Here is a 42,002-nt window from a genome sequence, read left to right as displayed (position 1 = left end):
TGGGCCGGAGCACGAACCCGCTGCGCGGGAGGGGTGCTGGCGGAGGGGGTGAAGTAGAACGACAGGCGTAGCGCGGGGACTGATCAAGGCCGAACATTCCGGCTCCTTCAACTGAGGAGTCGAGCGATGAACGATCTTGTACCGGTTATTCCAGCCACTCCGGTCAGCCCGCTGCGTCAGCGGCTGATCGACGATATGACCATGCGGCACTTCAGCCGCGAGACGCAGCGTAATTATGTCCGCGACGTGGGGCGGTTCGCCGCCTTCCTTGGGCGTCCTCCCGATACGGCGACATCGGAAGATCTGCGCCGCTTCCAGGTCGAGCAGCGTGAAGCAGGCATGCCCATACCAACCATGAACAGCGTGGTTTCGGCACTGCGCTTCTTCTTCACCCATACACTCGACCGGCCTGACCTTGCCCGGCGGCTCGTTCGCATGAAGCAGATGCGCAAGCTGCCGGTGGTGCTGAGCAGGGATGAAGTTGTCCGGCTGCTGGGCGCGACCACCTGCCTCAAGCACCAAGCCGCATTGTCGGTCGCCTATGGCGCCGGTCTGCGCGTGGGCGAAGTGGCGATGCTCAAGGTGCGCGACGTGGACAGCGAGCGGATGCTGCTCCGGGTCGAACGCGGCAAAGGCGGCCAGTATCGCAATGCCATGCTGCCTGCCGATCTGCTCACCCTGCTGCGGCAATGGTGGAAGCTGGGCCGTGAGCAAGGCGTGATGCACCATGATGGCTGGCTGTTCCCTGGCCTGCATGCCATGAAGCCGATCAGCACAAGGCAACTGCACCGCATTGTCGTCGAGGCGGCACAGGCTGCAGGGATCGCCAAGCGCGTCAGCCCGCACACGCTGCGCCACAGCTTTGCTACCCACCTGCTCGAAGACGGCATCGATATCCGCATCATCCAGGCATTGCTCGGCCATGCCAAGCTGGAGAACACCGCCTTCTACACCAGGGTCGCAACCAGAACAATGCATGCGGTGACCAGTCCGCTCGACAAGCTAGGCATGTTCCTGCCCAGTGAGGGGACACCACCGGGCTGAACTGGTGCGCACCTCGTTCGAGGTCGCTGACATCTTCTGCGCTACTGGTCCAGCATACCGGGCCACCCATGCAGGACATCTGAGCCTGCAGCAGCTCAAGGTCATGTCAGCGATCGAGCATTGCCGGACCGCTGCGCTGGGCGGCCATGTCGAGGCCTGCGCCTGTTGCGGGCACTGGCGGATCGCCTACAACTCGTGTCGTAACCGGCACTGCCCCAGGTGCCAGGGCGGTGCGGCGCGCACATGGCTGGCAGCGCGCGAAGCCGATCTGCTGCCGGTCGGATACTTCCACGTCGTGTTTACCCTGCCGGCCGAGGTTGCCGCCATTGCCTTTACCAACAAGGCGCTGGTCTATGATCTGCTGTTCAAGGCTGCGGCAGAGACCATGATGACGATTGCGTCCGACCCGAAGCACCTCGGCGCAAAGATCGGCATCACCGCCGTGCTTCACACATGGGGATCGGCCATGACGCATCATCCGCATGTCCACATGATCGTCCCGGGTGGCGGTATTACGCCCGATGGCAAGCGATGGATATCGTCACGCCCGGCCTTCCTGCTGCCGGTGCGGGTGCTGGGTGCCTTGTTCCGCCGCCTGTTCCTCACCCGACTGATGGCGCTGCATAATGCGGGCAGGCTCGCTTTCTTCGGCAAGTTGACCGGGCTGACTGATCGGCGGACGTTTCTCAAGCACCTCTCACCAGTGCGCAAGAAGCGCTGGGTGGTCTACACCAAGCCGCCCTTCGCCGGACCCGAAGCGGTGCTCGCCTATCTCTCGCGCTACACTCACCGCGTCGCCATATCGAACAGTCGCCTGATCCGGTTCGATGGCCAAGATGTCATCTTCCGCTACAAAGACTATCGTCGAGACGGCACCGACCGCCAGCAGGTCATGACGCTGCCCGCCGACGAGTTCATCCGCCGGTTCCTGCTCCATGTCCTGCCAACCGGCTTCCACCGTATCCGCCATTACGGCCTGCTCGCTGGTGCCACGCACAAGGCCAATATCGCGCTCGCCCGCAAACTGCTGGAGGTCGCGCCACCTCCAGAAGATGAGATCACCGATGAGCCAGAAGATTACCGCCCGCCGTGCCCACATTGCGGCGGGCACATGATCGTCATCGAGACCTTTGCGCGCTGGCAGCAACCACGCGCGCCGCCATCCTCCATACCGCCCATCCGGAAATTTGCGCCATGACCCGGCATGGCTCGATCTCACCGAACCGGGCACGTGATAGGCTTCCGGCAATGCCGCCGCTCGTCCTGCAGATCATCAGTCGCATGAAAACCGCCATGACACCATCGCTATTGAGCGATCTGCTGACCAAATCCGGGCCACAGACCTGCCCACCTGACCCATCCGGCACGCTTCCCAGCCAGTGTCATCAAGCCACCTGGATCGACAGAAAACCGAAATCCCCATAGCCCAACGCATGCGGCCCGCGGGTTCGTGCTTCGGGGACTTCCGTACGCCTACGGCGCCCGGAACCCTTCACGGAAGACGACAGTCTGCTTTCAGGCATCCGGCGGCGCAAAGCAGACACTCATACCGGCCAGACCGGCGCCGCTTTTCCAGATAACACGCTCCAGCCAAGCAATAGGTGTGCTATGACGCGTCATGGCATCCAATGAATGCAACGAACTAAATGACGCCGGCGAAGGCGTCCTTGATCTCTTCTTGGACGAATCCGGGTTTACCGGTTCACGACTCCTCGATGCCAACCAACCCGTTTTTGCTTACGCATCCGTTGCGATTGAGGAGCAGCGCGCGTGGGAGATACTTGATCGTGCGCGGAAGGATCATCCGGTCCAGATGCCAGAATTGAAGGCGCAGAAACTGCTGTCGTCCGAGAGGGGGCGGAACCTAGTCGCTCAGGTTCTTGCCGAGATAGACGGTCTCTACTCCTTCGTCGTCCAGAACAAGCGGGTGGTGCTCTGTGGCAAGCTTTTCGAATACGTTTTCGAGCCGGTTTTCCAGTTCTCGCCCGAATTGCTGTATGAGAAGAACCTTCATCGTTTTGTGGCAATGTACTGCTTTATCAGTTCGGTCGACGGGGTCGGCGAGGAGACCCTTGTGCAGTTCGAAAGGTACATGCGCTCGCTCGACCCCGGCGACGCCCCCCTGCTTTTCGATCCGGATGCATCGGCGCACCTACCGGAAGACCACCCCCTCAAGCTCGTATTTCGATTCGCGAACGGATATCGCGACATCATCGTCGCCGACAATGCGCGGCTGCGAACAACGACGCCCGACGAAGGAAAGTACGTACTCGACGTATCTGCGGCAGGGCTTTGGAGCCTTCTAAATCATTGGGGGCAAAAGAACCGCCCATTGCGAGTGGTTTGTGACGACAGCAAGCCGATCGCCGCATTGCTTCCTTCCCTAATCGACGAGGGCAAAGAGTTTGCAATCCAGAGGGCCGTTGCACTGGGCAACTCTCCCGAGCAATTTGGTTGGGATCTGGCCGAACCCGTCGCCCTAGCCGATTCTCGCGGAAGCCCAGGTCTGCAGATCGCGGATTTGATCGCCAGTTCCGCGACCCGGGTTGCGAAAGAAGGAGATGAAAGTTCTGAGATAGCGAAGGCGCTGGATCGTCACATTCATCCTCACTCCATCGGAACGGACTTGGCACCCGTGCAGCTGGGCACGCGTCAAGCGGACGTGAATTGGCTCGTCCTCATGGAATTAGCCGAGCGTGCAGACTGTCAGGACGACCCACGTTTCGGTCTCGAAGCGGTGTATGAATACGCAGAAAAGAGCTGGACGCCAGATCGTCTCGGCGGATGACGGGCCGATTGCTACCGGCAGCTTCCAGGCCGCAAATCGAGGATAGCTGTCGTTCGCGCACGGTCTTCAAGAGCGGCCGCTTCCGACTAAATCCGGTGGGTTAAGCTAGGTGCCGCGAACGTCTGCTCCTGACAGAAGCTGCCAATGGATCGCTGCAATGCAGGCGCCCCGCATGTCGATCATAGCAGATCGCCCCTTGATCGACTGAAAGCGGACAAGATCGCCAATCTATCGAGTGACCTCAAAGGCGACATTCTGTTACTTGGTGGAATGCCGCTAATGCATCCGACCGCGACGAAGCTCCGATGACGCCGATCATTCGGGGCGAAGGGCTGACCCCCTCGGAGAAGCGACTGGCGCAATTCGCCGACCGCGCGTTCCTGCGACTTTGGTCCTATCCAAACACATTCAATGACCGTACCAAGACCGCTTGCGGCGGGGGGCAGGAGATCGCCGATCTGCTCGCGGTGTTCGAGAACCATGTTGTGCTGTTCAGCGACAAGGCAATCAGCTGGCAGGAGGACAAGCCGATCGAACTCGCCTGGTCGCGCTGGTATCGGCGGGCGATCGACGGCGCGGTCGCGCAACTAAATGGTGCCGAACGCTGGCTCGATCTCCATCCCGATCGGGTTTTCACTGACAAGCACTGCACCCAGACCCTGCCGGTGCCGCTGCCAGCCAAAGCCGACCGCATTACTCATCTCGTCGCGGTGGTCAGCGGTGCCGAAGAAGCGGCACGCCGCTACTTCCCGGATCCGCGCGGGTCGCTGATGATCATTCCTTCGCTCACCGGCGCGGCACACGTCGACACTGGGCGCGATGGGTTTCGCCCGTTCATGATCGGCGACGTTAATCCTGACGGCACCTTTGTCCATGTGTTCGATCCGATCGGGCTTGAAGTCGTGATGAGCGAGCTCGACACGGTCGCAGACCTCACCAATTACCTTGTCGCTCGCGCGAAGGTCCTGCGCTCGGGGATGATAAGCTTCGCCGCCGGTGAAGAACATCTCCTCGCGGCCTACATGATGAACGGCTTCAAGGATGGCCGACCCGGGTTCGTGCCCAATAAGATGCGCAAGCGCACACGGCGCGCGCAGCTCGGTATCCCCGAGGGGGAGTATGAGATTTATGTTTCCTCGCAGCTCTACGCCGAGCTCGCCGCACTCAAGAAGACGTCGATGCTGTGGGATGAAGTAATAGAGTTGATTGCTGAGGATGTGCTCAAGGGCACGTCGATCTCGATCCTTAATTATGAGCCGAGCATCGCGCTGTCCGAAGCCGCCCTCCGCGTCATTGCCGCCGAACCCAGAATGAACCGCGTCTCGCTCGCCCACGCACTATGGGGCGCGATGGAGCGGTGTGTCGGCGAGGATATGGCGCGGTTCGTGAGGCGAACCTTCGTGACCCGCCGCTTCCCGATGCAGCGCATTGGCTATCTGTTCTTGATCCTGCCGCAGAAAAGGGGCGCCGGCACCTATGAGGAGTATCGCGCCTATCGCGCTAGTATGCTCCAGACCTATTGCTACTCCCTGTTCCGCGAGCAGCCCAAGCTCGACACGGTGGTCGGCATGGCATTCGACATTTATCTGAAGGACGGCGAAATCCGCACGCGCTCAGAGGACGTCATGGCGATGAAAAAGCCGGACTGGACGCCCATGGAAATCGAAACCCTTGAGGCCAATCGCACGCTGTTCGAAATGAAGGACCCTCGCGAGTTCGAGGGTAGTGCAGTGCGGCACCGTATCCGCAATCCCTTTCGCGCTAGCCTGCGCTCGCCCTGAAAGCGAGGGACCGGAACCGCCGCGCGCATGACCGATCAGCCGGCCTCCGGTGCTAGCAGCCCTTTCGCCAGCGTGGGCTTGCTCTCTTGGCACGCGCGGGGAATCTTGTATCCGTCTTGCGTCGGCCGTTCCTCCCGGGGTCATACATGAAGCACAAGTCAATCGATTTAGCCTCCGAGGTCAGGCGCGCCACGCTGCCTGAAGGTCTGCACGGCTTCCTCTTTCCGCTGTTCGAGGCTGTCTCGAACTCCCTTCATTCCATCGAGGAGCGCTATGGGGGTGATGTAGAGCGGCAAGGCCGCATCGAGATCGAGATCTCAAGTGGTGATCGCCAGATAGTCATCGCTGACAACGGCGTCGGGCTCGACGACAATAACCTCGCTGCCTTCCTTACACCGTTGACCGGCAACAAGTTCGAGCGGGGCGGCAAGGGGTTCGGCCGCTTCATAGCCTTTAGGATCTTCAGAGAGGTATTCTACTCCTGCCGTGAGGCCGACGCGTCGGGCGCGGTGACGGGCGAGACGTATAGCTACAAGCCGTTCGCGACCGATGACAACCTGGTCGAGATCGACGCGGGTGACGGTGCGGGGGAGCATCGCTTCGATACTGGGCTGACCGTGCTCATGCGGTCGCCCCTTGATGAGGCTGCGGACTTTTTCGACCTCACTGGCCAGCGCTATTTGGGCGAGGTCGCCGAGGATGCCATAATTGCCGCTCTGCTCAATCATTTCCTGATCGAATTCATACAGCGGAAGATCCCGAAGCAGACGGTACTGGCCATTGATGATGCACGCTTCAATTTATACGATCACTTCAACGATTCCCTTTTGGTTGGTGGATCCCGGACAGAGTATCTGGAAATCGGCCAAACGAGCCGGCGGTTCGACTTCAGCTACTTCAAGGTCGACGAGACTCAGGCCAAGAAGCACCGACTCTACTTTTACGCCAACAACCGCGCCGCGAGCGACTTGGAGAACATTTCGTCGGGCGTGAACAACAAACCTTTCGTCGAAGCGAGCGAGACCGGTCTACGCCGCTACTTCTATCTGGTGGCCGTATCGAGCGACTTCTTTGTCTCGTCGCAGTCGCGTGACCGGATCACGAACCTCCACGGCAAGGTGGTCCGTGACGGCGTGAAGAAGTCGATAAAGGACCATCTCGTCGCATTGGCAAAGCAGCATATTCTGGAGATCGAGAGCGCCTATACCAGCGAGCGTCGTGCGAAGATGGTCGCCGATGTAGAGCATCTGATTGCGGTCGATCCGCTGCTCCGGCGAGGTCTTGGCGACCGCTCGCCCGAGGACTTCGTTAGGAAACGGTCCATAACAGAGACGCGGGAGCAGCTGGCTCAGGACCTATTCGTGGAGCGCTTCCGCAAGAAGTTCGACTTTTCAAAGCTGGACCAAAACGCCAGCGTCGAGCAGCTCGAGCATCTGGTCAAGACGCAGATCCCGGCAGACGCCAAAGAGGCGCTGGCGGTCTATGTAGCCTATCGCAATCACGTCATCACGATCTTCCGCGAACTCCTGAAGAAGCAGGAGAGCGGGCTGGCTACTGAGGATAAGGTGCATGCGTTGATCTATCCGCGTTACAAGGACAGTGACGAGATCGACTACAGTTCGCACAACCTGTGGCTGTTAGACGACGACTTGGCCTACGCGCAGTACATCTCAAGTGATCGCACACCGGACGGCAACCACAGGGCCAAGGGGGAGTACGCGCACGACCTGCTCGTCAACAATCAGAACGAGCTCATGGTGGTCGAGATGAAGCGCCCTCAAAAAACGGGATACGCCGCTGGCATCGAAAGTTCGACCAATAACCCGGTCGACCAGCTGAAGCGACAGATCTCAGACATCCGCACTAAGGGCAAGATAAAGACCTCCGCGGGTCGCGAGGTCGCGGTTCCGCCGGACACAATGGTGCGCGGATACGTGATTGCCGATTGGAACGACAATCTCCAGAAATACCTTCAGATGGAGGATTTTGTCATCACCAACTACGGTGGGCAGATGGCGTATCGGTATTTCCAGTCTCTCAACCTCATGCTTGAGGTCGTCGCCTTCGATCGTCTGGTCGATCGCGCCACCAATCGCAATGAGGCCTTTGTGCAGATGCTAGAGGGGCGCTCCTCCTACGATCGCAAGCCGAAGGGGACGCTCGGAAGCTTTGGCACGATAGGGGAACGGAAATAGCGATCGTCGGTGCGTACTATGGTGGCTGAATGACACCTTCGAAATTTACATGTCACTTTGGACCTGTTGTTCAGTAAACCCCACCGACGTCGAGTGGCGTACCCGATGCGGACAATCGGCGAACGGCAGCTTTTAGGAAGGGCATACAGCTGCTGGGATGACCGAGATGAGGCGCAAAGCTGACTGGCTCGAAGGGGCCGACAGCGGTCAGTCTGGTTTTAGCTAGAAAGCGGGCTTAGCGGCCACAGCAAATAATCGAGGTTCACGGCCTCATGCGCTTGGCCACCAGATCCTCGACCACCGCAGGCTCCGCCAGCGTCGAGATGTCACCAATTTCGTCAGGCTGCCCCTCGGCGATTTTGCGCAGAACCCGGCGCATGATCTTGCCCGACCGGGTCTTGGGCAGGTCGGGCGCGAATTGGATGACGTCGGGCGTGGCGAATGGTCCGATCTCGCTGCGCACCAGGTCACGCAGTTCCTGCCGCAAGGCATCGCTGCCTTCTTCGCCGGCTTTCAGCGTCACGAACGCATGGATGCCTTGGCCCTTGATATCATGTGGCATGCCTACGACGGCGGCCTCGGCCACCAGCACATGCTCGTCCAGCGCATTTTCGACTTCGGCAGTGCCCATGCGGTGCCCAGACACGTTGATAACGTCGTCGACCCGGCCGGTGATCCAGTAATAGCCATCCTCGTCGCGCCGCGCGCCGTCGCCGGTGAAATAGGTGCCGGGGAAGGTGCTGAAATAGGTTTGGAAGAACCGGTCGTGGTCGCCGAAGATGGTGCGCATCATGCCCGGCCAGCTGCGGGTGAGAACCAGATTGCCCTCCGTTGCGCCGGTGAGAAGATGCCCTTCGCCATCGACCAGTTCGGGGTCGACGCCGGGGAGTGGCAGGGTCGCGCTGCCGGGCTTAGTCTCGGTAGCGCCGGGGACGGGAGCAATCAGTGCGCCGCCCGTTTCGGTCTGCCACCAGGTGTCGACGATCGGGCATTCGCCGCGCCCGACCATGTCATGATACCATTCCCAGGCCTCATGGTTGATCGGCTCGCCCACCGTGCCCAGCAGGCGGATCGCGGACAGGTCGTGGCGCGTCACCCACCGGTCGCCCTGCCGCATCAGCGCGCGGATCGCGGTCGGCGCGGTGTAGAAGATCGTGACGCCGAGGCGCTGGCTGGTCTCCCAGAGGCGCCCCGGATCGGGATAGTTGGGCACCCCGTCGAACATGACCGTGCGCGCGCCGTTGGAGAGCGGGCCGTAGACGACATAGGTGTGCCCGGTGATCCAGCCGACATCGGCGGTGCACCAGAACAGATCGTCGGCGACATCCTTCCCCTCCTCGGGGCCGAACAGCAGATCGAAGGTCAGCGTCGACCAAAGCAGATACCCGCCGGTGGTGTGCAGCACGCCCTTGGGCTTGCCGGTCGATCCGGAGGTATAGAGGATGAACAGCGGATCTTCCGCGTTCATCGCTTCGGGCGGGCAATCGGCGGGGGCATCCGCGCAGGCCTCCTCCCACAAGATGTCGCGCCCCTTGCGCATCGATACTTGGCCACCCGTCCGCTGCATGACGATGACCGTGTCGACCCCGCTCGCGCGCTCCAGCGCGCTGTCGACATTGGCCTTGAGGGGAATGCGCTTGCCGCCGCGCGTGCCTTCATCGGCGGTGACGACCAGCGTAGCGTCGCAATCGGCGATCCGGTCGGCCAGGCTGTCGGGCGAGAAGCCGCCGAAGACGACCGAATGGACCGCCCCGATCCGGGCGCAGGCGAGCATTGCAATCGCCGCTTCGGGCACCATCGGCATGTAAAGGATCACCCGGTCGCCCTTACCGATCCCGTTGGCTTTCAGGACGTTGGCGAAGCGGCAGACTTGCCAGTGCAGCTCACGATAGGTGAGCGTTCGCCCTTCGTCCGGCTCGTCGCCTTCGAACACGATCGCGGGCTGGTCGCCGCGCGTCTCGAGGTGGCGGTCGAGGCAATTGACCGAGACGTTCAGCTCGCCATCGGCGAACCAGCGAATGCCGAAATCGCCCTTGTCGAAGCTGCTCTCGTCCGCCTTCGTCGGGAAGACGCTCCAGTCGAGCCGGTGCGCTTCGTCCAGCCAGAAGGCGTCCGCATCGCTGTCGATCGATGCCTGCATGGCGCGAAACCTGTCGGCCTTGTGCAACATGGCGATTTCTCTCTCCCCATAGGTCCGGCTTCGCACGAGGAAGCGCCGGCCCGTTCCATTATCGAGGCTGAACATGCCGCCTCGCCCTTCCACCACGTCGAGGATCAGCTGCGTGTGTTTCCACACCGCGAACTGCGCCGCGCCGATATAGACCGGTGTGGTGCCGATCGTGCCCAGCAGCACGTCCGACCCGCCGAGGCGGAACTCGCCGCGCGGATAGACCATCGGGCTGGAGCCGTCACAGCACCCGCCCGACTGGTGGATAAGCACGGGGCCATGACGTTCGATGATCTGGCCCAGCAGGGCTGTGGCCGCGTCGGTGGCGATCACGCGACGGACCACTCGGCCATCCGGCGCGGCACTTTGCGTCATTGGGTCATGTCCAGGACGACGCGCCCTTCGATCTGGCCCTGCCGCATGCGGTCGAACACCGCATTGATGTCGTCCAGACCGGCGGTGGAGATCGTCGCCTTCACCTTGCCGTCGCCTGCGAAATCGAGCGATTCCTGCAGGTCCAGCCGCGTGCCCACGATCGAGCCGCGCACGGTGATGCCGTTCAGCACCATGCCGAAGATGTTGAGCGGGAAATCGCCCGGCGGCAGGCCGTTGAGCGCAAGCGTACCACCGCGCCCGACCATGCCGACCGCCTGTTCGAAGGCCTTCTCGCTCACCGCGGTCACCAGCGCGCCGCGCACGCCGCCGGTCAGGCGCTTGACCGTCGCGGCAGGGTCATTGTCGGTCCGCGCGTTCACGGTCTCCACCGCGCCGAGCTTGCGCGCCAGTTCGAGCTTGGCGTCGTCGACGTCGACCGCAACCACGTTCAGCCCCATCGCGACCGCATATTGCACTGCCATGTGGCCAAGCCCGCCGATGCCGGAGATCGCCACCGCATCGCCCGGCTTGGTCTCGGTCATTTTCAGGCCCTTGTAGACCGTCACGCCCGCGCACAGCACCGGCGCGATCTCGTTGAAGCCCACATTGTCGGGCAGGTGGCCGACATAGTTGGGGTCGGCCAGAACATAGTCGGCGAACCCGCCATTGACCGAATAGCCGGTGTTGAGCTGGCTTTCGCACAGCGTTTCCCACCCGCCGAGACAGTGCACGCAATGGCCGCAGGCGGTGTAGAGCCACGGCACGCCGACCCGGTCGCCTTCCTTCACATGGGTTACACCTTTGCCCACGGCGGAAACGAAGCCGACGCCTTCATGGCCGGGAATGAAGGGCGGTTCGGGCTTGACCGGCCAGTCGCCTTCGGCGGCATGCAGATCGGTGTGGCACACGCCCGAGGCCTGGATGGCCACCTGGATCATACCCGGCTGCACTTCCGGAACCGGCACTTCCTCGATCCGCAGCGGTTCGCCGAAGGCGCGGACGACGGCGGCTTTCATGCTCTTGCTCATAGCAATTCTCCTGTATTTCTGTTGTGTTCGGGGGCGGTGCGGCGGACTTTCACCGCACCGGCCTGTCGCCTCAGAAGAAGCCGAGCTTCTTCGCGCTGTAGCTGACCAGCATGTTCTTGGTCTGCTGATAGTGATCCAGCATCATGCGGTGGTTTTCGCGTCCGATGCCCGACTGCTTGTAGCCGCCGAACGCCGCATGGGCGGGATAGGCGTGGTAGCAGTTGGTCCACACGCGCCCGGCCTGGATCGCCCGGCCGAAGCGGTAGCAGGTGTTGGCATCGCGGCTCCATACGCCTGCGCCGAGGCCATAGAGCGTATCATTGGCGATGCTCAGCGCCTCGTCCTGATCCTTGAAGGTCGTGACCGAGAGGACCGGACCGAAGATCTCCTCCTGGAAGATGCGCATCCGGTTGTTGCCCCTGAACACGGTCGGCTTGACGTAGTAGCCGTCCGCGATCTCGCCCTCGAACCGCGTCGCCTCGCCGCCGGTCAGCAGCTCAGCACCTTCCTGCTTGCCGATGTCGATGTAGGAGAGGATCTTGTCGCGCTGTTCGCTGCTCGCCTGCGCGCCGATCATCGTCTCCATGTCGAGCGGATTGCCCGCCTTGATCGCTTCGACGCGCTGCATCGCACGTTCCATAAAGCGGTCGTAGATGCTCTCATGCACGAGCGCGCGGCTGGGACAGGTGCAGATCTCCCCCTGATTGAGCGCGAACATCACGAAGCCCTCGATTGCTTTGTCGAGATAGTCGTCGTCCTCGCGGCACACATCCTCGAAGAAGATGTTCGGGCTCTTGCCGCCCAGTTCCAGCGTGACCGGGATCAGGTTTTCGGTCGCATATTGCATGATCAGGCGGCCGGTGCTCGTCTCGCCGGTAAAGGCGATCTTGGCGATCCGGCTGCTGCTGGCGAGCGGCTTGCCCGCTTCCACGCCGAAGCCGTTGACCACGTTGACCACGCCGGCGGGCAGCAGGTCGCCGATCAGCTCCATCAGCACCATGATCGAGGCCGGGGTCTGCTCGGCAGGTTTGAGCACCACGCAGTTGCCAGCCGCCAGCGCGGGGGCGAGCTTCCACACCGCCATCAGGATCGGGAAGTTCCACGGAATGATCTGGCCGACCACGCCCAGCGGCTCGTGAAAATGGTAGGCGACCGTATCGTGGTCGATTTCCGAAATGCCGCCTTCCTGCGCGCGAATACAGCCCGCGAAATAGCGGAAATGGTCGATCGCAAGCGGAATGTCGGCGGCCATCGTTTCGCGGAGCGGTTTGCCGTTGTCCCAGGTTTCCGCGATCGCGATCTTTTCGAGATTTTCCTCCATCCGGTCGGCGATGCGGTTGAGGATCAGCGCGCGCTCGCCAACGCTGGTGCGGCCCCACGCATCCCTCGCGGCATGCGCCGCGTCGAGCGCGGCCTCGATGTCCGCCCCCTGGCTGCGCGCGACCTGACCGACCACCTTGCCGGTGATCGGGGAGATATTGTCGAAACAGCGCCCGTCCTTGGGCGCCACCCATTTGCCGCCGATGAAGTTGTCGTAGCGCTCCGCAAACGGAGCCGTCATCGAAGCGGCGGGGTTTGTTTGTATGTCCATCAGTTGATCCTCTCGAATTTGCCGGGTGCTCCCGGTCGTGAGGATGATGGTTCCGCGAAAAAGCGGTGCTGAAAAGAGCCCGCCGGCAATTGCATGGGCAGACTGTCTCACTATCGAGACACTTAGGTCGGTGTATGTGTCAGCTGCGCTGCAAGCCAACCTTTTCCATCCGCCGATAAAGCGTCGCACGCCCTATTCCGAGATCTTTTGCTGCCTGCGTGGCGTTGCCACCGGCCTGCGCCAATGCTCTTCGTAACACGGCCCGTTCCGAGTCGTGGAGGGACGGGGCTGCTTCACTACCGAGAATATCGGAAGCCGTGCGGCGCGCTTCCAGGCAAGCGTCGGTCAGCCCGAAGCGGTGCCTGGCGGCAAAGGTTGCACCAATGACCAGGTCGTCCTGATCCACGGCCAGCAGGGCTGCATCTCCGCCCGCCAGATTGGCATCGACGATCCGATGCGCGGCGAAGTGTTTGCGAAAGATGCCACTTTCGATCCGGCGCGCTGCGTCCTGAACAATCTTCTGCACCAATATCCCCATCGCGGCGCTGTGATCGTCGCGACAATTCGAAATATCGAGCGCGCCGACAAGCTGGCCGGTCGCATCGCGCACTGGCGCATCCATGCAGCTGATACCAATGTTGCGACTGGCGAAATGTTCGTTGCGGTGGATCGTGACGGGCCGACCCTCGATCAGGCATGTGCCGATACCATTGGTGCCTTCCCGGCTCTCGCTCCATACCCCGCCGGGGGTCAGACCAACTCGCTCAAAGAGTTCGCGATCGCCAGCCAGGCTGCGCGCTTCCAGCACGACGCCGTTATTATCGGACAGCATCACGGCACAGCCGGTAGCGGAAACGGCCTGGAACAACTGGTCGAGAAGTGGCCGCGCGACGTCCAGCATCAACTCATGGCGCTGCCGTCGTTGGGTGAGGTCGCTACCGGACACGAGTTCCGATGCGCGATTGGCCCCGGCATCGAGACCATGCCTTAGGCCGGAACGACACCAGCTCGCCGCGACAAGAGAATGCGCGGCACTGGATGAGGATTGCAAAACCTCTTCGACAATTGCTTCATGCCGTTCCGTCATCGTGCCCCGATACCGCAATTCATCGAAAATCGCTAATTTCTCGAGGGTGTCGCTCAGGCAAGGCTGCAACCTGCAAACAAGATCAAGGTCGAGCGCCACGTCGCATTCTTCTCAAGCGCGGTCGCCGCCTTGCTACGCCATGATGAATACCGGCACCCAAGCCAACAGCGGTTAAAACACGGCGCGATCTTTCAAACCGCCTCGATCAGATCGTAAGGCACCAATGGAGTCTACGGTAAACTAATAGTAGTTCTCAGGCGAAAATCTCAGTCACTCGAATGACCGGTTTTAGGGCGTTTTCCAGACCGGCAAACGTTGGGCCGATTTGCACTATAACGCTTTCGGCAGCTTTCAAACGTAAGCCAGTCAAAAGCGGACCGACGGCTAGCGGCCCCAAATTTGACATTGAAAAGGCGGCCCGTCCCGAAAGGGACGGACCGCCCGCCGAGTGACCTGGACCTGTCAGGAGGGGTCAGGCAGCCTGCTCGGCAATCTCGTCAGATTCTTCTGCGTTGACCGCCTCGTCTCCTTCGTGGTCGGTCAATTGGACTTCCTCGGCACTGGCGAAACGCATGATCGGCGGAACCCAAGCCTGCGCCCGCTCCTTGACGTCGGCCTCGCCGATGAAATTGCCGGAGAAGATGCGCTCGGCTGCACTCGCCAGTTCGGCCTTCTTCGATGCAGCATAGCGACTGACCAGTTCAGGACCGCCGGCGGTGTCGAGTGCTTCGAGCGTGCGGGCCTTGACGTATTCACGCGGGGACAGATCGATATCGAGAGCTTCGCGTTCTTCCACGGTAAGGTCGGCAAGGCGCCGGTCGAGCATGGCCTCGGCGGTCGAGACCAGCTGCACGACAACCGAATGCTCTTCGCCAAGAGCTGCTTCCATCGCCGGGATCAGGCTCGGCAGCTTCATCGAGAGCAGGAGCTGGGCAAAGAACCGCTGCTTGGTGCCTTCGAAGATCGAATGCGCTGCCGCCTTGGCATTGCGATTGAGCGTATCGCCGCTGTCCTCGTCGACCACGCGGGTTGCTTCGAGCGCCGCTTCGAGATTGCGGTGAATGATCGCCCAGGCATCGGCATAGGCGTCGTAGATCCGCACCTGTGCTTCGGTCAGGCTGTGTTCGAGGATCTCGTACTCGACCCCTGCAAAGGACAGCGCACGGGCAAGATAGAGGCCCTGGGCCTTGAGATCACGGGCGACGAGCTCCATCGCCGCGACGCCGCCAGCGCGGATCTCGGTCATGAACGCCTCGTGGGTCGGGAAAGCGGTCTCGGGTCCCCACAGGCCAAGCCGGGAGGTGTAACCGAGGTTGGCAATGTCCGAGGCGCCGGTGGCAGACGCGTAGAGCACGCGGGCGCGCGGGAGATTGTTCTGCAGCCTGAGGCCCGCCATCCCTTGTTCGGAGCCCTTGACCTTGCCGCGGATTGAAGAGCCCCCGAGCGCATTGGCCATGGCGTGGGCTTCGTCAAAAGCGATCACGCCATCGAAATTCTCGCCCGCCCAGGCAAGGATCTGGTCGAGCCGCGTATCCTCGGCGCGGCCCGAGCGCAGCGTCGGATAGGTGACGAAGAGAATGCCTTCGGACATCGTTACGGGCTGGCCGAGTTTCCAGCGCAAGAGCGGCTGGAGATCGAGCGGCAGCCCGCCAAGCGCTTCCCAGTCGCGACGTGCATCTTCGAGCACCGCCTTGTCGAATTACTGAATGGCGGGCCCTTTGAACTGAGGACCATCGGTAGCAGAGACGAGGATCAGTACGGTCGCAAATTGCGGGTTGTAACGCGCGGCGGCCGCTCGCTTGGCGATCAGCTGGTCAGCGAAGGCCTGGCGCGAACCTGGACCGGGAGACGTGAACCATGGTGCTGAACCGCGATCACGAATTGTGGGCCGTCGCGCTCTGGGTCGAAAAGAACCATGGCGAAGAGGGAATCGCGTATATCGCGCAGCAAATCCAGCGGCTATCCAACGAAGGGGACGAGGCTGGCATAGCAACGTGGAAGACTGTTGCTGAACGGTTCGATCAGCTTAGCTGCCAAAGCTCTACGAACTGAGGCTCGGCACGATGCGGAAGTGGCTTAGGGTCTGGGGCATCAGAATTGAGTTCGCCTTGCTCGCGTCAGTGTTCCTGATAGGGCTGGTCCTGAGCCTTCAATCCTGCAATGGCTGAGAAGAAATTCGATCTCCCGATCAACCCTTCGCAAACTTTCCCATGATGACCTTTCCTCCAGTCCGGAGCTCATCGAGGTAGTCGCTCCACCATTGAGCCATCCGCACGCGCTCGTCCCAATGCTTGCCGCGATGGTAGATGCCACGCACAACATTGGTGTCGCCATGTGCCAGGGCACGCTCGATTGCATCCGGATTCCAAAGTCCCGACTCGTTCAGGAATGTCGATGCTGTCGCCCGGAGTCCGTGCGCGGTGACTTCTTCCTTCGAATATCCCATGCGACGGAATGCGGCATTGAGCGTGTTTTCACTCATGGGACGCTTGGAGCTGCGCGCAGACGGGAAGACATAACCTTCGCGGCCGAGCATCTCGGCCAGATCAGTAAGATAGCCTCTAACCTGCTTGGAAAGCGGGACAGCATGCGCTCGACGCGCTTTCATTTTACCGGCAGGGATTTTCCAGACCCCATCGACAAGGTCGATCTCATGCCATTCGGCGTGCCGGAGTTCGCCGGGGCGCACGAACACATGCGGCGCGATCTGCAAAGCTAACTTCGTCACCATGTAGCCAGTGAAGTCGTCGATTGCGCGCAGCAGCCCGCCTAACTCGGTGGGCTCGAGGATGGCTGCATAATGCGTGGCTCTCGGCGTTACGAGAGCACCCTTCAGCATACTGGTCGGATCGGATTTGCAGCGGGTAGTAGCGACACCGTAGCGAAACACGCGGCCTGCGAACGAGCGGCATTTCTTCGCAGTCTCGTGCTTACCAGTGGCTTCCAGTCGTTTGAGAGGAGCCAGGACTTCGAACGGCTCGATCTCGTTGATGGGTCTGTTCCCGATGGCAGGCGCAAGCTTGTCGAGGAAATAATTGGCCTTGACGATCGTGCCATCGGCACGGCCATTCTGGACCATCATCTGTTCAATATACTCACGTGCGACTGCCTCGAACGTCTGTGCAGAAAGGAACTCGGCGCGAATTTTCCGCTTCCGCTTCTCAAAGGCCGGGTCGCCGCCAGAAGCAACAGCTCGTCGTGCCTCGTAGGCCACGTCTCGCGCTTGCTTGAGGCTGATTTCGGGATAGCTGCCGATGCAGAGCTTCTTTTGCGCACCGCCGATCCGGTATCGGAATCGCCAAAGCTTGCTGCCGGTCGGCGTGACCTCAACATATAGGCCTCGCTCATCGGTTACCTTGTACGGCTTATCTTTGGGCTTGAGTGCGCGGAGGCGAGTATCTGTCAGCGGCATGTGGGGGCCTTTTCATCTGGGCCTTTGCGAAACGGCCTCAAAAGGCCCACAAAAGTGTCTGGAACCCCCGAGAACAGGCGGGACGATCCGGAACGATCCAAGGGCCAAATCCCTAGGATTTCTGCGGGTTTTATAGATTATTTGGGAGAACGTGAGAAGAACAAATGGTGCCCAGAAGAGGACTCGAACCTCCACGCCCTTGCGAGCGCCGCCACCTGAAGACGGTGCGTCTACCAATTCCGCCATCTGGGCACGGTTAGGAGCCGCCGGTCATCGTGGTCCGGGGTCCTGGTAGGCGCGCGCCACTACCCGGCGGGTGAGGGGCTTGTCAACGGTAATCGCTCGGCCAGCCGAACGAAGGCCGGAAATTCCCATCCGCCCCCTCTTATCAGGCAAGTCAGCCAAGATGGGAATTGCGAAACCGTGGCGGCTTCGGCACGTTGCGCTCGATATGGCTATCCCGATCCCGCACCCCGCCCGCTCTTCCCTTCTGCTCGCAGCACCCCTTCTGGCGATGGCGGCGTGTGCCGAACCGATCCCGGACCGCTCGCGCGCCGACGAGATACCGCTTGCCGAGGTCACAGGCGATGCGGACGAGTTGGGCTCGGATGGGAGTGTCATCGATGAAGGGCGCACCGATCCCCTGCTCTCCGTGGTGACCCGCGCGGACGGGGCCTTGCTCGGCACCGCGAATGTCGGGACCTGCGATTTCACCTCCGATAGCGACCGGATGCTGTTCCAGACCGTCGCTTTCGACGACCCTTCGGCCAATGCCCGTGGCGTTGCCCGCGTGAGCGGCGAGCCGGTGCTGTTCACGGCCGAATCGGCCGGAGCGGCAGCACAAATGGAAGAGGGTGGCCGATACACTTCGGAAGGCGATCTGGTCGCGCAGATCGTCCGTGGCGAGGCGCAGAACGACCAGGCGGGCGATCAAAGCGCGTCTGACCAAGATAGCGAGAGTCCGGCGTCCGAGAGCGAAACCCGCTCCTGGCCTGCCACTCTTACGATCGCGTACGAGGGCACGCCCCTCTCCACCCGCAGTTCGGGGACATGGACGTGCGGCAATTGACGCCTTGCTCGCCCGGCCTCTGCGGCGCTAGGGCCTGAAGGCGTTTTAAGACCAATAGAGGAATACGACCCCGCCATGGCGAAGAGCAGCGCGTTGAACGGCAAACTGGTTACGCTGATGGGCGGCAGCGGCTTTCTCGGCAATTACGTTGCCCAGGCCCTGCTGGATCGCGGGGCGCGGCTGCGCGTCGCCAGCCGCCACCCGGAACGCGCCTATAAGCTCAAGCCGCTCGCCAATCTCGGCCAGCTGCAGTTCGCGCGCTGCGATGCGACCGACCGGCGCAGCGTCGAACAGGCGATTGAGGGCGCCGACGCGGTGGTCAATCTCATCGGGAGCTTCGATGGCAATCTGAAGCAGTTGATGGGCGTCAGCGCCGGATGGATGGCCGAGGCCGCCGCCGCGAATGGCGCCGAGGCCTTCGTCCAGGTCAGCGCGATCGCGCGCCTGCCCGAGGAAGAGGAGACCGAGATCGCCTACGCAGAGGCGAAGCATCTCGGCGAGGATCTGGTGCGTGAGGCATTCCCGAATGCCACGATCCTGCGCCCTTCCCTCATGTTCGGGAAGGACGACGATTTCACCACCATGTTCGCGCAGATGATCCGGTGGATGCCGGTCCTGCCGGTGTTCGGACCCGACAAGGAATTGCAGCTCGTCTATGTCGATGACGTCGCCGAAGCGGTCGCTGTCGCGCTCGAAATGCCCGGCACGCATGGCGGCAAGGTGTTCGAACTGGGCGGGCCCGAAAAGGTCACGATGCTCGACTTGAATCGGCGGATCGCGGACGCGCAACGCCGTTCGCGCAGCTTCATCCCGATGCCCGATGCGGTGGCAGGCGCCTTCGCCTCGCTTCCCGGCACGCCGATGGGCAGCGATCAGTGGGAATTGCTGAAACAGGGCAATGTCGCATCGAGCGACGCCCCCGGCTTTGCGGAACTGGGCATCGAGCCCAAACCGATCGGGCTGTTTCTCGACAAGTGGATGGTCCGGTATCGCAAGCATGGCCGCTTCGGCGATCGGGCGTTGGCTTCGGGCGGAGTCTAGGCCAGCAGACTGCCGAGCGGGCCAGTTCGGCGCCATTTCCGCTGGTCGCAATCAGTCTCGGCTGGCGCTTATTGGGCTAAACTGATTTTCTCCGAATCTGCGAGCAGCCGAACGCAGGCGCTTGGCTGACATAAACGCGATCCCGTCTGTGCTCGCGATCTGTGGGCTTGGTCTCAGGATCGATTTCTGCCGATGAGGCGCATCCTGTGAGATCGCGGAAGGGCGAATTGCCAACGTATCTAGCGGGTAAAAGAAAAGGGCCGCGCTTTCGCACGGCCCTTTCCCAAAACCTGGATCGGTAACCGATCTTACGGGCTGACGGGATCGTCATCGCCCGAGATTTCGATGCCGGCGAAGATCGCAGCAGCAACGACGGCGAGGATGAGGATTTGGCTCGCACCGCCAGCCAGCTCGCTCTCGTCGGAGATCGGGGCAGCCGAACGGTCCGCAGCCTGAGCCGCGATAGGAGCCGCGACAAGCGCGGTGGCCGCGAGGCCGAGGGTCACGATATTCGTACGCATTTGAAACTCCCAGATTACTCTTCACATCAAGGCATGAACGACTGGACGCGGAACTCAAGTAAAATATCCCGTTGCCATCCGAAACACCAAGGAAGCGGCATACAAGCAACACTAATTGACAGGTCGTCGGTCTATCCGCCGCCCAGTTACAACTCCCGGGCATAGAGCGCGCGCAAACGCTCCCACGCACGCTCGGCAGCTTGAGGCGCATAGGCGGGCGAATCGGGCACGGTCCATCCGTGGTCCCCGGCATAGACCTCGATCTCGGCCGGATTGTCGATGGCGGCGAATGTCTCGCGCAGGGTCGCGGTCGCCGCGGGGTCCTTCGCATCGTCGTCCTGTGCGATCGCGACGAGATAGCCTGCCTGGCTTTCGTCGACCATGCGATGCGGGCTGCTCGCCCCGTCTCGCACCAGGCCGCCGCCATGGAAGCTTGCCGCCGCGCGCACGCGGGCAGGCACAGCCGCCGCGGTCCAGAAGGTGAAGGGTCCGCCCATGCAGTAGCCCTGCGTTCCGATCCCGCGCTCGGTATCGACCTCGCTCTGCGTATCGAGCCAGGCGATCGCGGCCTTGGCATCGCGCATGATTGCATCTGCGGTCAGCTTCTCGCGCCACGGGCGGACCTTCTGGAACCCATCACTCGCCGCGAACTCGGCGAAATCCTCGAATTGCTGACCGGATACGTCGCGATAATAGGGATTGATGACGAGCACCGCGTGCCCTTCGCTCGCGAGACGCGAGGCCATCGCCTTATTTGCCGGCCGCAAACCTGCAATATCGGGCCAGAATACGACTCCCGGACGCTTCGCGCCGGACGGAGCGACGAACCAGCCGTCGAGCGTACCGTCCGGCGTCGCGAAAGAGACGTCGCGGCCCGATTGGGAAGGCATCGCCATCGTCGCGCACCCGGCCGCCCCGAAGGCGAGCCCCGAGGCGGCAGCGACCTGGCCGAACCGGCGGCGGGTCATCGCCCCCTCGGCCCATTTCTTCATCATCTCTGAATCGCACATGATCGGGACTCCCTTCCTCTCCACGCCGCTGTTCGCGAAACCCGGCGTTTTCCTCAGTGAGGGTATCTCGCAGCGAGGCGATTGTTCCCGGCCCCTCGTCCCCTCTCTGCATGGGCACCGGACCTTGCGGGTCGGAGATGTCCTCTCCGGCCCGTTTTTCGTTACTCGTCCCGGAATTCGATCTCGCGGAAGCCGGTATCGCGCAGCACCTTGCGGACCAGATCGCGGTCTTCGGGGCTCAATGGCGGGTCGGTCGGGCCGACCAGGGCGCTCGGCTTGTAGAGCATATAGCCGCCATTCCTGAGGATCTGGCGCAGGGCATGGGACAGCGCATGTTCGAAGCGCGCGGCATCGGCGATCAGCCGCTCGTCGGTCGAGAACGGAAGGTCGGCGCGCTTGTCGACGAAAAAGCCGCTCTTGCGTTCGGTGACCTGCACCCGGTCGCGATAGATCGCGACATCGACGGCAAGACGGCCCAGCACGATCTCAGCGGCGCGCGAGCGCCTCCTCGCTCTGCGTCATGAGTTTCGCGACGATATCGGCCACCGGCTCTTCTTCCTTCAGCATCCCGACCGACTGGCCTGCCATCAGGCTGCCATTTTCGACATCGCCATCGATCACCGCGCGGCGCAGGGCGCCTGCCCAGTAATGTTCGATCTGCAACTGCGCCTCCGCCATCGCGACCTCCTCGCGATCGAGGATATCGGCGACCTCGCGTTGCTTGGCGGTGAACGCCTCGGTGCCCTTGTTCTTGAGCGCGCGGACCGGGATCACCGGCAGGCGCGCATCGACCTGAACGCTGGCGACCGCATCGCGCGCGCTGGCGCGAAAGAACGCCTTCTTGAAATCGGGATGCGCGATGCTCTCGACAGCGCAGGCGAAGCGCGTGCCGAGCTGAACGCCCGCCGCGCCCATTTCGAGATAGCCCGCGATCGTCTCGCCGCGCCCGATCCCGCCGGCAACGAAGATCAGATGATCCGCGCTCAGTTCGGGCAGCATCTCCTGCGCCAGCACGCTGGTCGAAACCGGGCCGATATGGCCGCCCGCCTCCATCCCCTCGATCACGAGCGCATCGGCGCCGGACCGCAACAGCTTCTTCGCGAGCGCCAGTGTCGGCGCGAAGCAGATCACCTTGGCCGGGTTCTTGCCGCCCTTGATCGCCTCGACGCTGCCCTTGGGCGGAATGCCGCCCGCAAGGACGACATGGCTCACCCCATGGCGTTCGCACACCGCGATCAGGTCGAAGAGTTGCGGATGCATGGTGATAAGGTTCACGCCGAAGGGCCTGTCGGTCAGCGCCCTGGTCGCCGCGATTTCGGCGTCGAGGAGGTCGGGCGTCATCGCACCGCAGGCGATCACGCCGAATCCGCCCGCATTGGAGATCGCGGAAACCAGGTTTCGCTCGGACACCCAGCTCATCGCGCCGCACAGGATCGCCGTTTCGCTGCCAAGGAAATCGGTGCCGCGCCGCATGAGGTCGGCCGTCTTAGGAAATTCGTTCATGGGCCCGCGATTAGGCGCTGACCCGCGATCGGGCAAGAAAGTCCGTTCCCCGCCGATACGCGAAAACGCTTCCCCGGCCCGCGATTTGCGATAGCTGTCGCGAACCGATGCCCACGCTCCTTCCCGAATCGCTCATCGCCTATCGTCCCGAGATCGGGCTGGCCATGCTGGTTATCCTCTTCGTCGCCTTCGCGATGGAGCGGCTGCCGCCGGTCGTGCTGGCCGTGTCCTTCGCGCTGGCCATGCTGCTGCTGGGCTTCCTGTCGGTTGACGAATTGCTGGCGGTGTTCTCGAACCCGGCTCCGATCACGATCGCGGCGATGTTCGTCCTGTCGGGCGCATTGCTGAGGACGGGGGCACTGGAAGAAGTGTCGGGCTGGGTCATCCGGCGCACCCGGCGCAAGCCGAGGCTGGCGGTGGCAGAGATCGGGGCGGGCACGATGGTGGCCTCCGCCTTCATGAACAACACCCCGGTCGTCCTCGTGATGATCCCGATCGTCAAGCGCCTGTCGAAGGCGGTGGGCGTCGCGGCGACGCGATTGCTGATCCCGCTGTCCTATCTCTCGATTCTGGGAGGGACGCTGACGCTGATCGGGACATCGACCAATCTCCTTGTCGACGGGGTGGCGCGCGAGCAGGGGCTCGAACCCTTCACCATGTTCGAAATCACGGGCGTCGGGCTGTGGGCGGCGCTCGCTGGCACGCTCTATCTCGTGCTGGTGGGGCCGCGTCTCCTGCCCGATCGCCAGGCCCGCGCGCTCGACGACGCCGCCGAAAGCGACGTCTATCTCTCCCATCTCGGCCTGGTCCCCGACAGCGAGCTGGCCGGTCAGCCCATCGGGCAGATCGCGCTGTCGCGCCGCCCCGGCGTGCGCATCCTCGGCGTGAAGCGCGGGGGCGAAATCCTGCGCGGCAATATCGAAGCGCATGTCCTTGCCGCGGGCGACCAATTGGTGGTCTCCTCCAGCCCGGCCGAACTCGCCTCGCTGGCGGAAGCACACGATTTCCGCACCGGGCTGACGGGCGTGGGCGGCGGCGTGGTCACCGCAGGGCCCGAACGCCCGCGCGACCTCACGCTGGTCGAGGCGGTGGTGTCTTCGGCGCATCCGATCGTGGGTCGCAGGCTTGCCGACATTCCGCTCCTCTCCAAGCTGCGCGTGCGCGTGCTCGGCCTGTCGCGGCCCCGCCATGTCGCGGGACCGGAACTCGCCGAGGTGCGGGTCCGCGCGGGCGACCGCCTGCTTATCGCGGCGGGTGCGGATGCGGCGCAATCGCTCCAGAGCAATGTCCTGCTCGGCACCGTTACGGAGACGCCCGCGCGCGCCTTCCGCCGGACCCGCGCCCCGATCGCCATCGCGACTCTGGCGGCGGTCGTGATCGTGGCGGCGGTGTTCGCCCTGCCGATCCAGGCGCTGGCGCTGCTCGGCGCGGGCGTGGTCCTGGCGACCCGCTGCCTTGAACCGGAGGAGGCCTGGAGCGCCATCGATGGCAATACGCTGGTGCTGATCTTCGGGATGCTGGCCTTCGGAACGGCGCTGGAGAATGCGGGCACGGTCGATCTGATCGTGCGCTGGGCCGGGCCGCTCTTCACCGCATCCTCGCCCGTGCTGATCCTGCTGGCCGTCTATGCGCTGACCAGCGTGCTGACCGAAAGCGTTACGAACAATGCGGTCGCCGTGATCCTGACGCCGATCGCGATCGGGCTGGCGCAGGCGATCGGTGCCGATCCGCGCGAAATGGTGGTGGCGGTGATGTTCGGGGCCAGCGCCAGCTTCGCCACGCCGATCGGATACCAGACCAATACGCTGGTCTATGGCGCGGCGAATTACCGCTTTGCCGACTTCCTCAAGATCGGGGTGCCGATGAACATCGTGGTCGGCGTGGCGACGTGTTTCGCCATCGACCTGTTTTTCGGCTGAGGTCCGCCTGAAAGAACAGGCGACCCGGATCAGTCGCCGTAAACGATCCGCACCTTGTCCGCCGCGGCGCGGGCATGGGCGCGCGCGGTATCGGTGTCTCCCGCCGTCGCCAGCGCCACGCCCATGCGGCGATAGGGGCGGCTCGTCGGCTTGCCGAAGATCCTGAGATCGGTGCCCGGTTCGGCCAGCGCCTCGGCAAGCCCCTCGTAGGACAGGCTCTCGCTGTCGCGCTCGGCCAGGATCACCGCGCTGGCAGCGGGCCGCGCGCGGAGTTCGGCCGGGACCGGAAGGCCCATCACCGCGCGGGCGTGGAGGTCGAACTCGGTGAGGTTCTGGCTGACCAGCGTCACCATGCCGGTATCGTGCGGGCGCGGGCTCAATTCGGAGAAGATGACCTCCTCGCCCTTCACGAAGAATTCGACGCCGAACAGGCCGTATCCGCCCAGATCGTCGACGATCGTGCGCGCCATGTCCTGCGCACTCGCCAGCGCCGCCTCGCTCATCGCGATCGGCTGCCAGCTTTCCTGATAATCGCCGCGTTCCTGGCGGTGGCCGATCGGCGGGCAGAACGTCACGCCGCCTTTGTGGCGCACGGTCAGCAGCGTGATCTCGTAATCGAAGGCGACGAACTGCTCGACGATGACGCGGCTGCGATCGCCCCGCATATTGGCGACGGCATAGTCCCAGGCCGCTTCCAGCCCAGCCTCGTCCCTGACCGTGGTCTGGCCCTTGCCGGATGAGGACATGACCGGCTTCACCACGCAGGGGAACCCGGTATGGGCGGCAGCGGCGCGCACTTCCTCGAGGTTCTTGGCGTAGCGATAGGCGCTGGTCGTCAGCCCCAGATCGTGCGCCGCCAGATCGCGGATCGCATCGCGGTTCATGGTCAGCTGCGCGGCGCGCGCGCTCGGGACCACGGTGAAGCCTTCCTGCTCCAGCTCAGCCAGCACTTCGGTACGGATCGCCTCGATCTCGGGCACGATATAGTCGGGCCGGTGCGTCTCGACCGCGCGGCGCAGCGCCTCCGCATCGAGCATCGAGAACACTTCGCGCGCATCGGAAACCTGCATGGCGGGCGCGTTGTCGTAGGCATCGCAGGCCACCACATAGGCCCCCAGCCGTTTGGCCGAGATCACGAATTCGCGCCCCAGCTCGCCCGACCCGAGCAGCAGGATCGTGGCGGTGTGGCTCATGCGGCGGGCTCGTCCATTGCATCGAGCCCGTAGGCGGTGTGGAGGACGCGCACCGCGAGCTCGGTCTCGTCCTCGTCGATCATCACGCTGACCTTGATCTCGGAGGTGGTGATCGCCTGGATGTTGATGCCGCGATCGGCGAGCGAACGGAACATGGTCGCCGCGACGCCCGCATGGCTCTTCATCCCCACGCCGACGACGCTGATCTTGGCGATATGGCTGTCGGTGATGATGCGGTTGAAACCGATTTCGCTGCGCTTGTCCTCCAGCAGCGCCTGCGCCCGCGCGAGGTCGGCCATGGGGACGGTGAAGGTCACGTCGGTCTCGCCCTTGTCGCGGCCGACATTCTGGATAATCATGTCGACATTGATCGCGGCCTTGGCCAGCGGATCGAAGATATGCGCCACCGCGCCGGGCTTGTCCGGCACGCGGGTGAGGATGATCTTGGCCTCGTTCTTGTCGTGCGCGATGCCGGTCACGTGCTGGCGTTCCATTTCGCCCTTCTCCACCAGTTCGTTCATTTCTTCCTCGGACACGATCATCGTGCCGGGATATTCGTCAGCCGGGGTCGCATCGTCGTCGACGAAGCTGGAAAGCACCTGGACGCGCACCCCTTCCTTCATCGCCAGCCCGACCGAGCGGGTCTGCAGGACCTTGGCGCCGACTGACGCCAGTTCCAGCATTTCCTCATACGTAACCGCCTTCAACTTGCGCGCGCGGGCGACGATGCGCGGATCGGTGGTGTAGACCCCGTCGACATCGGTATAGATGTCGCAGCGATCCGCCCCGATCGCTGCCGCCACCGCCACCGCCGAGGTGTCCGATCCGCCGCGGCCTAGCGTGGTGATCCGGTTGTCGTCCGACACTCCCTGGAAACCGGGGATCACCGCGATCTCGCCCGCCCGCATCGCGGCGATCAGCGCATCGCCGTCAATATCGTCGATCCGGGCCTTGGCGTGGGATTCGATCGTGCGGACCGGCAATTGCCAGCCGAGCCAGCTACGCGCCTTGCAACCGACCGATTGCAGCGTCAGCGCGAGCAGTCCGCTCGTCACCTGCTCCCCGCTGGCGACCACCACGTCGTATTCCGCAGGGTCGTAGAGCGCGTTCGCCTCGCGGCAGAAATTGACCAGCCGGTCGGTCTCTCCCGCCATCGCCGACACGATCACGGCGACTTCGTTTCCGTTCATCGCCTGACGGCGCACGATCTGGGCGACGCGCCGTATGCGCTCCGTCCCCGCCATCGAGGTGCCGCCGAATTTCATCACGATGCGAGCCAAGCCCTGCGCCTCCCGCTGGAAACCGTTTCGCGGGGCTGTTACGGCAGGCGGCATGAACGATGCAATCCCGGTCTCGAAAACGATTCCTACCGGCGGCCAAACAATACGCCCCGACGAGGCCGCGCATTTCGGCCGCCTGGCCAAGGATTGGTGGGACCCGAAGGGGTCGAGCGCCATGCTGCACAAGCTCAATCCGGTGCGGCTGGGCTTCGTGCGCGAGGCCGTCGATCTGCACTGGGGCGGCGATGTGCGCGGGCGCAAGCCGCTCGCGGGCAAGAGCGCGCTCGATGTCGGATGCGGCGCGGGGCTGTTGTGCGAACCGCTGGCGCGATTGGGCGCGGAGGTCACCGGCGTCGATGCCGCGCCCGAAAACATCGCGGCGGCGGCGCTTCATGCCGAAGCGGGCGGGCTCGCCATCCGCTATATGGCGGGCGAATTGGGCGCGCTCGATCTCGGACAGTTCGATTGCGTCACCTGCCTCGAAGTGATCGAGCATGTCGCGGACAAGGGCGCATTCGTCCATCAGCTGGCGGAAAGCCTGGCGGATGACGGGCTGTTGATCCTCTCGACGCCGAACCGCACCGCCAAATCGCGCCTGCTGATGGTCACCGCCGCCGAGACTGCGGGGCTGATCCCGCGCGGTACACATGATTGGGATGATTTCATCGCGCCGGACGATCTGGAGCAATTGCTCGCCGCCGCCGGGCTTCAGATGGGCGAGCCGCGCGGCATCGCCTTCTCAGCCACGAAGGGCCTGCATTTGTCGAGCGATCTTGCCTTGAACTACATCGTTACCGCGCGCCGAGCCTGACGAAGGCCCTCCGGTCGAGCGCGACCAGAACCGCGAACAGGGCGAGTGCGCCCATCACGTAATAGCGATAGGGGTCGCCGCTATCGCCGAGCACCCAGGCGATCACCACGCCTACGCCGCCGAACAGCGTTAGACCTGCGCCCCAAAGGCGATAGCGCGCCGCCGCCGCAGCTCCGATGGCCGCGAGCGAGCAGGCGATCAGGACCTGAACGAAAACAGGATTGTCGAGCGCTTCTGGAGACAGAACCGCCACTGCGATCATGCCGAGCGCGAACAGGACCCACAGGAACGCGTGAAGCCACAGCAGCCAGCGTACCCAGCGGCGCGGCGCGGTGTGCGTACCCTCCTCCGACTTTCCCGTCATTCGGCGCGCACCGCCCTGACGGTTTCGATGACGTTGTCGGTGAATGCTCCATCGACCCCCGCCTGTTCGAGAAGAGCCACCAGCCCCGCAAGATCGCCCGGCGCGCCCTCGCCTCCGGCGGAGCGCAATGGCACTGGCAGGAAAGCGTTTTCCCGGCGCACGGTCCAGGCGTGGACATCCAGGCCCGCCGCCTTGGCCGCCTGCGTCAGCCCGGTCGACGCGCCGCTCTCCGTCAACAGGACGCGCAGATCGGCGCCGATCGCGTCGGCATAGGTCGCGATTTCGGCCAGCCCGCTCGGCGCGATCATGTCGGCATAGCGCATCGCGGGCGCATCCGCCGGACCGCCTTGCGCCGCGACGAGCTGAACCAGCGGCGTCTCTACCAACCGGTCGAGCCGCCGCAGCGGTTCGACTTCGAACACCTGGACGAAGACCCTGTCATCCGCATCGTCGAGATCGTGCTTGCGCAAAGCCGCCACCATCAGGTCGACCATGTCGATACCCGCATTCTGGAGCAGGAAGGTCGGGTGCTTGAGTTCGGGATAAAGGCCGATCCGCCGCCCGGTCTCGGCCTCCTTGGCACGGACCAGCGCCACGATCTCGTCGAAGGTCGGGACCGGATACAGCCCGTCGAAACGCGCATTCGCGGGGCGCAGCGAAGGTATCCGCTCCTTCGCGCGCAGCGTCCGCAATTCGGCGAGCGTGAAATCCTCCGCGAACCAGCCCGCCACGCGCTGCCCGTCCACCTCCTTGGTGCGGCGGCGATCGGCGAACTCCTCGCGGCTCGCGACATCGGTCGTGCCCGACAATTCGTTCTCGTGCCGGGCGACGAGCACCAGATCCTTCGTCGCGACCAAGTCGGGTTCGATATAATCCGCCCCCTGGTCGATCGCGCGCTCATAGGCGGCGAGCGTGTGTTCGGGCCGCTCCCCGCTCGCGCCGCGATGGGCGATGACGAGAAACTCGGCCTGCGCCGCGCCCGCCATCATAAGCATGACCAGAGCCGCCAGAACGGCAATCGCCCGTCTTAGCAAAACGCATTCTCCCATTCGCTCTCGCTGAAGCCGACCAGCGTGCGCTGCCCGTCCTCATGCTGGGCAATGGGGCGCTTTATCAGGCTGGTGTGTTGCAGCATGAGGTCGATCGCCTTTTCGCGGTCGAGATCGGCCCTGTCGCTCTCGTCCAGCTTGCGAAACGTAGTGCCGCGACGGTTCAACAGGCTCTCCCACCCGCACCGATCCGCCCAGCGTTCAAGCGTGGCACGATCCGCGCCGGTTTTCTTGTAATCGTGAAAGGCGTAATCGAGCCCGTTCGCGTCCAGCCATTTGCGGGCTTTCTTGACGCTGTCGCAATTGGGGATGCCGTAGATTTGGATTTTGGCCATGATGGTTCCGGACACGTGATTTCGGCGAAAATCGGATGTGCCCGTTGTTTGCCAGTGCCACAAGCCGTGTCGGTTTTGGAGGTTGTTCAAGGATAAGCAGATGGTCCGCTCACACCCCCTCTTTTGTCGACGTACGCCATTGGTTTAGATCCGTTCGAAAACTAACAGACGGATCATGTGAAATCTGAGCAAGGCGCGTAAACCTTACGACTGGCGATTGACCCAGAAATCTGTTTCGATAGCCTCTATGATGCCGCGGCACGCATTCGAGCGAAGGGAACATGGATGCTTAGCTGGCTTGTTTACGCTCAACCTCGTCTATGCGGTCCACCGCTAAAGAAGCGGTGCCTGCATAGCAGGTCGTCTTGTCGTACGAAGCTGACGCTTTTGCTTCTACTCCTCTGCATCGCGATAGCGCCTGGGCCGGGCTGGGCGCAGAGCAACCCGCCTTCGCTCGACAGCTATTGCGACACCGCGACGCTGCCCCAAAGCGTCCTTATCGGCACGCAAACCAAGAGCGATATCGACACCGGCCTTTACTTGGTCTCGATACGGATGATTGCTACCGGGAACCGATTTTCCTCGAATGTAATCAGTATGCGACCACTGACTGGGCAGTTGTTCCTAGAAGACGGCCGCTATGTCCGCCTCCCTTTTCAAACCCTTGCAGATGTCGACGGATCGATTGAGGCTGAATTCTCTTGCGAGTCAATTCCTGAACGATTTGGTCGACCGGCCTCACCCCTTCATGCCGATGTCACTAGACTGGAGAACGCCCCTTCTATCGAAGGTTACAAGTTTGTCTCAGTGAGTGGGACCCGATATGGTGCAGATAGCTATCTAGGTTTGTGGGTCAGTACCGATAGCATTGGCGCTGGCTTGCGCGACAGCCTACTCGTGAAATTTTCCAATCCACAGAGTGGCTCCGAGCAGGGCGCTACCGATTTTGAAATTCTGACGCGGATTCCAATCGTCTTCGATAAGGTAATTGTTCAGCCTTCGCTGCATGGCCCTTCGGCCACCATCTATCTCATATCCAACCAATCCATGGCACGGGGCGACATAGTGATTGCATCGCTCAACTGGACGCGATGGTGAGGAGCTCTATTGGTCACTTGCACATCAACACTGGTGGGCAGGTATCCATTCCCCAGACTTTGGGGAATTCCCTGGACGCGGTTCGGTAACGCGCTAGGTCGAATAATTCGATTGCCCAGCCCTACCCGCACCGCGTCAAATGAGCATCAGCGATCGCCACTGCAAGCGCATCGGCGGCGTCCGCTCCCGCGACGCAGGTCCCCGGTAACAGCACTTTGAGCATGGCCTGGACCTGCGGCTTTTCCGCAGCTCCGGTGCCGACGACCGCTTTCTTGACGAGGCGGGCGGCGTGTTCGTTCACGGCGAGCCCGGCCATCCCGCACGCCGCCAGCACCGCGCCGCGCGCCTGGGCGAGTTTCAGGGTCGATTGCGGGTTCTTGTTGACGAAGACCTCTTCCGCCGCCGCGCGCATGGGGCGGTGTTCCAGGATGATTGCGGCGAGGGCCGACTGGATCGCCGCCAGCCGTGCGGCCATCGGCGCTTTCACGTCGGTCCTGATCTGACCGTTCGCGACATGGGCGAGGCGCGATCCTTCGGCCCGGATCACGCCCCAGCCGGTGCAGGACAGGGAAGGGTCGAGGCCGAGTATCAGCATCCGACGCTCAGGCCTGCCGGGACATGATCAGCCCAGCTTCTCCATCACCTCGTCCGAGATGTCATAATTGCCCCACACGGTCTGCACGTCGTCATCATCGTCCAGCGTGTCGATCAGCTTCAGCAGCGTGCTGGCATGGCCCTCGTCCATCTCGACCGTAAGATTGGGCTTCCAGGCGAGCTTCACCGTCTCCGCCTCACCCAGCGATGTTTCGAGATCGCTCGCCACTTGGTGGAGATCGTCCGCCGCGGTCCAGATCTCGTGCCCGTCCTCGGAGGAGACGATATCTTCCGCGCCCGCTTCCATCGCGGCTTCGAGGACCTTGTCCTCGCTCCCCGCATCGGCGGGGTAGACGATCAGGCCGAGCCGGTCGAACCCGTGCACGACCGACCCTTCGGTGCCGAGATTGCCGCCATTCTTGGAAAAGGCAGTGCGCACGGCGGTGGCGGTGCGGTTGCGATTGTCGGTCAGCGCCTCGACGATGATCGCGCTGCCGCCGGGGCCGTAGCCTTCGTAGCGGACCTCTTCAAAATTCTCGCCATCGGCCGCGCTCGCCTTGTCGATCGCGCGCTGGATATTGTCCTTGGGCATGGACTGCGCCTTGGCCGCGTTCACCGCCAGGCGCAGGCGCGGGTTCATGTCGGGATCGGGCATACCCATCTTGGCCGCCACGGTGATCTCGCGGCTGAGCTTGGAAAACAGGTTGGACCGTTTCTTGTCCTGCGCACCCTTGCGGTGCATGATATTCTTGAATTTGGAATGGCCTGCCATGGGAAACCTGTAAGAGGGAACGATGGGATCGGGCCCCGAACGGGGCCGCGGATGGCGCGGCCTTACACCCGCCTAGCGCCGATGGGCAACCTTTAGGCCGCCATAACGCGCCTATTGTTGCGGACGGCTGTGGCGGGCGAAGAAGGCCCACAACACCTCGTTGTCGACCACCCAGCTGTGCCCGCCCTCGCTATCGATCCGCGCAGCGACCTCCGCGCCCTCCGTGCAATCGCCATAGCGTTCCTCGTAGATGCCGGGTGCCACCCAGTTGGTCGTCGGCGCGGCCTCGCAGCGGTTGAGCTGCGCCCAGCGCTGCTCGGCTGCGTGCATCGAATAGCCCCAGCGCAGGCCCTGCCCACCCGCGAGCGGGTTGGTATTGTCCTTCAACCCCGCAAAGGCGAGCACCGGCATCGGGTTTTCGGGCGTGCAAGTGGCGGGATCGACCTCGCTTTCGTCGTCCGCCTTCGCGATACCGGCGCGCAGGCCAACGACCGGTGCGATCGCCGCGTAACGATCGCTCTCGACGCAACCGAGCCACGAGGTCATCCGCCCGCCGCCCGAAAGCCCGGTCGAATAGATTCTCGCCGGATCGACGCACCCGCCCTCGACAAGGGCATCGGCGATGGAAGACACATGATCGACATCGTCGCGGTCCTGCGGCCCAGGAAGCTCGCCCGCCACGGTGGGCACGCCGGGAATGTTCCACGCAAACCCTTCGCCGAGCGGGATGCCGGCATCGGGCGCGACGAGGATGAAACCATGCGCATCGGCGGTCGCGGCGAGTTTGCTGTCGCGCAGCATCGCGGCCCCCGTCCCGCCGCTGCCATGCAGCAGGAAGACGAGCGGCACCGCGCCCTGGGCGGGATCGTAACCCTTCGGCGTGTGTACGAGAATGGGAGGCCCATCCTGCGACACAAGCCGCATGGGGGCACTCTCACCCGCCGGAGGGAGCAGGCACGCAGCCGAGGCCGGGGCGGAGAACAGGCAGAGCGCGCCGAGCGCAAAAAGGGAGTGCTTCATGCGCAGGGCATCGCACACACCCGACAGGCGCCGCAAGGGTCGTATCCCCTCGCCCGCGCAGACCAATCAGATGCGCACGGCGGTCCCGCTGGCGGAGACCATCAGCATCGATCCGGTGTCGCCGATCACCTCGTAATCGAGATCGACGCCGACTACGGCGTTTCCGCCCAGCGCGGCGCATTCGGCCTGCAATTCCTGGATCGCCTGTTCGCGTGCATCGCGCAGGATGCGCTCGTAACTGCCCGATCGCCCGCCCACGATGTCACGGATATTGGCGAACAGGTCGCGGAACAGGTTCGCGCCGACGATCACCTCGCCGGTGACGATGCCGAGGTAATCCTGGATCGGCTTGCCCTCGATCGTGGGAGTGGTCGTCACGGTAATCCCGCGCGCGTCTTTCCAGGGGCCGGCCATCATCTTCTCCTGCGTAGGTTCGAATGCCGTATTAGTAGGACAATACAGCTGGTCTCGTCAACCGGGCTCGCCTCACCTGCCCTCTCAACCCATGCCGAGCGCGGCCTTGTAGGTGTCGAGGATCATCTCCTGTTCGCTGCGATCGTCGGGCTTCATCTTACGCAGGCGGACGATCTGGCGCATGATCTTGGGATCGTAACCCACCGCCTTCGCCTCGGCATAGACGTCGCGCACGTCGTCGGCGATGCCCTTCTTTTCTTCCTCGAGGCGTTCGATGCGCTCGATCAGCAGGCGCAGGCGGTCGTCGGTGGCTTCGGCCATCTCGTATACTCCAATGTGATTCGGGATAGGTTGCGCGCTCGATAGCCAGAGGCGCGGCGGGGGTGAAGTGGGCCGTGCGGATTATTCCGCGTCCGCTTTCGCGTTCTTCGCCACGCTCTCCTGCATCCGTGCCAGCTGCTCCTCGGTCGCGGGGGACTGGCGCGTGGCCTTCCATTGCACGCTCGGCATCCCGTGGATGAGTTCGCGCGCCGCTTCCTTGTCGCCATCGAAACCGGCATCGCGGATCCAGTCGGCAAGGCAATTGCGGCAAAAGCCCGAAAGGCCCATCAGATCGATGTTCTGCGCATCGTGGCGATGCTGCAAATGACGGACCAGGCGGCGAAAGGCCTCGGCCGCGACAGCGTCGGGGAGCGCATCGAGCGCGTCGGTCTTGGTATTCGTATCCACGGTGGGCATAGTCCTTGTCTTGCAACGCGGGGGTGGCATAGGCGGTAGCCATGACGATCAAGAAATTCGATCCGCGCGCGCGGAAGGTCAAGATTCTCGCCACCATCGGCCCGGCGAGCCGCGATCCCGATATGCTGCGGCGCCTGTTCAAGGCCGGTGCCGACGCCTTCCGGGTCAATATGAGCCATGGCGAGCATTCCGTGCATGGCGAGACGATCCGCGCGATCCGCGCGCTGGAAAAGGAATTCGCGCGGCCGATCGCGATCCTGGCGGATTTGCAGGGGCCGAAACTGCGCGTCGGCACCTTCAAGGACGGCAAGGCGGTGATCCGCCATTCGGGCCATTTCACGCTCGACCGCAATCCCGAGCCGGGCGACGAGACGCGCGTCCAACTGCCGCACCCCGAATTGTTCGGCCTGCTCGAAAAGGGGCAGCGCCTGTTGATCAATGACGGCAAGATCCGCCTGCGCGTGATCCGGGCGGACGAGGATGCGATCCTGTGTTCGGCGGAAGTCGGCGGCGTGATCTCGGATCGCAAGGGTGTGAACGTCCCCGATGCGGAAGTGCCGATCCCCGCGCTGACGGAAAAGGACCGCAAGGACCTCGCCTTCGCGATGGAACAGGGGGTCGACTGGATCGGGTTGAGCTTCGTCCAGCGGCCCGAGGATCTGGCCGAAGCGCGCAGGCTGATGGGCGGAAGGGGCGGGCTGTGCGCCAAGATCGAGAAGCCGATGGCGGTGCGCCGCCTCGCCGAAATCGTCGAGTTGTCGGACGCGATCATGGTCGCGCGCGGCGATCTCGGCGTCGAGCTGGAGCCGCAGGAGGTTCCGCCGCTTCAGAAACAGATCGTCAACGCCTCGCGCCTGTCGGGCAAGCCGGTGATCGTCGCGACGCAGATGCTCGAATCGATGATCGAAAGCCCCGCGCCGACCCGCGCCGAAGTCTCCGACGTGGCCAATGCGGTCTATGACGGGGCGGACGTCATCATGCTGTCGGCGGAAACCGCCGCTGGCGACTGGCCGGAAGAAGCGGTCACGATCATGGACAAGATCGCCATCCAGGTGGAGCGCGACGAGGCCTATCTGGGCCGTGTCCGCTTCCTCGACACCCCGCCCGACCGGACCACCGCAGACGCGCTCAGCCATGCCTGCATGACGATCGCGGATACGGTTTCGATCCGCGCGATCACGGTGTTCACCGGATCAGGATCGACCGCGCGGCGCGTCGCGCGCGAGCGGCCCTCGGTGCCGATGCTGGTGCTGACGCCCTCCATGGCGACCGCGCGGCGCGTGGGGCTGTTGTGGGGCGCCCATGCCGTGGCGACCAAGGATATCGGCAGCTTCGAGGAGATGATCGCCAAGGGCAAGCGCATGGCGCTGCGCCACGGGCTGGGCGAAGGCGGCGACAAGCTGATCGCGCTGGCGGGCGTGCCGTTCGGAACGCCGGGGGCGACCAACCTGCTCCATGTCGTCACGCTCAGCGGCGACGAATTGGAGAATTACGAGAAGGAGCGCGCGCTCCAGAAATAGGCTTCAGGTGGGCGCGATTCTTTCGTCGACCGGCGCGCCGCATTGCTCCATCGCCAGCTGGATCGTGCGATGGAAGCAGCAGATATTCGCATCGAGCGAGGTCAGCGCGCGTGTCACCGGCTCGTGCGCCTCGGCGAAATGGACCGCGATGTCCATCTCGTGCAATCGCTCCGTCAGGCGCCGCAGCATCGCCGCTCCGCTGGCATCGACACCGTTGACCGCGCGCATGTCGATAACGAGGCAGGTCACCCCGTCATGGCGGGCGAGGCAGGCGAAAATCTCGTCCTCGCAAAAGGCGGCATTGCCGAAATAGATCGACCGGTCGATCCGCACGATCAGGACCGGCAGCGTGTCGATGGTGACCGCATCGCGATCCACTGACCGGAACGACGCGCCGCCATCGTCGCTGCCTACCCGCGTCACGCGCGGTAGCGACGAGAACCAGAGGAAATGCGCCAACCCCGCGCCCGCGCCGATGGCGAGACCCAGCCTGACGCCGAAGATCAGCGTGGCGAGGAATGCGATGCCGACGATCGCGCCTTCGATCCGGTCATGCGCGACGATCTCCCTGATCGCGCGGATCTTGATGAGGCCGAACACCGCACTGATGACCAGCGCCGCCAGCGCGGTCTTGGGCAGCAGGGACAGATAGGGCGCGAGGAACAGCAACACCGCGAGCACGACGAGAGAGGCCACGATCGAGGCCAGGGGGCTGCGCGCGCCGCTATCCTCGACCAGCGCCGATCGGCTGAGGCTCGCGCCGACCGCATAGCCCCCCGTCGCGACCGCGGCGATATTGCCGAGGCCCAGCGCCACCGCTTCACGACTGGTGTCGAGAGCGCTGCGATCCTTCCCCGCGAGCGACTTCGCGACGGCGGTGGCCGTGACGAACACGATCACCGCGACGGCCAACGCGCTCGGCAGCAGGGAGAGCCAGAGCGAAGGCCCGCCTAGCGGCCAAGGCGGGCTCGGCAGACCGCGCTCGACCGCCGCCACCGTCTCCACGGGCGCGGCGATCTGCGAGACGGCAAGCGCGGCAAGGACGATCACGACGAAGGGCAGCGATTTCGCCACGGCCTGGCGGAAGGGCGGATGCAGGCCGAGCTTCCACAGGATCGCGGCGGCATAGCGATTGATGAGCAGCAGCGCGCCGAGGCTGGCGAGACCAATTACGGTGGTCGCCCAGCTGAACCCGCCGATCCCGCTCCACAGGCCTTGCAGCGCGGTCGGCAGGTCGCCCGCGCGCGGGGCCTCGACACCGATCAAAGTCGGCAGCTGGCTCGCCGCGATGAGGAAAGCGGCGGCGGCGGTAAAACCGAGCAGGACCGGCTCGCTGATGAAATTGACCAGCCGACCGAGACCGAGCGCGCCGAGGAGCGCCAGGGCGACGCCTGCTTCGACCGCGATCACCGCCGCAGCGATTTCGGGCGGCACGGGGGCATTGCCCGCCGCCTCCGCGACGACGAGGGAGACGAGAGCCACCGGACCCATCGAGACAAAATTGCTGGTGCCGAACAGGGCATAGATCAGGGGCGGTAATAAGGCGGCGAACAGCCCGGTCTGCGGCGGCAGGCCCGCCAGCTGGGCATAGGCCATGGCCTGCGGGACCAGCAGGATGGAGAGGATCAGCCCGGCGACAATATCCTTGACCAGCGCGCCTGTGGTCAGATCGGTCAGCCAGCCGACACGCGGCTTGAGAGCCTGTCCGATCATGGTTGGCCGATCATGGTTGGCCGATCATGGTAAGCGTCTCCCGATCAGCCCTGCTCCGCCGCAGCCATCAGGCGCCGTCGCGCCTCCGCTTCGCCGATCAGCGGCAGCAATTCGCCCATGTCGGGGCCGGATGCCTGCCCGGTCAACGCCAGCCGCAGCGGCAGGAACAGGGGTTTGCCCTTGCGTCCGGTCGCATCCTTGAGCCGCCCGGTGAGCGAATGCCAAGGGTCTTCCCCCCAGACGAGCGCGTCAGCGGCAATGGCGCAATAAGCGCGATCCTCGTCCGACAGCTCGGGCACCGGCACGGGTCCCGTGACGAGGCGCCAGATCCCGGCGGCATCGGCGACTTTCTCGAGATTGGGCCGCACCGCGTGCCAGCCCGCAGCATCCATCCCGTCGGGCAGGCGATCGGCCACGTCGGCATAGTCCATTCGGTGCACCAGCGCGGCATTGATGCGGTCGAGCTCGCCGTCATCGAACCGGGCCGGGGCGCGGCCGAAAGTGGAGAGGTCGAACGTCTCGACAAGGCTATCCCTTTCCGCGATCGGTTCGACCGGCAAGGATGTTCCGAGACGAGCGAGCAAGGCGACCAGCGCATCCGGTTCGATCCCGCGTTCGCGAAAAGCGTCGCAGCCGAGCGCTCCCAGCCGCTTCGACAGCTTGCCCTCGCTCCCCACCAGCAAGGCCTCGTGCGCGAATTCCGGCATCATGGCAGCGCCCTTATGCTGCGCAGCAATAAGTGCGGTAAACATCTGAATCTGAACGGCGGTATTGGATACGTGGTCCTCTCCGCGCAGAACGTTGGTTACGCCCATTTCGAGATCGTCCACCGCGCTTGGCAACATGTAGAGCCAGGACCCGTCGGCGCGGCGGATCACCGGATCGGAGAGCTGCGCAGCGTCGAATTTCTGTTTCCCGCGCACCCCGTCTTCCCACACGATCGGCGTGTCGTGGTCGAGCTTGAAGCGCCAGTGCGGTGCGATCCCTTCGGCTTCCTTCGCTGCACGATCCTTCTCGCTCAGTGCCAGGGCGCCGCGGTCGTAGATCGGCGGCAGTCCGCGCCCGAGCTGGATCTTGCGCTTCAGTTCGAGTTCCTGCGCCGTCTCGTAGCAGGGATAGACCCTCGCCGCTTCCCGCAGGCTTTCGAACGCCGCCTCGTAATGCGGCAACCGCTCGGACTGGCGCTCTTCGCCATCGGGACGAAGGCCCAGCCAGGCCAGATCGTCCCGGATCGCCTCCACATATTCCTCGCGGCTGCGGTCCGCGTCGGTATCGTCGATCCGCAACAGGAACCGCCCGCCCGCCTTGCGCGCCAGCATCCAGTTATGCAGCGCGGTGCGGATATTGCCGACATGGAGGCGCCCGGTCGGGGACGGGGCGAAGCGGGTCACGGTCATAGGAACGGTGGTTGGCGCGTTGGTCATCGCGGGCTGCGATAGCGAAAGGCCGCGAAGGTGGCGAGAGCCCGCAATCGTTCTTTCCCGGCGATCAGGCGCTCTGTCCTGATTGCTTGCGCCGCCGCAGGATCGCGTCGCGCGCGGCGGCGTAGTCCAGCACGCCATCGCCCCGGTCCGCCCCCAGCCCCGCACGCACCCGGTCCAGTTCGGAGGCGGCGAGCGGTTCGAGGATCAGATAGCCCTGTGCTTCATCGCAGCCCAATTCGCCGAGGATCTGCAATTGCGCGCGATCCTCGATCCCTTCGGCTGTCACCTGCATCCCCAGGCTGCGTCCCAAGGCGATCACCGTGCTGACGATCGCGCGGGACGAGGCACTGGTGGTCAGATCCTTCACGAAACTCCTGTCGATCTTGATCCGGTCGAAGGGGAAACGCCGCAGATAGCTGAGGGAGGAATAGCCGGTCCCGAAATCGTCGAGCGCGATCTTGATCCCGCTGGCGCGCAGGCGATCGAGCGTCGCAGTGGCGGACGAATCGGCCTGGAGGATGACGTGTTCGGTGATCTCGAATTCGATGCGGCTGGGATCGAACCCGGTCGCGGCGAGCGCATCGGCAATGGTTGGAAGCAGGTCCACCGAACGGATCTGACTGGGCGAGAGATTGATGCTGAGACGGAAATTCCCTTTCCAGCCCGCCATCTCGGTAAGCGCCTGGCGGATCACGAATTCCCCCAGGGGGACGATCAATCCGGTTTCCTCCGCGATTGCGAGGAATTCGTCGGGTGGCAACATCCCGCGTTCGGGATGATCCCAGCGCACCAGCGCCTCATAGGCCGTAGTCCGCCCGGTCGCGATGTCGATGACGGGCTGATAATGGACGCGCAGGCCCCCTTCAAGCAGCGCGACGCGCAGGTCCTGTTCGGTGCGGCGGCGTTGCTGGACCTTTGCGTCAAGCGCGCGGTCGAACAGGGCGAGCTGCCCCCTCCCCTTCGCCTTGGCTGCGACGATGGCGAGATCAGCCCGCCTCACCAGCTCCTCCGCCTCGCAGGCTTCTTCGGAACAGCGCGCGATGCCGACGCTGCCCGATACCTCGATCAGGCGATCCTCGACCAGGAAGGGTTCGCGCATGGCGGCCAGCAGGCGGTGACCGCGTTCGATCAGCATCCCGTCGCCAAGCGCGCTTTCGATCACGATCGCGAACTCGTCCGCAGCCAGCCGCGCGACGAGGTCCGCTTCGCGCAATTGGGATTTCAGGCGCCAGCCGACTTCGCACAGGATCGCATCGGCCGTGCGATGGCCGAACGTGTCGTTGATCGCCTTGAAATCGTCGAGATCGAGATAGAACAGCGCGATCCTGCGGACAGGGTCACCGGTCAGCCCCATTCGCTCGCGCAAATGTTCGGTGAAGGCGTGGCGGTTGGCGAGACCGGTCAGATCGTCGTGCAAGGCGAGATACCGCACGCGCTCCTCGGTGCGGAAAGCTTCGGTCACGTCGCGCAGGACACCAGTGACGAAGCCATTAGCTTTCGGCCGTCCGCTGACTCGCCATATCCGCGTCTGTCCCCTGATGTCGAGCTTCACGATCTCGTCGCGGAACGGAACCCGGTTCGCGAGCAGATCGACGAGGCGCGTGCGCTGCCGACCTTCTATGAACAGGTCGCCGAAGGGCGTTCCCTCCACCGCTTCGATATCCTGTCCGAGGAAATTGGCGAGACGCTGCGACACATCGCGCAAGCGACCGCGGGGCCCCACCGACCACAGACAGTCCTGCGCCTGGGTTTCGTATTCGTTCAGAAGCAGGCGGACGGTCTGTTCGTTTTCCAGCCGCATATTCTCGCCGATCGTCGCCTCGACAAAGGCGCGATCCTGCGAGATCGTAAAGCGTGCGAGGATCAGCGCATAGGGCACCAGCAGCAGGACGACCCATATCGCCGCTGAACCGGCGACTGTCAGCGCGCTGAGGGTGATGCCGATGAGGATAGCAGTCAGATGCACGAAGCTTGCGCGCGGCACACCCCGGTGCAGCAGCATCGTTCCGACGAAGGTCAGCGCGGCGACGAGGATCAGGAGCGCGAGGCGTTCTCCTGAAGCATAGCGCGCAAAGAGCACGAAGCTCGCAGCCCAGAAGATCGATGTCGCAGCCTTTGCCGCCACGATTCGGTTGAGATGGGTGCGCACCTCGCTACCGTCCAGCGTCTCGCACGTCGCGGCCCTGATGATCGTATGGCGGATCGCGAGGAGGATGAAGGCTAACAGCAGCCAAGCTGCCAGAGCCGGATGCGGCACGACACCATAGAATGCAGCGGCAAGGATGATCGCGGTGAGGCTCGTCGCGATCTGCGCAATCGGTCCGGTGGCGATGGCCGTCTCGAGGCGCCGCTTCCGAACGAGCGCTGCGCTATCGCAAGCCTGCGTCACCCTGCATCCCACTCGACGCCTCCGTGAGCGATCCGCCCCAGGCATCCCCACGCCGGGCCGGATTCAGTCGATAAACCAATCGCATTTCCGAAGGCTTTTCGAGCCCTGAATCGATGCGAGTCGGTAAGTATCGGTTATCATTTAACAAAATGTATCCGAAATCAATATGATAGAACCATCGCCTGACGGACCCTCATCGAGGGCAAGAAAAACCCCGCCGGAGCATGGCTCCGGCGGGGTCAATCCCGTCACTGAGATGGAAGGGGGCTTATTCGCCGTCGGCCGCTTCCTCGTTCAGATAGTCACCCGCATCGGCGTCGGTGCCGTGCGTTTCGCCTTCCATCCGGGCCAGCGGATCGTCGCCGATCGCCGCGTCCGAATCCTGCGCGAGTTCGGCTGCGTGTTCCTCTTCCGCGGTCTGGGCCGCCAGGATCGCTTCCTGCGCCTTCTTCCACTGAGCGCGCAGGGCAGCGTCGCGGCTGGAAGCGGTGATCCGCATCCGGTTCATGCCCGCGCCGGTCCCGGCGGGGATGAGACGGCCCACGATCACGTTCTCCTTCAGGCCGACCAGCGTGTCCTTCTTGCCCTCGACCGCAGCCTGGGTGAGCACGCGCGTGGTTTCCTGGAACGAGGCAGCCGAGATGAAGGACCGGGTCTGGAGCGACGCCTTGGTGATCCCCAGCAGGATCGGCGTGCCCTCGGCCTTCTTCTTGTTGCGCGCCAGCTTGGCGTTGTACTCGTCCATCTCGGCACGATC

Annotated in this window: 36 protein-coding genes, 1 tRNA gene and 2 pseudogenes (1 of these 39 only partly in view); 13 read left to right on the top strand and 26 right to left on the bottom strand. The window is 63.5% G+C overall.

What is annotated here, in order from left to right; all coding sequences use genetic code 11:
• Positions 1 to 126: 126 nt before the first annotated feature.
• The 5 genes from GRI47_RS13930 to GRI47_RS13910 all read left to right on the top strand — a co-directional run bounded on the left by GRI47_RS13930 (position 127) and on the right by GRI47_RS13910 (position 7,808).
• Complete coding sequence (locus GRI47_RS13930) at positions 127 to 1,044, top strand: tyrosine-type recombinase/integrase (protein ID WP_160661972.1); 918 nt, start codon at positions 127 to 129, stop codon at positions 1,042 to 1,044.
• 1 nt (position 1,045) lies between these two features.
• Entirely contained in the window at positions 1,046 to 2,242 is a 1,197-nt protein-coding gene (locus tag GRI47_RS13925) for an IS91 family transposase (RefSeq protein WP_160661981.1), read from the top strand.
• A gap of 420 nt (positions 2,243 to 2,662) precedes the next feature.
• Positions 2,663 to 3,832, top strand: coding sequence for a DUF3800 domain-containing protein (locus GRI47_RS13920; protein ID WP_160661971.1), 1,170 nt, complete (start codon positions 2,663 to 2,665; stop codon positions 3,830 to 3,832).
• A gap of 305 nt (positions 3,833 to 4,137) precedes the next feature.
• On the top strand, positions 4,138 to 5,613 hold the full coding sequence (locus GRI47_RS13915) for a hypothetical protein (RefSeq protein ID WP_160661970.1): 1,476 nt from the start codon (positions 4,138 to 4,140) through the stop codon (positions 5,611 to 5,613).
• A 146-nt stretch (positions 5,614 to 5,759) separates the two neighbouring features.
• Entirely contained in the window at positions 5,760 to 7,808 is a 2,049-nt protein-coding gene (locus tag GRI47_RS13910; RefSeq protein ID WP_196847535.1) for an ATP-binding protein, read from the top strand.
• Positions 7,809 to 8,070: 262 nt separating this feature from the next.
• On the opposite strand, the gene acs is transcribed toward GRI47_RS13910, so the two are convergent.
• From acs to GRI47_RS13885, 5 genes and pseudogenes are all read right to left on the bottom strand, one after another.
• Entirely contained in the window at positions 8,071 to 10,350 is a 2,280-nt protein-coding gene (gene acs / locus GRI47_RS13905; RefSeq protein WP_050601790.1) for an acetate--CoA ligase, read from the bottom strand.
• A complete protein-coding gene (gene adhP / locus GRI47_RS13900) occupies positions 10,347 to 11,378 on the bottom strand; it encodes an alcohol dehydrogenase AdhP (RefSeq protein WP_050601789.1) in 1,032 nt (343 codons plus the stop codon). The genes acs and adhP overlap by 4 nt, the downstream gene beginning before the upstream one ends.
• A 70-nt stretch (positions 11,379 to 11,448) precedes the next feature.
• Positions 11,449 to 12,969 (bottom strand): aldehyde dehydrogenase, encoded by a 1,521-nt coding sequence (gene adh / locus GRI47_RS13895; protein ID WP_050601788.1) that lies wholly within the window; start codon positions 12,967 to 12,969, stop codon positions 11,449 to 11,451.
• A gap of 139 nt (positions 12,970 to 13,108) precedes the next feature.
• Positions 13,109 to 14,155, bottom strand: a complete 1,047-nt coding sequence (locus GRI47_RS13890) for a helix-turn-helix domain-containing protein (RefSeq protein ID WP_228135327.1) — start codon at positions 14,153 to 14,155, stop codon at positions 13,109 to 13,111.
• A gap of 373 nt (positions 14,156 to 14,528) precedes the next feature.
• Positions 14,529 to 15,752 (bottom strand): annotated as a pseudogene (locus GRI47_RS13885) (strawberry notch family protein); the annotation flags it as partial.
• On the opposite strand from GRI47_RS13885, the pseudogene GRI47_RS15090 reads away from it, so the two are divergent.
• Both GRI47_RS15090 and GRI47_RS13875 read left to right on the top strand, forming a co-directional pair.
• Positions 15,744 to 15,923: pseudogene (locus GRI47_RS15090) on the top strand (thermonuclease family protein); the annotation flags it as partial. The pseudogenes GRI47_RS13885 and GRI47_RS15090 sit on opposite strands and share 9 nt — an antisense overlap.
• On the top strand, positions 15,914 to 16,108 hold the full coding sequence (locus GRI47_RS13875; protein ID WP_160661969.1) for a DUF6961 family protein: 195 nt from the start codon (positions 15,914 to 15,916) through the stop codon (positions 16,106 to 16,108). The pseudogene GRI47_RS15090 and the gene GRI47_RS13875, both read left to right, overlap by 10 nt.
• Positions 16,109 to 16,244: 136 nt before the next feature.
• Here the strand turns inward: GRI47_RS13875 and GRI47_RS13870 are convergent, their stop codons facing one another.
• Together GRI47_RS13870 and GRI47_RS13865 are read right to left on the bottom strand one after the other, a co-directional pair.
• The gene (locus GRI47_RS13870) at positions 16,245 to 17,468 is read right to left on the bottom strand and encodes a tyrosine-type recombinase/integrase (RefSeq protein ID WP_160661968.1); all 1,224 of its coding nucleotides are present in this window, start codon (positions 17,466 to 17,468) and stop codon (positions 16,245 to 16,247) included.
• A gap of 165 nt (positions 17,469 to 17,633) precedes the next feature.
• Positions 17,634 to 17,720, bottom strand: a tRNA-Leu gene (locus GRI47_RS13865).
• A gap of 199 nt (positions 17,721 to 17,919) precedes the next feature.
• Here GRI47_RS13865 and GRI47_RS13860 point away from each other — a divergent pair.
• Both GRI47_RS13860 and GRI47_RS13855 read left to right on the top strand, forming a co-directional pair.
• Positions 17,920 to 18,537, top strand: a complete 618-nt coding sequence (locus GRI47_RS13860; protein WP_160661967.1) for a hypothetical protein — start codon at positions 17,920 to 17,922, stop codon at positions 18,535 to 18,537.
• Between the two features lie 75 nt (positions 18,538 to 18,612).
• On the top strand, positions 18,613 to 19,578 hold the full coding sequence (locus GRI47_RS13855) for a complex I NDUFA9 subunit family protein (RefSeq protein ID WP_160661966.1): 966 nt from the start codon (positions 18,613 to 18,615) through the stop codon (positions 19,576 to 19,578).
• A gap of 308 nt (positions 19,579 to 19,886) precedes the next feature.
• Here GRI47_RS13855 and GRI47_RS13850 read toward each other — a convergent pair whose 3' ends face one another.
• The 4 genes from GRI47_RS13850 to GRI47_RS13835 all read right to left on the bottom strand — a co-directional run bounded on the left by GRI47_RS13850 (position 19,887) and on the right by GRI47_RS13835 (position 22,612).
• On the bottom strand, positions 19,887 to 20,099 hold the full coding sequence (locus GRI47_RS13850; RefSeq protein WP_160661965.1) for a hypothetical protein: 213 nt from the start codon (positions 20,097 to 20,099) through the stop codon (positions 19,887 to 19,889).
• Positions 20,100 to 20,245: 146 nt separating this feature from the next.
• On the bottom strand, positions 20,246 to 21,109 hold the full coding sequence (locus tag GRI47_RS13845) for a dienelactone hydrolase family protein (RefSeq protein WP_160661964.1): 864 nt from the start codon (positions 21,107 to 21,109) through the stop codon (positions 20,246 to 20,248).
• A gap of 161 nt (positions 21,110 to 21,270) precedes the next feature.
• Positions 21,271 to 21,591, bottom strand: a complete 321-nt coding sequence (locus GRI47_RS13840; protein ID WP_160661963.1) for a hypothetical protein — start codon at positions 21,589 to 21,591, stop codon at positions 21,271 to 21,273.
• Positions 21,592 to 21,595: 4 nt separating this feature from the next.
• Positions 21,596 to 22,612, bottom strand: a complete 1,017-nt coding sequence (locus GRI47_RS13835) for an NAD(P)H-dependent flavin oxidoreductase (protein WP_160661962.1) — start codon at positions 22,610 to 22,612, stop codon at positions 21,596 to 21,598.
• A gap of 107 nt (positions 22,613 to 22,719) precedes the next feature.
• Between GRI47_RS13835 and GRI47_RS13830 the strand changes: the two genes are divergently transcribed.
• The gene (locus GRI47_RS13830; protein ID WP_160661961.1) at positions 22,720 to 24,531 is read left to right on the top strand and encodes an SLC13 family permease; all 1,812 of its coding nucleotides are present in this window, start codon (positions 22,720 to 22,722) and stop codon (positions 24,529 to 24,531) included.
• A 29-nt stretch (positions 24,532 to 24,560) separates the two neighbouring features.
• Here GRI47_RS13830 and purT read toward each other — a convergent pair whose 3' ends face one another.
• Together purT and GRI47_RS13820 are read right to left on the bottom strand one after the other, a co-directional pair.
• The gene (gene purT / locus GRI47_RS13825) at positions 24,561 to 25,724 is read right to left on the bottom strand and encodes a formate-dependent phosphoribosylglycinamide formyltransferase (RefSeq protein WP_160661960.1); all 1,164 of its coding nucleotides are present in this window, start codon (positions 25,722 to 25,724) and stop codon (positions 24,561 to 24,563) included.
• Positions 25,721 to 27,004: an aspartate kinase gene (locus tag GRI47_RS13820; RefSeq protein WP_160661959.1), complete on the bottom strand. Its 1,284-nt coding sequence runs from the start codon at positions 27,002 to 27,004 to the stop codon at positions 25,721 to 25,723. The genes purT and GRI47_RS13820 overlap by 4 nt, the downstream gene beginning before the upstream one ends.
• A 52-nt stretch (positions 27,005 to 27,056) precedes the next feature.
• Between GRI47_RS13820 and ubiG the strand changes: the two genes are divergently transcribed.
• Positions 27,057 to 27,815 (top strand): bifunctional 2-polyprenyl-6-hydroxyphenol methylase/3-demethylubiquinol 3-O-methyltransferase UbiG, encoded by a 759-nt coding sequence (gene ubiG / locus GRI47_RS13815; RefSeq protein ID WP_160661958.1) that lies wholly within the window; start codon positions 27,057 to 27,059, stop codon positions 27,813 to 27,815.
• Here ubiG and GRI47_RS13810 read toward each other — a convergent pair.
• From GRI47_RS13810 to GRI47_RS13800, 3 genes are read right to left on the bottom strand one after another with little or no spacing between them, the layout of a single operon-like run.
• The gene (locus tag GRI47_RS13810) at positions 27,796 to 28,179 is read right to left on the bottom strand and encodes a hypothetical protein (protein WP_160661957.1); all 384 of its coding nucleotides are present in this window, start codon (positions 28,177 to 28,179) and stop codon (positions 27,796 to 27,798) included. The two genes, ubiG and GRI47_RS13810, sit on opposite strands and share 20 nt — an antisense overlap.
• Positions 28,176 to 29,174 (bottom strand): glycerophosphodiester phosphodiesterase family protein, encoded by a 999-nt coding sequence (locus GRI47_RS13805; RefSeq protein ID WP_160661956.1) that lies wholly within the window; start codon positions 29,172 to 29,174, stop codon positions 28,176 to 28,178. The genes GRI47_RS13810 and GRI47_RS13805 overlap by 4 nt, the downstream gene beginning before the upstream one ends.
• A 32-nt stretch (positions 29,175 to 29,206) precedes the next feature.
• A complete protein-coding gene (locus GRI47_RS13800) occupies positions 29,207 to 29,563 on the bottom strand; it encodes an ArsC family reductase (protein ID WP_160661955.1) in 357 nt (118 codons plus the stop codon).
• A 597-nt stretch (positions 29,564 to 30,160) separates the two neighbouring features.
• Here GRI47_RS13800 and GRI47_RS13795 point away from each other — a divergent pair.
• Positions 30,161 to 30,661, top strand: coding sequence for a hypothetical protein (locus GRI47_RS13795; RefSeq protein WP_160661954.1), 501 nt, complete (start codon positions 30,161 to 30,163; stop codon positions 30,659 to 30,661).
• 121 nt (positions 30,662 to 30,782) lie between these two features.
• Here the strand turns inward: GRI47_RS13795 and ruvC are convergent, their stop codons facing one another.
• The 6 genes from ruvC to GRI47_RS13765 all read right to left on the bottom strand — a co-directional run bounded on the left by ruvC (position 30,783) and on the right by GRI47_RS13765 (position 34,190).
• Entirely contained in the window at positions 30,783 to 31,256 is a 474-nt protein-coding gene (gene ruvC, locus GRI47_RS13790) for a crossover junction endodeoxyribonuclease RuvC (RefSeq protein ID WP_160661953.1), read from the bottom strand.
• A 27-nt stretch (positions 31,257 to 31,283) separates the two neighbouring features.
• Complete coding sequence (locus tag GRI47_RS13785; RefSeq protein WP_160661952.1) at positions 31,284 to 32,027, bottom strand: YebC/PmpR family DNA-binding transcriptional regulator; 744 nt, start codon at positions 32,025 to 32,027, stop codon at positions 31,284 to 31,286.
• A gap of 111 nt (positions 32,028 to 32,138) precedes the next feature.
• A complete protein-coding gene (locus GRI47_RS13780; RefSeq protein ID WP_160661951.1) occupies positions 32,139 to 33,047 on the bottom strand; it encodes a CE1 family esterase in 909 nt (302 codons plus the stop codon).
• Between the two features lie 66 nt (positions 33,048 to 33,113).
• The gene (locus GRI47_RS13775) at positions 33,114 to 33,431 is read right to left on the bottom strand and encodes a heavy metal-binding domain-containing protein (protein ID WP_160661979.1); all 318 of its coding nucleotides are present in this window, start codon (positions 33,429 to 33,431) and stop codon (positions 33,114 to 33,116) included.
• Positions 33,432 to 33,545: 114 nt separating this feature from the next.
• On the bottom strand, positions 33,546 to 33,782 hold the full coding sequence (locus GRI47_RS13770; protein WP_067678053.1) for a DUF2312 domain-containing protein: 237 nt from the start codon (positions 33,780 to 33,782) through the stop codon (positions 33,546 to 33,548).
• Positions 33,783 to 33,863: 81 nt separating this feature from the next.
• Complete coding sequence (locus GRI47_RS13765; RefSeq protein ID WP_337190708.1) at positions 33,864 to 34,190, bottom strand: DUF1244 domain-containing protein; 327 nt, start codon at positions 34,188 to 34,190, stop codon at positions 33,864 to 33,866.
• A 50-nt stretch (positions 34,191 to 34,240) separates the two neighbouring features.
• Between GRI47_RS13765 and pyk the strand changes: the two genes are divergently transcribed.
• Positions 34,241 to 35,719, top strand: a complete 1,479-nt coding sequence (gene pyk, locus GRI47_RS13760) for a pyruvate kinase (protein ID WP_160661949.1) — start codon at positions 34,241 to 34,243, stop codon at positions 35,717 to 35,719.
• 3 nt (positions 35,720 to 35,722) lie between these two features.
• Here the strand turns inward: pyk and GRI47_RS13755 are convergent, their stop codons facing one another.
• From GRI47_RS13755 to rpoC, 4 genes are all read right to left on the bottom strand, one after another.
• Positions 35,723 to 37,432, bottom strand: a complete 1,710-nt coding sequence (locus GRI47_RS13755; protein WP_160661948.1) for a SulP family inorganic anion transporter — start codon at positions 37,430 to 37,432, stop codon at positions 35,723 to 35,725.
• A gap of 44 nt (positions 37,433 to 37,476) precedes the next feature.
• A complete protein-coding gene (gene gltX, locus GRI47_RS13750) occupies positions 37,477 to 38,829 on the bottom strand; it encodes a glutamate--tRNA ligase (RefSeq protein ID WP_160661978.1) in 1,353 nt (450 codons plus the stop codon).
• Between the two features lie 91 nt (positions 38,830 to 38,920).
• Positions 38,921 to 41,245: an EAL domain-containing protein gene (locus tag GRI47_RS13745; RefSeq protein WP_160661947.1), complete on the bottom strand. Its 2,325-nt coding sequence runs from the start codon at positions 41,243 to 41,245 to the stop codon at positions 38,921 to 38,923.
• 268 nt (positions 41,246 to 41,513) lie between these two features.
• Positions 41,514 to 42,002, bottom strand: the 3' portion of a protein-coding gene (gene rpoC / locus GRI47_RS13740) for a DNA-directed RNA polymerase subunit beta' (RefSeq protein ID WP_160661946.1). It continues 3,840 nt past the right edge of the window; the window shows 489 of its 4,329 coding nt (coding positions 3,841-4,329); the start codon falls outside the window, past its right edge; it ends in the stop codon at positions 41,514 to 41,516.

Origin of the sequence: Qipengyuania pelagi (assembly GCF_009827295.1) — a bacterium.
GTDB lineage: Bacteria > Pseudomonadota > Alphaproteobacteria > Sphingomonadales > Sphingomonadaceae > Qipengyuania > Qipengyuania pelagi.
The sequence above is the reverse complement of the archived record's forward strand: the minus strand, read 5'-3'. Positions and strand labels throughout refer to the sequence as shown.

Bases quoted from the DNA above. Each gene is read 5' to 3' on its own strand.
- GRI47_RS13930 (WP_160661972.1), top strand. From the start codon at position 127: ATGAACGATCTTGTACCGGTTATTCCAGCCACTCCGGTCAGCCCGCTG.
- GRI47_RS13920 (WP_160661971.1), top strand. From the start codon at position 2,663: ATGGCATCCAATGAATGCAACGAACTAAATGACGCCGGCGAAGGCGTC.
- GRI47_RS13915 (WP_160661970.1), top strand. From the start codon at position 4,138: ATGACGCCGATCATTCGGGGCGAAGGGCTGACCCCCTCGGAGAAGCGA.
- GRI47_RS13910 (WP_196847535.1), top strand. From the start codon at position 5,760: ATGAAGCACAAGTCAATCGATTTAGCCTCCGAGGTCAGGCGCGCCACG.
- acs (WP_050601790.1), bottom strand. From the start codon at position 10,350: ATGACGCAAAGTGCCGCGCCGGATGGCCGAGTGGTCCGTCGCGTGATC.
- adhP (WP_050601789.1), bottom strand. From the start codon at position 11,378: ATGAGCAAGAGCATGAAAGCCGCCGTCGTCCGCGCCTTCGGCGAACCG.
- adh (WP_050601788.1), bottom strand. From the start codon at position 12,969: ATGGACATACAAACAAACCCCGCCGCTTCGATGACGGCTCCGTTTGCG.
- GRI47_RS13875 (WP_160661969.1), top strand. From the start codon at position 15,914: ATGGTGCTGAACCGCGATCACGAATTGTGGGCCGTCGCGCTCTGGGTC.
- GRI47_RS13870 (WP_160661968.1), bottom strand. From the start codon at position 17,468: ATGCCGCTGACAGATACTCGCCTCCGCGCACTCAAGCCCAAAGATAAG.
- GRI47_RS13860 (WP_160661967.1), top strand. From the start codon at position 17,920: ATGGCTATCCCGATCCCGCACCCCGCCCGCTCTTCCCTTCTGCTCGCA.
- GRI47_RS13855 (WP_160661966.1), top strand. From the start codon at position 18,613: ATGGCGAAGAGCAGCGCGTTGAACGGCAAACTGGTTACGCTGATGGGC.
- GRI47_RS13850 (WP_160661965.1), bottom strand. From the start codon at position 20,099: ATGCGTACGAATATCGTGACCCTCGGCCTCGCGGCCACCGCGCTTGTC.
- GRI47_RS13845 (WP_160661964.1), bottom strand. From the start codon at position 21,109: ATGTGCGATTCAGAGATGATGAAGAAATGGGCCGAGGGGGCGATGACC.
- GRI47_RS13835 (WP_160661962.1), bottom strand. From the start codon at position 22,612: ATGAACGAATTTCCTAAGACGGCCGACCTCATGCGGCGCGGCACCGAT.
- GRI47_RS13830 (WP_160661961.1), top strand. From the start codon at position 22,720: ATGCCCACGCTCCTTCCCGAATCGCTCATCGCCTATCGTCCCGAGATC.
- purT (WP_160661960.1), bottom strand. From the start codon at position 25,724: ATGAGCCACACCGCCACGATCCTGCTGCTCGGGTCGGGCGAGCTGGGG.
- ubiG (WP_160661958.1), top strand. From the start codon at position 27,057: ATGAACGATGCAATCCCGGTCTCGAAAACGATTCCTACCGGCGGCCAA.
- GRI47_RS13810 (WP_160661957.1), bottom strand. From the start codon at position 28,179: ATGACGGGAAAGTCGGAGGAGGGTACGCACACCGCGCCGCGCCGCTGG.
- GRI47_RS13805 (WP_160661956.1), bottom strand. From the start codon at position 29,174: ATGCTTATGATGGCGGGCGCGGCGCAGGCCGAGTTTCTCGTCATCGCC.
- GRI47_RS13800 (WP_160661955.1), bottom strand. From the start codon at position 29,563: ATGGCCAAAATCCAAATCTACGGCATCCCCAATTGCGACAGCGTCAAG.
- GRI47_RS13795 (WP_160661954.1), top strand. From the start codon at position 30,161: ATGCGACCACTGACTGGGCAGTTGTTCCTAGAAGACGGCCGCTATGTC.
- ruvC (WP_160661953.1), bottom strand. From the start codon at position 31,256: ATGCTGATACTCGGCCTCGACCCTTCCCTGTCCTGCACCGGCTGGGGC.
- GRI47_RS13785 (WP_160661952.1), bottom strand. From the start codon at position 32,027: ATGGCAGGCCATTCCAAATTCAAGAATATCATGCACCGCAAGGGTGCG.
- GRI47_RS13780 (WP_160661951.1), bottom strand. From the start codon at position 33,047: ATGAAGCACTCCCTTTTTGCGCTCGGCGCGCTCTGCCTGTTCTCCGCC.
- GRI47_RS13770 (WP_067678053.1), bottom strand. From the start codon at position 33,782: ATGGCCGAAGCCACCGACGACCGCCTGCGCCTGCTGATCGAGCGCATC.
- pyk (WP_160661949.1), top strand. From the start codon at position 34,241: ATGACGATCAAGAAATTCGATCCGCGCGCGCGGAAGGTCAAGATTCTC.
- GRI47_RS13755 (WP_160661948.1), bottom strand. From the start codon at position 37,432: ATGATCGGACAGGCTCTCAAGCCGCGTGTCGGCTGGCTGACCGATCTG.
- gltX (WP_160661978.1), bottom strand. From the start codon at position 38,829: ATGACCGTGACCCGCTTCGCCCCGTCCCCGACCGGGCGCCTCCATGTC.